General features: G+C 36.7%; 60 protein-coding genes, 2 pseudogenes and 1 riboswitch (2 of these 63 only partly in view). Of the genes and pseudogenes, 12 read left to right on the plus strand and 50 right to left on the minus strand.

What is annotated here, in order from left to right:
- The 4 genes from WQ54_RS23550 to WQ54_RS23565 form a co-directional block, all read right to left on the minus strand.
- A protein-coding gene (locus WQ54_RS23550) for a Sip1-related alpha-galactosidase (RefSeq protein WP_046587887.1) crosses the window boundary here: on the minus strand, positions 1-449 show its beginning. Its footprint begins 1,681 nt before the window's first position; 449 of the gene's 2,130 nt are visible here — the first part of the coding sequence; the start codon lies at positions 447-449; its stop codon lies beyond the left edge, outside the window.
- Between the two features lie 244 nt (positions 450-693).
- The gene (locus tag WQ54_RS23555; RefSeq protein WP_046587889.1) at positions 694-1,128 is read right to left on the minus strand and encodes a sugar phosphate isomerase/epimerase; all 435 of its coding nucleotides are present in this window, start codon (positions 1,126-1,128) and stop codon (positions 694-696) included.
- 21 nt (positions 1,129-1,149) lie between these two features.
- On the minus strand, positions 1,150-1,491 hold the full coding sequence (locus WQ54_RS23560) for a hypothetical protein (protein ID WP_046587891.1): 342 nt from the start codon (positions 1,489-1,491) through the stop codon (positions 1,150-1,152).
- Between the two features lie 72 nt (positions 1,492-1,563).
- A complete protein-coding gene (locus WQ54_RS23565; RefSeq protein WP_046587893.1) occupies positions 1,564-2,553 on the minus strand; it encodes a LacI family DNA-binding transcriptional regulator in 990 nt (329 codons plus the stop codon).
- A 331-nt stretch (positions 2,554-2,884) separates the two neighbouring features.
- Here WQ54_RS23565 and nagA point away from each other — a divergent pair, with 331 nt between their 5' ends.
- A complete protein-coding gene (gene nagA / locus WQ54_RS23570) occupies positions 2,885-4,045 on the plus strand; it encodes an N-acetylglucosamine-6-phosphate deacetylase (protein ID WP_231597634.1) in 1,161 nt (386 codons plus the stop codon).
- 146 nt (positions 4,046-4,191) lie between these two features.
- Complete coding sequence (locus WQ54_RS34905; RefSeq protein WP_231597625.1) at positions 4,192-4,284, plus strand: putative holin-like toxin; 93 nt, start codon at positions 4,192-4,194, stop codon at positions 4,282-4,284.
- Positions 4,285-4,627: 343 nt separating this feature from the next.
- On the opposite strand, the gene WQ54_RS34380 is transcribed toward WQ54_RS34905, so the two are convergent.
- The 4 genes from WQ54_RS34380 to WQ54_RS23585 all read right to left on the minus strand — a co-directional run bounded on the left by WQ54_RS34380 (position 4,628) and on the right by WQ54_RS23585 (position 6,469).
- Positions 4,628-4,765, minus strand: coding sequence for a hypothetical protein (locus WQ54_RS34380; RefSeq protein WP_197089658.1), 138 nt, complete (start codon positions 4,763-4,765; stop codon positions 4,628-4,630).
- A gap of 333 nt (positions 4,766-5,098) precedes the next feature.
- Positions 5,099-5,803, minus strand: coding sequence for a 2-phosphosulfolactate phosphatase (locus tag WQ54_RS23575; RefSeq protein WP_046587894.1), 705 nt, complete (start codon positions 5,801-5,803; stop codon positions 5,099-5,101).
- A gap of 156 nt (positions 5,804-5,959) precedes the next feature.
- Positions 5,960-6,253 carry a spore coat protein gene (locus WQ54_RS23580; RefSeq protein WP_046587896.1) on the minus strand — a complete coding sequence of 98 codons (294 nt, stop codon included), beginning with the start codon at positions 6,251-6,253 and terminating at the stop codon, positions 5,960-5,962.
- Between the two features lie 12 nt (positions 6,254-6,265).
- The gene (locus WQ54_RS23585; protein WP_046587897.1) at positions 6,266-6,469 is read right to left on the minus strand and encodes a hypothetical protein; all 204 of its coding nucleotides are present in this window, start codon (positions 6,467-6,469) and stop codon (positions 6,266-6,268) included.
- A 197-nt stretch (positions 6,470-6,666) separates the two neighbouring features.
- Between WQ54_RS23585 and WQ54_RS23590 the strand changes: the two genes are divergently transcribed.
- On the plus strand, positions 6,667-6,789 hold the full coding sequence (locus WQ54_RS23590; RefSeq protein WP_046587898.1) for a hypothetical protein: 123 nt from the start codon (positions 6,667-6,669) through the stop codon (positions 6,787-6,789).
- Positions 6,790-6,860: 71 nt separating this feature from the next.
- Here the strand turns inward: WQ54_RS23590 and WQ54_RS23595 are convergent, their stop codons facing one another.
- From WQ54_RS23595 to WQ54_RS23700, 25 genes and pseudogenes are all read right to left on the minus strand, one after another.
- On the minus strand, positions 6,861-8,012 hold the full coding sequence (locus WQ54_RS23595) for a methyl-accepting chemotaxis protein (RefSeq protein ID WP_052737935.1): 1,152 nt from the start codon (positions 8,010-8,012) through the stop codon (positions 6,861-6,863).
- Positions 8,013-8,065: 53 nt separating this feature from the next.
- Entirely contained in the window at positions 8,066-8,473 is a 408-nt protein-coding gene (locus tag WQ54_RS23600; protein WP_046587900.1) for a hypothetical protein, read from the minus strand.
- A 207-nt stretch (positions 8,474-8,680) separates the two neighbouring features.
- Positions 8,681-10,303 (minus strand): FMN-binding glutamate synthase family protein, encoded by a 1,623-nt coding sequence (locus WQ54_RS23605; protein ID WP_046587901.1) that lies wholly within the window; start codon positions 10,301-10,303, stop codon positions 8,681-8,683.
- A 177-nt stretch (positions 10,304-10,480) separates the two neighbouring features.
- Positions 10,481-12,976: a DEAD/DEAH box helicase gene (locus tag WQ54_RS23610; RefSeq protein ID WP_052737936.1), complete on the minus strand. Its 2,496-nt coding sequence runs from the start codon at positions 12,974-12,976 to the stop codon at positions 10,481-10,483.
- A 671-nt stretch (positions 12,977-13,647) separates the two neighbouring features.
- Positions 13,648-14,538, minus strand: a complete 891-nt coding sequence (locus WQ54_RS23615; RefSeq protein ID WP_046587903.1) for a beta-L-arabinofuranosidase domain-containing protein — start codon at positions 14,536-14,538, stop codon at positions 13,648-13,650.
- Complete coding sequence (locus WQ54_RS35330) at positions 14,514-15,080, minus strand: beta-L-arabinofuranosidase domain-containing protein (RefSeq protein ID WP_046587905.1); 567 nt, start codon at positions 15,078-15,080, stop codon at positions 14,514-14,516. Before WQ54_RS35330 ends, WQ54_RS23615 begins: the two co-directional genes overlap by 25 nt.
- 143 nt (positions 15,081-15,223) lie before the next feature.
- Positions 15,224-15,514, minus strand: coding sequence for a hypothetical protein (locus WQ54_RS23625; protein WP_046587907.1), 291 nt, complete (start codon positions 15,512-15,514; stop codon positions 15,224-15,226).
- Between the two features lie 83 nt (positions 15,515-15,597).
- Positions 15,598-16,431, minus strand: coding sequence for a sugar phosphate isomerase/epimerase (locus WQ54_RS23630; protein WP_052737937.1), 834 nt, complete (start codon positions 16,429-16,431; stop codon positions 15,598-15,600).
- 45 nt (positions 16,432-16,476) lie between these two features.
- Positions 16,477-17,526, minus strand: a complete 1,050-nt coding sequence (locus tag WQ54_RS23635) for an oxidoreductase (RefSeq protein WP_046587908.1) — start codon at positions 17,524-17,526, stop codon at positions 16,477-16,479.
- A 104-nt stretch (positions 17,527-17,630) separates the two neighbouring features.
- Positions 17,631-18,500, minus strand: coding sequence for a sugar phosphate isomerase/epimerase (locus tag WQ54_RS23640; protein ID WP_046587910.1), 870 nt, complete (start codon positions 18,498-18,500; stop codon positions 17,631-17,633).
- A 34-nt stretch (positions 18,501-18,534) separates the two neighbouring features.
- Positions 18,535-19,503, minus strand: coding sequence for a Gfo/Idh/MocA family protein (locus WQ54_RS23645; protein WP_046587912.1), 969 nt, complete (start codon positions 19,501-19,503; stop codon positions 18,535-18,537).
- A 36-nt stretch (positions 19,504-19,539) separates the two neighbouring features.
- Positions 19,540-21,144 (minus strand): extracellular solute-binding protein, encoded by a 1,605-nt coding sequence (locus WQ54_RS23650; protein ID WP_046587914.1) that lies wholly within the window; start codon positions 21,142-21,144, stop codon positions 19,540-19,542.
- Between the two features lie 130 nt (positions 21,145-21,274).
- Positions 21,275-22,183 (minus strand): carbohydrate ABC transporter permease, encoded by a 909-nt coding sequence (locus WQ54_RS23655; protein WP_046587916.1) that lies wholly within the window; start codon positions 22,181-22,183, stop codon positions 21,275-21,277.
- 18 nt (positions 22,184-22,201) lie between these two features.
- On the minus strand, positions 22,202-23,191 hold the full coding sequence (locus tag WQ54_RS23660) for a sugar ABC transporter permease (RefSeq protein ID WP_046587918.1): 990 nt from the start codon (positions 23,189-23,191) through the stop codon (positions 22,202-22,204).
- A 423-nt stretch (positions 23,192-23,614) separates the two neighbouring features.
- Positions 23,615-24,769: a glycoside hydrolase family 76 protein gene (locus WQ54_RS23665; protein ID WP_046587919.1), complete on the minus strand. Its 1,155-nt coding sequence runs from the start codon at positions 24,767-24,769 to the stop codon at positions 23,615-23,617.
- Positions 24,770-24,945: 176 nt separating this feature from the next.
- Positions 24,946-25,068 carry a hypothetical protein gene (locus tag WQ54_RS35335; RefSeq protein ID WP_269431585.1) on the minus strand — a complete coding sequence of 41 codons (123 nt, stop codon included), beginning with the start codon at positions 25,066-25,068 and terminating at the stop codon, positions 24,946-24,948.
- Positions 25,069-25,107: 39 nt separating this feature from the next.
- Positions 25,108-25,257 (minus strand): annotated as a pseudogene (locus WQ54_RS35725) (hypothetical protein); the annotation flags it as partial.
- Positions 25,258-25,262: 5 nt separating this feature from the next.
- Positions 25,263-25,403: a hypothetical protein gene (locus WQ54_RS33915; protein WP_156178106.1), complete on the minus strand. Its 141-nt coding sequence runs from the start codon at positions 25,401-25,403 to the stop codon at positions 25,263-25,265.
- A gap of 819 nt (positions 25,404-26,222) precedes the next feature.
- Positions 26,223-27,335 carry a substrate-binding domain-containing protein gene (locus WQ54_RS23670; RefSeq protein WP_046587921.1) on the minus strand — a complete coding sequence of 371 codons (1,113 nt, stop codon included), beginning with the start codon at positions 27,333-27,335 and terminating at the stop codon, positions 26,223-26,225.
- A gap of 232 nt (positions 27,336-27,567) precedes the next feature.
- Positions 27,568-29,163 carry a histidine kinase N-terminal 7TM domain-containing protein gene (locus tag WQ54_RS23675; RefSeq protein WP_231597626.1) on the minus strand — a complete coding sequence of 532 codons (1,596 nt, stop codon included), beginning with the start codon at positions 29,161-29,163 and terminating at the stop codon, positions 27,568-27,570.
- Positions 29,164-29,760: 597 nt separating this feature from the next.
- Positions 29,761-30,633 (minus strand): AraC family transcriptional regulator, encoded by an 873-nt coding sequence (locus tag WQ54_RS23680; protein ID WP_046587923.1) that lies wholly within the window; start codon positions 30,631-30,633, stop codon positions 29,761-29,763.
- 157 nt (positions 30,634-30,790) lie between these two features.
- Positions 30,791-31,246: a hypothetical protein gene (locus WQ54_RS23685; RefSeq protein ID WP_046587925.1), complete on the minus strand. Its 456-nt coding sequence runs from the start codon at positions 31,244-31,246 to the stop codon at positions 30,791-30,793.
- Positions 31,243-31,590, minus strand: a complete 348-nt coding sequence (locus WQ54_RS23690; protein ID WP_231597627.1) for a MerR family transcriptional regulator — start codon at positions 31,588-31,590, stop codon at positions 31,243-31,245. The genes WQ54_RS23685 and WQ54_RS23690 overlap by 4 nt, the downstream gene beginning before the upstream one ends.
- Before the next feature lie 174 nt (positions 31,591-31,764).
- A complete protein-coding gene (locus tag WQ54_RS23695) occupies positions 31,765-33,369 on the minus strand; it encodes an ABC transporter permease (RefSeq protein ID WP_046587927.1) in 1,605 nt (534 codons plus the stop codon).
- Positions 33,369-34,283: an ABC transporter ATP-binding protein gene (locus WQ54_RS23700; protein ID WP_046587929.1), complete on the minus strand. Its 915-nt coding sequence runs from the start codon at positions 34,281-34,283 to the stop codon at positions 33,369-33,371. The genes WQ54_RS23695 and WQ54_RS23700 overlap by 1 nt, the downstream gene beginning before the upstream one ends.
- A gap of 164 nt (positions 34,284-34,447) precedes the next feature.
- Here WQ54_RS23700 and WQ54_RS23705 point away from each other — a divergent pair, with 164 nt between their 5' ends.
- Complete coding sequence (locus WQ54_RS23705; protein WP_046587930.1) at positions 34,448-35,035, plus strand: TetR/AcrR family transcriptional regulator; 588 nt, start codon at positions 34,448-34,450, stop codon at positions 35,033-35,035.
- 252 nt (positions 35,036-35,287) lie between these two features.
- Here the strand turns inward: WQ54_RS23705 and WQ54_RS32125 are convergent, their stop codons facing one another.
- Positions 35,288-37,597, minus strand: a complete 2,310-nt coding sequence (locus tag WQ54_RS32125) for a chitobiase/beta-hexosaminidase C-terminal domain-containing protein (protein ID WP_052737939.1) — start codon at positions 37,595-37,597, stop codon at positions 35,288-35,290.
- Positions 37,598-38,224: 627 nt separating this feature from the next.
- On the opposite strand from WQ54_RS32125, the gene WQ54_RS33010 reads away from it, so the two are divergent.
- Positions 38,225-38,344 (plus strand): anti-repressor SinI family protein, encoded by a 120-nt coding sequence (locus tag WQ54_RS33010; RefSeq protein WP_084822296.1) that lies wholly within the window; start codon positions 38,225-38,227, stop codon positions 38,342-38,344.
- A gap of 48 nt (positions 38,345-38,392) precedes the next feature.
- Here the strand turns inward: WQ54_RS33010 and WQ54_RS23715 are convergent, their stop codons facing one another.
- Positions 38,393-38,827 carry an SRPBCC domain-containing protein gene (locus tag WQ54_RS23715; protein WP_046588077.1) on the minus strand — a complete coding sequence of 145 codons (435 nt, stop codon included), beginning with the start codon at positions 38,825-38,827 and terminating at the stop codon, positions 38,393-38,395.
- A gap of 92 nt (positions 38,828-38,919) precedes the next feature.
- Complete coding sequence (locus WQ54_RS23720) at positions 38,920-39,981, minus strand: LLM class flavin-dependent oxidoreductase (RefSeq protein ID WP_046587931.1); 1,062 nt, start codon at positions 39,979-39,981, stop codon at positions 38,920-38,922.
- A 271-nt stretch (positions 39,982-40,252) separates the two neighbouring features.
- A riboswitch (Lysine riboswitch) is annotated at positions 40,253-40,431 on the plus strand.
- Between the two features lie 128 nt (positions 40,432-40,559).
- On the opposite strand from WQ54_RS23720, the gene dapA reads away from it, so the two are divergent.
- Positions 40,560-41,450: a 4-hydroxy-tetrahydrodipicolinate synthase gene (dapA, locus tag WQ54_RS23725; RefSeq protein ID WP_046587932.1), complete on the plus strand. Its 891-nt coding sequence runs from the start codon at positions 40,560-40,562 to the stop codon at positions 41,448-41,450.
- 31 nt (positions 41,451-41,481) lie between these two features.
- Here the strand turns inward: dapA and WQ54_RS35515 are convergent, their stop codons facing one another.
- The 9 genes and pseudogenes from WQ54_RS35515 to WQ54_RS23760 form a co-directional block, all read right to left on the minus strand.
- Positions 41,482-41,817, minus strand: coding sequence for a hypothetical protein (locus WQ54_RS35515; RefSeq protein ID WP_052737940.1), 336 nt, complete (start codon positions 41,815-41,817; stop codon positions 41,482-41,484).
- A gap of 12 nt (positions 41,818-41,829) precedes the next feature.
- Entirely contained in the window at positions 41,830-42,087 is a 258-nt protein-coding gene (locus WQ54_RS35520) for a hypothetical protein (protein WP_052737941.1), read from the minus strand.
- Between the two features lie 130 nt (positions 42,088-42,217).
- Positions 42,218-42,517 (minus strand): hypothetical protein, encoded by a 300-nt coding sequence (locus tag WQ54_RS35525; RefSeq protein WP_046587934.1) that lies wholly within the window; start codon positions 42,515-42,517, stop codon positions 42,218-42,220.
- Between the two features lie 300 nt (positions 42,518-42,817).
- Positions 42,818-43,984, minus strand: a complete 1,167-nt coding sequence (locus WQ54_RS23740) for an MFS transporter (RefSeq protein ID WP_046587936.1) — start codon at positions 43,982-43,984, stop codon at positions 42,818-42,820.
- A gap of 122 nt (positions 43,985-44,106) precedes the next feature.
- Positions 44,107-44,238 (minus strand): hypothetical protein, encoded by a 132-nt coding sequence (locus tag WQ54_RS35340; RefSeq protein WP_269431586.1) that lies wholly within the window; start codon positions 44,236-44,238, stop codon positions 44,107-44,109.
- A 105-nt stretch (positions 44,239-44,343) separates the two neighbouring features.
- Entirely contained in the window at positions 44,344-45,174 is an 831-nt protein-coding gene (locus tag WQ54_RS23745) for an aldo/keto reductase (protein WP_046587937.1), read from the minus strand.
- Between the two features lie 767 nt (positions 45,175-45,941).
- Positions 45,942-47,077: pseudogene (locus WQ54_RS23750) on the minus strand (zinc-dependent alcohol dehydrogenase).
- A gap of 16 nt (positions 47,078-47,093) precedes the next feature.
- Entirely contained in the window at positions 47,094-47,456 is a 363-nt protein-coding gene (locus tag WQ54_RS23755; protein ID WP_046587939.1) for a spore coat protein, read from the minus strand.
- Positions 47,457-47,470: 14 nt separating this feature from the next.
- Positions 47,471-47,686, minus strand: coding sequence for a hypothetical protein (locus tag WQ54_RS23760; RefSeq protein WP_046587941.1), 216 nt, complete (start codon positions 47,684-47,686; stop codon positions 47,471-47,473).
- 141 nt (positions 47,687-47,827) lie between these two features.
- Here WQ54_RS23760 and WQ54_RS23765 point away from each other — a divergent pair, with 141 nt between their 5' ends.
- Together WQ54_RS23765 and WQ54_RS23770 are read left to right on the plus strand one after the other, a co-directional pair.
- Positions 47,828-48,037: a hypothetical protein gene (locus WQ54_RS23765; protein WP_046587942.1), complete on the plus strand. Its 210-nt coding sequence runs from the start codon at positions 47,828-47,830 to the stop codon at positions 48,035-48,037.
- Positions 48,034-48,333 carry a spore coat protein gene (locus WQ54_RS23770; RefSeq protein ID WP_046587944.1) on the plus strand — a complete coding sequence of 100 codons (300 nt, stop codon included), beginning with the start codon at positions 48,034-48,036 and terminating at the stop codon, positions 48,331-48,333. Before WQ54_RS23765 ends, WQ54_RS23770 begins: the two co-directional genes overlap by 4 nt.
- A gap of 243 nt (positions 48,334-48,576) precedes the next feature.
- Here the strand turns inward: WQ54_RS23770 and abc-f are convergent, their stop codons facing one another.
- Positions 48,577-50,301: a ribosomal protection-like ABC-F family protein gene (gene abc-f / locus WQ54_RS23775; protein ID WP_046587946.1), complete on the minus strand. Its 1,725-nt coding sequence runs from the start codon at positions 50,299-50,301 to the stop codon at positions 48,577-48,579.
- A 432-nt stretch (positions 50,302-50,733) separates the two neighbouring features.
- On the opposite strand from abc-f, the gene WQ54_RS33920 reads away from it, so the two are divergent.
- The gene (locus WQ54_RS33920) at positions 50,734-50,919 is read left to right on the plus strand and encodes a hypothetical protein (RefSeq protein ID WP_156178108.1); all 186 of its coding nucleotides are present in this window, start codon (positions 50,734-50,736) and stop codon (positions 50,917-50,919) included.
- Positions 50,920-51,264: 345 nt separating this feature from the next.
- Here WQ54_RS33920 and WQ54_RS23780 read toward each other — a convergent pair whose 3' ends face one another.
- Positions 51,265-51,918 (minus strand): 2OG-Fe(II) oxygenase, encoded by a 654-nt coding sequence (locus WQ54_RS23780; RefSeq protein ID WP_046587948.1) that lies wholly within the window; start codon positions 51,916-51,918, stop codon positions 51,265-51,267.
- A gap of 321 nt (positions 51,919-52,239) precedes the next feature.
- Between WQ54_RS23780 and WQ54_RS32140 the strand changes: the two genes are divergently transcribed.
- Positions 52,240-52,779: a hypothetical protein gene (locus tag WQ54_RS32140; protein WP_052737942.1), complete on the plus strand. Its 540-nt coding sequence runs from the start codon at positions 52,240-52,242 to the stop codon at positions 52,777-52,779.
- A gap of 101 nt (positions 52,780-52,880) precedes the next feature.
- Positions 52,881-53,186, plus strand: coding sequence for a hypothetical protein (locus WQ54_RS23790; protein ID WP_046587949.1), 306 nt, complete (start codon positions 52,881-52,883; stop codon positions 53,184-53,186).
- A gap of 132 nt (positions 53,187-53,318) precedes the next feature.
- On the opposite strand, the gene WQ54_RS23795 is transcribed toward WQ54_RS23790, so the two are convergent.
- Positions 53,319-53,711, minus strand: a complete 393-nt coding sequence (locus WQ54_RS23795; protein ID WP_046587951.1) for a hypothetical protein — start codon at positions 53,709-53,711, stop codon at positions 53,319-53,321.
- Between the two features lie 235 nt (positions 53,712-53,946).
- Between WQ54_RS23795 and WQ54_RS23800 the strand changes: the two genes are divergently transcribed.
- Complete coding sequence (locus WQ54_RS23800; protein WP_046587953.1) at positions 53,947-54,873, plus strand: LD-carboxypeptidase; 927 nt, start codon at positions 53,947-53,949, stop codon at positions 54,871-54,873.
- Positions 54,874-55,159: 286 nt separating this feature from the next.
- Here WQ54_RS23800 and WQ54_RS23805 read toward each other — a convergent pair whose 3' ends face one another.
- Entirely contained in the window at positions 55,160-56,827 is a 1,668-nt protein-coding gene (locus WQ54_RS23805) for a 5'-nucleotidase C-terminal domain-containing protein (RefSeq protein ID WP_046587955.1), read from the minus strand.
- 367 nt (positions 56,828-57,194) lie between these two features.
- A protein-coding gene (locus WQ54_RS32145; protein WP_052737943.1) for an MHYT domain-containing protein crosses the window boundary here: on the minus strand, positions 57,195-57,671 show its 3' end. 1,029 nt of this gene lie beyond the right edge of the window; only the last 477 of its 1,506 coding nucleotides appear in the window; its start codon lies beyond the right edge, outside the window; it ends in the stop codon at positions 57,195-57,197.

Genomic DNA, 57,671 nt, shown 5'->3' on the forward strand with positions numbered 1-57,671 from the left:
AACAATGATTGTGTTCGATTAGGCAGGGACGTAAGATCTAGAGAAAAATGCGGTCGTGTCCACCAATCTTTATGCTGATAGTTAGCCATTAGCCCTGAGACTTGACCTATACTTCCCACATGGAGGGTAATAGCACCTTCAGGGGCAAAACAAATGTGCCTGCTTTGCATCCGTTCGTTTTTAATTTCAGCCTCAATGAAAGCTAAAAGAAGATTTTGATAGTTATGTAAGCGTAATTTTAATAAAACAAGCTGTTCTTGATCTGTAAAGGTATAGACCGTTTCTGTATACTCCTCCCCTTCTTTTGATGATGACCTTGTCATTGAATCAATGAGTTTTATTTGAATGCTAGTATTGGTATCTAACGTTACCGATAGCTGAATATTCTCCAAGACTTTTTTGTCTTCCAGATGCAAGTTTATGAAATTCGTATTGTTTGCAAGCTCCATCAATGGACCTCCTTTTTATATGTTTCAAATGTTTCTGTCCCAGTTAGCGCAAAAGCAAAAGTTCAAGCTATAATTGAAGGGTGAGGGATATTGTTTACCGTTGTGTTTGCGAACGCTTTCAATTCCAAGCGATTATTGTTTAGCTTCTTCAAAGTACTTAGGAGCTCTCGACTTTGCCAGCCGGTGCCAACTAATTCATACTGCAGCAACATTAACAATATCCTCTAAATAAGATCTAAACATTTTAATGTCTATCAATTGCATAGCAGTTGCTAATCCACTGGAGCGCAGTTTTGCAATCGTTTGTTGGATCAAACGCAGCTGATTCTTGTTCGATCGAAAGGATAGTGTCATAGCCTATTTCTTTTAATGTCAGCACACATTCTTCAATATTGGCAATCCCTGTTCCAAATGGGACAGGAAAATGACTTCCTGATGCTTTAACATCCTTTAAATGGATATTTAAAAGAGAGTCTTTTAGCTGCCGCAGAGCATCAGGGGCGGAATAGCCTTGGGTGGCAAACCAGCCTGTATCAACTGCAGCTCCAAGTACATCTCCATAGTCCCCGATAATCGCTTTTATTTCATCAGGATGTTTTTCTGGATGGTTTTCAACAGCTGTCTTTAATCCATATTCCTTGCATAATCGATAGACAATAGGTGCTGCTTCTTTTGTCATCCCACTTGTTAGTAAGGGAATTCACAGCATTTTTGCGGTTTCAAAACATAGCCCTGTCCATGTTGGGTGTCTGACAGGATCCCCAAGAGAACAGGAATAGGAATAGACATCCAACCCATGATTTTGCCAAATCATCTTTAATTCATCTGCAAAATATGGGGTCATAAATTTAGGGAATGCATGTCCCATCCAAAGTTCAATATGGGTAAATCCGGCACCCTTTATGTCGCTGCAAATACGATTAAATTCTGCTAGGCTATAATTTTCAATAACCTTTCGTTCAGCATCACTCCAATTATCAATACTTGTTTGGTAATTGGCAGCTCTTGCAAAATAATTTGCAGTTTGAAAACCAATCAGCATCTTTTTCACCTATTTTCAAAAGGGATTTATGAATCAACTAAACTTGTGATTATTTCATTTGATGAAGTCTTTTCAAATTTTTCTACATGAATCCCGTAAGACTAACTTTGGCTTTAATAAATGTCGTTCGCTGGAAAATTGTTTCTTTTCGATTTTGTTAAATAATATCTCTGCTGCTTTAATTCCCATGGCCTCAAAAGGCTGCCTTATAGTTGTAAGAGCTGGGTATGTCCAGCTTGAAATAGCGATATCGTCGAAGCCTGTTAACGAAAAATCAATTGGAACTTGATATCCGCGTTCTTGAATTGCTTTGAGAGCACCAATTGCAGTCTCGTCATTTGATGAGATGATGGCTGTAAAGTCTCCCATTTCAAACAATTGATTCATCGCTAAATAGCCGCTTTCATTGGACCAATCAGAATGGGTTACCATAATGTCTAGATTAAACTCTGCCATCGTTTGTTCATATCCCTCGAGCCGGTCTTTCGTTGCTGATAGATGATCAGGACCTGAAATGTACGCGATTTGCCGATGACCTAAACGATAAAGGTATTTGACCATTTCAGAAATGCCATATACATTATCTACATCGACTGAATCAATTTCTTCTAATGATCCGGCATGACCAACTAACACAATTGGATAACCTGATTCTGCCATCTTTTTTAAGTCTTCCTCTTTTCTTTTTAGGAAGCTGACAAAAATAAGACCATCAACTTGTCCCTCGTATAAAAAATCTAATGAAGAGACTTCTTCGGATATATTTGAGGTTAAACTATAAAATATACAATGATGTCCCTTTTCTTTTGCGATTCGCTCAATCCCCTTGAAAACCGGGGTATAAAAGTAATTTGAAATGTCATCAACAACAATTCCTATTGTTTGTGTCTTGTGCATAACTAAACGCCTTGCATTGACATTACGATGATAATTTAATTCTTTTATTGCATTTTTTAGTGCTTGTTCTGTTTCTTTTTTGACCGGTTGACCATTTAAAAATCTCGAAACAGTGCTTTTTGATGTGTTGGCAAGCCTAGCTACATCATGGATTGTTGGATTCAATCCAGCTCCCTCCTAATATCGATTCGGGAACGTTCCTGTTAGTTTTTATTGTAAAACATTGTGTATTTCACCAACCTATTTAACCTGCTGGGAACGTTCCTAAAATAGTATGATTTTAGATTAGTCTAATTACGGCAAGCTGTCAAGATGGATATGTTTTTAATAATGTTCTTCTAATCATTTAAAGAAATTTCATTCCTTCTATACTAATCTCATTCTATTAAATTCAAATCAGATTTTTTCATAAAAATATTCTTGCAGGAATTCATATTATTTCATGGAAGTTTTAGAAGGCAGAATGCCTTTTCAAGAAAGGAGTAATGAGAAGTTGGTGCAAAGAATCGCAATCTCAAATGTACAAATTGTAACAGAAGATAGCTTGATTTCAAATGGAACTGTTATCGTAAAGGATGGAAAGATACAAAATGTAACAACCAGGAATGAAGCTTTGCCAAGTGATATTGAATGTATTGATGGGAATGGGCATCTGTTAATACCAGGCATGATCGACTTACATATTCATGGGGCAAACGGTCATGACATGATGGATGGCTCTGTGAACAGCATTTATGAAGTGTCAAAGGCATGTGCAGAATCTGGATGTACTTCCTTTCTTGCTACATCTGTCACTTCCTCATTGGACAAACTGCTGACAATGATAAGCAATGTAAAGAAGGCTATTGGCAATGAACCTGGTGCTCAAATTACAGGACTTCATTTGGAAGGGCCCTATCTTAACCCAAAACGAAAAGGGATGCAAAATGAAGATTTTTTGCGACACCCTGATCTTGAAGAAATGGAAAAAATCCTGGTTCATTCAGGTGATCTTGTCAAAATGGTTACAATTGCGCCAGAGCTGCCAGGTGGAATAGAGCTTGTAAAGGAATTAAAAGCAAAGGGAATTATCGTGGCTTTAGCCCATTCCGATGCGACCTATGAAGAAGCAAAGGCGGCTTTCCAGCTTGGTGCTAGCCATGTTACCCATTGTTTCAATGGCATGAGGCCCATTCATCATCGCGAACCAGGGCTTATTATAGCAGCATTTGAGGGAGACCATGTTAGCTTGCAAGCAATTGTAGATGGCATTCACCTCCACCCTGCCATTGTTCGTTTGATGCACAGAATGAAAGGTCCTGAAGGTGTTGCGCTGATTACCGACGCCCTTCAAGCGATGGGGCTTGGTGATGGTGACTACTTGTTTGGAGGACATCAAGTAAAGGTAGAAAATGGGGTAGCAAGATTAAAGGATGGTACATTAGCTTCAAGTACCGTTAAAATGAATGAAGCCTTAAAAAAAGCTGTTGAAAGCGGGATCCCGCTTTGGGATGCCGTCATGATGGCAACAAGAACGCCGGCTGACATTCTTGGTTTGAAAACAAAAGGAAGAATAGCTGCTAATGCTGATGCGGATCTTGTCCTGCTTGATGAAAAATTCAATGTGAAATGGACGATGATTTGCGGAAAAATAGGATTATCTCTTAAAGCACAATAAGATTTTTTCTCCACCGTTTTCTTTAATATGAGATCACTAAGTTATCGAATACTTTTCCCTCCTTATAGCCGGAATTCTCTGCAAAAAGTTTGTATAGGACAAGCCTTGTTCGGGGAAGGCTGAATATAAGGAGGCGATGGATAAGGATGAGTACATTTGAAGTTTTATCACTTATGATTAGCTTTGGGATGTTTGTTATCGCCATTCTGGGAACGAAAGATAATGATAAGAATTCTTGAACACGCTGCCTGCGTGTTATTTTTTTATACAAAAAAGGGCCAGTACTCCTTTAAACACACTATATAGGATTTAGACTTCCATAATAGTAGTATTTTTGGAAAGGACTGACCCTTAAGAGACAGAGTGATTTCCTTACAATTAATGATTATCTCTTCAATAAATTTATGGATTTAAATAACTTTATCTTAGCGGCAAGTATACCCTCGTTGTAATCTTAACGGGCAGTATATCCAGCTGTAAGATTCAATACAGATTATGAAGATTTTGTGGGGATAACTGCCCGTAAAGATCCGATAATACTCGCTAACCAGCAGTCAAAACCCCACTGCTGGAAGTCTCGCTTTATTGCTTTACATATTTTTCTTTTGCTTGCAGCTTATTATCATAATATTCATTGAACAAATACGTAAGGTAAGAGTTAAGTTCAAATCGATCCTTATTTACAAAATCAGATAATGTTAATTTACATTCTTTCGTCATATTCATACCTCCTTCACTATATCTCCATTCTTAGGCGACCATTTTTTATGTTATAAAGTTATGTTTCAATAAACCTTAAATTTTAGTCACTATTCCCGCTAATGATTGTATCGGCCCCACCTACGCCAAATACTTTGACGGCCACACATGCCATCCAACCCACTTTTATTATAATAGAAAACGCTTACATTTTCAAAGACTAATTGAAAACAAGTTTCGACAGCATTTAACCCATTCCCTATTGGCAGCTTTATAGTGTCGTAGAATTTTGTAAGTTAAGAAGTCGAGTACTGCTAACTTTTGGTTCGACGATTCAAAAAAAAGGGGCAGATATTAGTAAATATCTACCCTTTCGATCGTCGGTATTTGACGTGTTTTATTAATCCTCATGATAAACGGACTATTCAGTTCCTGTACACAATATTCGATATCTACAGGATTAAACTCCTTTTGTTCAGGATCAAAAAACTTTTCTGTCACACATGACCTTTGAATACGGTTTATCACTTCTTCCTTAGATAGACAGTCCTTGTCTTCCTCAATTATATTTTTCAAATATTCGGCACAGGCCAGATCATCATCACCGAGCGGATGTGAAGCAACAATATTAATTTCGACTTGTTTCTCGGCATTTGTCCATTTCTTTTTAATATATTCGGCAGTCGTCTTCGCATTTGAAAACCCGGTAACATAAATTTCTTTTGCGTTTAAAGCATTAAGAGCAGCCTTCACACCATTTGTAGTTTTTTGTACAAGTACTTTCCCGTTTAGATCCTTATGATTGGCAATTGTAGCTGGAGAATTATCTAAATCAAAACCGGAGATTGGCAAGCCTCTCACTTCACCTGCTAAGAGGATATCAGTAAAATGTTCCTTTAAATTTATCGCAGATTCAACGGATCCAACAAGCCAAATTTCCTTTACACCTTTAAGAAATGCGTAGTGGGCAACAGTGAATGCCCGGATAACATCAATGACAACATTGACATCAGAGGGTTTCATACGTTGATCATTTCCTTGATAGATAGTTATAAGCATTTTATTCCCCCGTTTTTTAACATGATAATGAAGTATATTCACCCAGGAACATTATTTTTACTATAGTACATGTATTTTACTTGGAGAATCATTATTAAAAATAAAAATAGCCCTCTTATCCGTAAATGGATATAGGGCTAGCTCGTAAGGATATTATTAAAATTGATCATCAGGGTGTAAGTTATTTTGCATTAATTCTCGGACTTTACCAATCTGTTCAATTGATGCAAGTTCAGTCTTATACCAACCTTTTTGATTCATGATCTCAAAGAGCTTAAATTGGTTTTGGGCTGCGTTTTCAAAACATTGCGTAAAAACATCCCGTAATTCTTTATGAGTCGTTTCCAACATTGTCCCGGCTATGCTTCGGCATCTTCCTTTTTCTAATTCGAGACATAGCTGCAGCATTTCCCGTTCTGTTAAACCTCGACCTGCCATATTATTAGGCATGTTCCGACCTCCTTATTGGATCATTCCTGACTTGTTAAAATATTGCGCAAGCTCTCCTATTTTTAATTGGTGATTTTCTGCTATTTGTTCAAGAGCGTCTCGAAGCTCTTTATCATTGCATAATGAAGCACACCAATTGATTGTTTTTGCAGCAATTTCTTCAGCTCTAATTTCATCCTCAATAAATGCAAGCTCTTTTGTCGTAAGTCTTGTCATTTTCTCACCGCCAAAAAATTTCTATTAGTACAGTGATAGTATGAATCTGTGCTTTTGTTTTTATCCCCTGTTCTTTCTAAAGAGCAAATGTTTTACAATTGGAAATTGTTCCTTTTTGAATAATCCCCTATTTCAGAGTCAGACTAAAAAAGGAAGAATGACTTCTATCCATATTCTCTTTAGAAAGCGGTGATATTATGGCGAAAAAAGGAATACAAAATTCAAGCCTTGAACAATTAAAAAATGATCATGAAACAGAGACAGCTTTTAAGGCAGATGACCCTAAAAAACTTAATGCAGGAGCAAAAAGAAACAAATAAGTTTGTACAAATCGATACATGTCTTAACGAAAAGACCCACCTATACCTGAGTGGGTCTATAAATAGAAAGTTTACACTTTGAATTTACCAATTAATTCCTGGAGTTCTTCCGCCATTTTTGATATGGAAGCTGAGGATGCACTTATTTCTTCCATAAATGCAAGCTGTTCTTCAACTGCTCCAGACATGCTATCTGTTCCTGCAGCTGTCAAATTTGACGTCTCATCAATTATTTTCATAGCATGAACAATTTGTTCTGTCCCTGTATACATTTCTTGAACTGCAGAGGTTACTTCTTGAATTTGTGAAGAGACTTCAAGAACTCCTTGTTCGATTTGCTCGAAGGATCTTCCTGCATTACGTACTAGTCTGATACCTGCAGCTACTTTATTTGTTGTATCATCCATTGATTGAACAGCCTGTTCTGTATCCGTCAAAATAGATGATATTAATGGGGAGATTTGTACAGCAGAAGCGGCAGACTGCTCAGCTAATTTGCGTACTTCATCTGCAACAATTGCAAAGCCGCGGCCGTGTTCCCCAGCTCTTGCAGCTTCAATTGCTGCATTTAATGCTAGTAGGTTTGTTTGTTTGGCAATACCTGTAATGACTTCAACCATTTTATTTATTTGTGATGAGCGTTTTCCAAGGAGCTTTACCTCTTGTGAAAGATGGGTAACAGAATCATTAATATCATTCATTTGCCTTACAACTGTTTCAACTGCTTTATTTCCGTTGAGTGCCTTATCCACTGCATGTAATGCAGAAGTATTAACAACATGTGAATTAGCCGAGATGGTCCCTACAGAAGATGATAAATCGTTAATTGTCATAGCTGTTTCTTTGACACTTTGGTTTTGCTTATCTATTCCCACTGCAACATGTTGAACAGTTGTTGAAATCTGCTCGCTAGCACCGGTTGATTCCTCTACACTGGCGGTTAATTGCTCTGCAGCGGCTGCTACTTGTCCAGCATGATCCCCTACTTGTTTAATTAACTCTCTAAGCTTGCCAATCATTTGATTAAATGACCAAGCGATTTCACCTAATTCATCACGTGAATCTAATTTAATGTTTTGAGTAAGATCTCCTTCTCCTGCGGCAATTTCTTTTAGACGTATATGTACTATTTGTAAAGGGATCAAAATAGATCTCAAGAGAAATATAGAAAAAATAAATCCACCAATGATAGATAATGCGATAACGGTAAATAAAATGATCATTGCCACTTGGTGTTTTTCATTTAAAAGGTTTTTTTTGTTCTCGATTTTTTTTGCTAATTTATCAATAAAATTGTTAATGCTGGGATCTCAAGCTCTTTGCGGATGCCTCTTTGTTCCTCCATATGAATGGTTTTGGCTTTTTGAGGCTCTCCACCTAGATAGGTATCTACCATTTCTTTGTTCGCTTCCCCATATACTGAGAGGTTATCTTTCATCTCATTTATGGCTTCTATTTCTGAACGTTCAAGAATTGGATTACTCTCGAGTTCAGTAAAATAGGCCTCAATTTCTTTAGATTTCTCCTCAATTCCGGCAACTAGTTCCATATCTCCTGTAAGGAGAAATGCCCTCTCATCATTCGAAATCCCTGTGAATCTAAATTGCAATGATTTTAGAATCAGCTGTATATCCTGCTCTTTTTGTATTTCAAGGGATGCTTTTTCGTTTTTTTTCCAGTTCAAGAAATGCGAGAACACCTATAATAAGCAGCCCGGCTATTAAGATTGAAACCAAAGTAATGAGCTTTCCTTTTATTTTCAAAACAAATGCCTCCTAATGTTTTATTTCCTGTAATTAATATCGGCAGGAAGAGTTTTTGTTTAATGGAAATTACTGCTTAAAATTTATAAAGAACGCAATAAATAGAAAAAACCACCAATAAGGTGGTCTCAAATTGAACTTTTTACAAGTTGTAATGGCTTATCTTTTTCAACGATGGATTCATAAATTTCATCCAAAGAGTAAACCCTTCCCTTTTCATCTTTATAAACAACATGTTCAGGTTTAAAACGTACCGGAGAGTCCAAACCAGCTGCTGCAGCAACTCGAAATAGACCTTTACGCATGGATATTAAATAATTTGCTGTCCGATATTTTTTTTCATCGATCACAAGTGCTTTTTGTAGATCTGGGTCTGTTGTTGCTACTCCAACTGGACATGCATTGGATTCACATTTTTGTGCTTGAATACAGCCAACTGTAATCATAAATCCGCGAGCAATATTAATAAGGTCTGCACCCATAGCAAGGGCAATAGCGACTAGATCTGGGGAAAACAGTTTACCAGAGGCAATGATTTTTACTTGGTCACGAACACCATATTTTTTAAGGGCATGATCCATTAGCGGTAACGCCGATTTGATTGGCAAGCCAACACTATCCGCCAGTTCTTGATAGGAAGCACCTGTTCCCCCTTCTCCGCCATCTACTGTAATAAAATCCGGTCCTTTACCTGTTTCTTTTATGTTTCTTGCTAATTCGTCAGCTTCTTCCTTGCTCCCAATAACTACCTTCATTCCGACTGGCTTGCCTGTATGCTCACGGATTCGTTCGATAAAGGTAAATAAGGATGGAAAGTCGCCAAATTCTCGAAACCGGTTTGGACTATCAATTGATTTAAAAGGTTCGACCATCCGAATTCTAGCAATTTCCTCTGTTACCTTTTCCCCATCAATATGTCCTCCTCGTGTTTTCGCGCCTTGAGCCAACTTGATTTCAAATGCCTTCACTTGAGGAATTTGACTTTTTTCCGTTAAAGCTTCCCAGCTGAAATTCCCTTCTTTATCTCTAACCCCGAATAGTCCAGGTCCAATTTGCATGATAAGGTCAACGCCGCCCTTTAAATGGTAATCAGAAATGCCGCCTTCCCCTGTATTCATCCAGGTACCTTTCGCAAGTGCCAGTCCTTCAGAAAGAGCTGTAATGGCTCGGTCACCCAATGAACCATAACTCATAGCTGACATGCCAATCTGGCCTTTAACAATAAACGGGGTTCTGCAATTTTGCCCAATAACGATCGCGTCGTCATCATCAAGTAAATAAACAAGTGATTCTTCCTTCTCTAGGTATTCCTTTTTCTGTGTAAATAAAGGTTCTTTTATGAGTAAATAACGTTCTGTTGTTTCTTTTGTTTTTCGATCCATTTTGATCTCTTCTGTGAGCTTTGGAAACATCGAGTTTCTAATATAAAATCCTGCTTCTTCAAAATCTCTTTGCGAGCCAAACCCTAAGACATCACGTTTATATTTTGCTTTTCTTACAATATGCTGGTATTCATTTCTAGAAAAAGGCTTGCCCTCTAGATCATTGTTAAATAAATATTGACGCAGCTCAGGACCTATCGTTTCTAAGAAATATCTTACTCGTCCTATCACAGGATAATTACGGAGAATCGGATGCTGCTTTTGCGTTCGGTCTATAAAATACAAATAAATGGCTGTGATTATCAAGGCAAGCAGAATTACCGTACAAAAAATAAAACCAATAATTGTTAAGACATTCGCTATATTCAACTTATTTCCTCCCTTACGGCAATGTATTTACAGCATTCATGCATTTTTAGCTGGCTTATTGTTAGGATTCGCAACTAGGGAATAAATATCCATTCGAATAGCATGATGTTTATTCAAAGCCATAAAAAAATGCAGGCCCGAATCATTATCGGTCCTGCTATCCAAAAGAGGCATATGTTAGAAGACATTTTTTCTTCCTTTACGTATGAGATGGCACTCATCACATACTTGGAATTTAAAATGGTGCGGAAGGTTTTTACCGCAATGTTTACATGTTTTTTTTAGTTGTACTCCTTTTTTTAATTGGTCATTGATCTTATCACTAATATCGATTCGAATTCTTTCCCAATAGTGAGCTTCAGTGTTTTTCCCGAGTTTATACAAAAATAAGAGATGGAGACCCACTGATTTATATGATAATTCGAGCTCTTCAAGACCAGATTCCTTTACAACCGGTTCTGGTAATTCTTCCCCATCTACAATCGATTGCAGCTTTTGCTTCCACTGGACTCTCAGGGAAGGTTCGTTTGCTGAAAATGGCAGATGCAGAAAGCTATACAAATCGGCGATTGAGAGCTTGGCCTCAATCACTGAATCCTCAATCATCTCGTATAATAGTTTTTCATCAGACAATGAAGCTTTCTTTGTTCCTGCCGGACTATAAAATTTATCCCATAAGGAAAAAAACAGTCCAAGCTTACGTGAGTATTTTTGAAAACGCTCAAGTACAGCTGAAGTAGGAGCGATTGCGAATCCTTGAAGTGGTTCATCCTCTTCTTCTAGAAGCCGTGCCATCGTTTTGATATTGCCCGTAAACGCCACTTTTCCGATATCATAAATACCTCTGCGTCCTGCCCGTCCGGCAATTTGCTTGACTTCCTGTGAAGTAAGCCATCTTCTCCTTGTACCATCGAATTTATCGTTTTCTAAAAAAACAATTCGTCTAATCGGGAGGTTTAACCCCATTCCAATCGCATCAGTAGCTACAATGACGTTTGTTTCTCCTTTAATAAACCGCTGCATTTGTTTTTTTCTTGTCTCTGGAGGCATACTGCCGTAAATCATACTCACCTTGCGTCCTTTTCTTTGCAGCTCTGAAGCTGTCTCGAGTACACGTTTCCTCGAAAAGCAAACAAGTGCATCTCCTTTACGAGTATGGCTGAGCTGGAAAACCTTTGATTCCACTTCAAGGGGAATATCTCGCATGTATTCATAAACCTTAACATCTGATTCACCAAGAAGCTGAAGAATCATTGGTTTGGCGTTAAAGCTGCATATGATATGGACTTCTTTTGCATTTGCTTTAGTGATGGCTTTATACCATGAAAAACCGCGATCTTTATCTGCAATCATTTGCGCCTCATCAATGACAACTACTTCGTAGAAATCTTTTTCATGAAAAATTTCTACCGTACATGCTAGATGATTGGCATCCAAAACCAGTTTCTCCTCCTCACCTGTTTTCAACGAGCAAGGAACATCTTCTTCATTTAACGTATCATAAATTTCAAGTGCTAAAAGGCGAAGCGGTGCTAAATAGATTCCGCTGTTCGCTTCTTTCATTCGTTTAATCGCCTGAAAAGTTTTACCGGTATTGGTTTCGCCAACATGGAGAACATATTGGATATTACGTCCTGCAGGAGGATTGTATTCTCTGCCGAAAATATCCTCGATCATCCTTGACTCTTCTTCTTTTCGCCGTCTGATTTCCTCTAACTCCTGAACTGCTTTTCGTTCTCTTTCAGAAAGATCTTTCTCATACTGCTCTTGATGTATTTTAAGATCAAATGGAATGTCAAGTAATCTTGTAAGATCTGATACATATTCCTCTAACAAATCTTCATAAAATTCTTGACCAAGTTCTACAAACAGTTGAAATGCTGTTTCCTTTATGATGGAATCAGGTAAAGCTTTATGATATATGTTCTTGTATTCCTCAAAAAGGTGGACAGAAAGATTTTCCTTTAGCCAATTTGTCCCAAAGTCAAGCAAATAACTTGAAATGAGTCCTTCATATTTATCGGTTATATCATCATAAAAGCGATTTTTGTTATAGGCTTGGTCGAGTTCATGTTCTAAATATGTAGCAAAGAGGATATCTTCAGATGAAAGAATGATCCCTCTTTGTTCTATCTCAATGGCAAGATGGGAGCCAAGTAAATAACGGACATAGAGGTAAAGATCCTCATAATGATCATCAAGCAGTTTATCGATATAATACTCAAGCTTTTGGAGATATTTCCTCCTTTCCTCTCGTTGGTGCTGAAGCTTCATTCGGCTAAGATATGCTTCCCTTGCCTGAACATATTGTTGTTCCCATTTTTCTATTTGGGTTAAAAACGTGTCGTCAAGCCAGCCCAATAAGTCAAATGGTTTTATCTCTCTTATTTCATTGCGAAACATTTGATTGATTTGTTTTTTGCTTAACCCCTCGAGATCAAAGCCATTTTCAGATAGATATGATTTCTTTTCAGTATAAGAGGCATGGCTGGTTGTCGAATTAAGCCAGGCATTTAACCAGATTTGATCAAGATATTGCCCTCTTTCTCTAAGGTATTGTTCATAGGTAGGCAGGCTTTCTTTTTCTTCGAGAAATTTATATAGATCGTTAAACGCCATTTCTTTCGTGCGCTCAATAGCTTTTTGGTAATGTTTTGATAAAAAATCGTCCATTGCAAACTCCTTATAATGCTTTATATTTTTTCAATCTTAACGAACTGTATGAACCTCACTTTAAAATAAAGCGGGAGATAACAACTTGTAAAGATCCGACAAAAGGTAGGATGTCCAAGACAGGCGACTGCCATAGGAATGGGCGGGTTAGTTTTAAAAGTCTTCCTTTATTTTTTACGATTTATGGCATGTTATCCCATGTAATCGTAATCGTATGGAAGATCGGATTGTTTATTCCATTTTATTACTGTATAACCCTTACTTCGAGAAAATTTCAACTAATGGTAGTATCCTTTTATTTTATTTATATATTATAGCGTTATTTATAGGATTGATATAAATCTTTCAGGAAATACTTTCTAATAATATCTTTAGAAGGTATTTGTATGCAAGGATATCATTCAGGAAATGACCATACCTTTAAACAAGTTGGAAATGGATAGGAGTAAAAGTGGTCGTAGATTTTATTAAAAGAAAGCAAGAAAACTTTTTAATAAAGTTTCATATAAAGAAAAAAGCCTCAATAGCTTTTAAGCGGCGAGACTTTTGGGTTAATTAATTTGATAAGAATAAATGAAATGGCTATTCCCCTTCATTAATGCAAGGCAAATATCAAAAAAATAGGTTTCATCATTGCTTATAGAATGTACCTTAAACTTCATTTAATTCCATTACCCCTTGCTAAAATGGATAAAAGGAACTTCTGTCATTCTCAAGTTTGTACATCCATATGGCAACAGTTTTACTACTTTTTTTTCGCTAAGAGGTTTCCGATCTGCCGGCACTTTTGCAACAATGCCATTTGTTTTAGGCCAATCAATTTCAACTAGTTTTGCTTTTGCTTCTATTGGAGATTCTTTTGTACTAAAAGGAATAGGACCTATACCATTAAATGTATATTCTATTTTTTTGTCAGCATATCCATAATTCCATTGTGATAAGGGAAATAGTTCATAATCACAATGAGGGAACAATCTTAATTTTTCTTCCTTTCCATAATCAATCATCTTCCATTCTTCATCAATAGCGATGCTGTATAAAAGCGGCCCTCTTCTAACTGCTACCATATTTTCAGGTCTTTCGATAAATTCTGTCTCAAAAAGAAGTGAGACTTCAATTGTTTCTTCGTTGTTCCAAGTCTTTGAAATAGTATAGAATTCTCCACTTTCAGCATGTGCACCATTAACTGCTGCGCTCGAACAAAAGGCTGGAATCCTTATATCAAAAGCAAACTCAACTGGTTTACTTACTTTGACGCTGAAATTCATTTTATTATGAAAAGGATAATCTGTAGAAAGACTTATTTTTACTTGAACATCGTTAATAACTGTTTCCACATTTGACGGAGCAATTGCTACACAAGCTATCCCATTGTTTGTATCCATAAATGTAGACAAAGCAAATTTAGGCCATGCTTGATTGAAATTTGATGTGCAACATCCAAAATGTGGCTCAAGTCCAAAAAGATGAGCTTCTCCATTATTCGTGCTGAAGGGTTGGTTTCCTTCTTCAATTCTGCTGCATTCAGCTTGATTGACTAGTTGATATATTGGTGTGTCCACATATCAGGACTAATTGCAGCAGGCAGGGCATTATAAGTGATATATTCCAGTTTGTCTGCCCATTTCATATCTCCCGTTATTTGAATGAGATGCTCTAATGAATACATAAACTCAGCTACAGAACATAGTTCAGTTCCTTGTATTGGGCTTGTACCCGAAAGACATTCATCTCCAGTAAAGATACCTGCAGCAGTGCCATGACAATCAGATAATTTTTGCATCATCAATTCTGCAAATTTTTTATCTTCCTCTTTTTTGCTGATTCTACTAAATAGAGCTAAAGATTTTATTGCCATCGCTTGGTTTACGACATGATTCATTTGGCTCCAGTGGCCAAATGCTTGCGGGTTTTCATAAGGCCAATTCTCGTATAAAACCTTAAAATCAAATCCTTGAGCCCTTAATTTAATCGCTAGTTTGATTAACCAGTCTTCTTTTCTTCTTTCGAAAAGCCAATAGATAGGAATGAGCATTTCGAACCATCTTGTGGACGCCCAATTAATAATGGTGAACATATCTATATGTCTATCAAAATTTTTCACAGTCTTATAGATGACCTCTTCTATTCTTTCATCAGTACTGCACTCATATAGACAACTAATACTTTTAATAGAAGAATTAATGCCCACATGTCATATCGATCTCTCTCTTCTATAGTGCAAGGGCATATCCAGCCATCATCCTCTTACCTGCTAATGATGGCATCTATATAGTATTTAGCACGTTTCTTCATATCGTCATCATTCAATAGATAGGCCAATGGGATAAAACCGTCTAACCAGTAAGGTACACGTTCCCATCCTTCTTTATCTCCTCCAATCCACTTACTTTCTTTAATATCCGGCCAAAATTTATCCAGATTACCGCTAAGACCTTCAGCTTGTATTTGTAACTGACGTAATAGCCATCCATTAGGTTTTATTTCATTTGCCGTTAAAGGTTTTAATGATAATTCAGAAAGGTTTGCCAATACCATATTTGCCCCATCCTTTTTTAACTTACTCGTTATTCATAAGGAACTGATGTTGAAAATGCATTTCTTCTTCTCTGCAAAAGTTTCTACCTTTCTACTAGAGAGTAAGCTTGTTTTGTCTTTTTAATCCCATATTTCGCAACCTCAATAGGAGTTTGCCTGCCAAAGTTTTGAATAAATAATTCCAACGATAAATAACCGCTGTAACCTATTTGTTTTAAAAGTGATGCAAACCTTTGATTTGGTGCGATCCCTTCTCCTGGAAACACACGATCATGGTCAGTGATAAATTCACTTGTTGGATTAGCTGGGTAATCGTTGACATGAACGATTCCGATGTTATTTGCATGCAAATAGACCAAACTCTCTAACTTGCTTCCGCCTGTATACATATGAAAAGGATCTAATAAAAATTTAACGTCAGGAATTCCGCTTTCCATTGCTACGTAAAGTGCTTCACTCAATTTGGAGAGCTTTTTTGATTTACCCCAAAATTCAAGGTAAGGCTCAACTCCTATTTGACGTGCTAATCTCGTTAATTGAGAAAAATGAACAGCCATAGCCTCTAATGATAGTCCTTCTACGTTACCGCTGGGTGGAGCAGCAACAGCCTTGCAACCTAATTCCTTTAACATTGTGATTTCTCGTTCTGCTTGGTCGAATCCTTTTTTACGAATGTGTTCGTCTACATCTGTCCATTTAAAAAAAGTTATAGCGTTAACAACTGAAATACCGCGATCTTCTATCAAGCTTCTTAGCTCTTTGATTGATCCTCCTTTTTCAAGATACTCTTCAATATCCTTGACCCAAAGTTCAATACCATCATAACCTGCTTCAGCAGCAATATTTACCTGTTCTTTCACATCTAATTTAAATGGAAACAACGTAGATGCATTTAATGCCAGCTTAAAATGGAACAAAGATTTTTCCTCCTTTTTAGTAAAAAGTGTTAGTGACTAATCCGGTTAAGTCACTTCCAAGGTTCTCTTTTCAATATGACTTTGTTTTGCCATTTCGATCAATAAGATCGCTAATCGAGCTTGTTCTGGCTTAACAGCTAGATCTTCTCGCCCCATAATATGTTCATAAATATTTTGGTAGTATGAATCGTAAGATCCTGGAAGAGTTTCAATACGCCCTTCAATATGAAGTTTGTTAAAGTCAGTATTCAATGTCCCCCACCATTCCTTTGTTTCTCTCCCCCAATCTGGAGAGCGAGGAGCTAATCCTTGTTTTAATGCCTCCTCCTGCGGATCGATTCCATATTTAATAAAAGATCCGCTTGTTCCGTGAATTGTATACCTTGGACCTGGTTCTTTGGCAACCAAGGAAGATTTCAATCTAACATTTAATTCATTTGTATAACCTAACGTAACATCGAAATAATCATCTGCTTGAGTATTTGGCCGCAACCTGCGAAGATTGGCATGAATTGTTTTCGGTTTGCCAAAAAGACATAGGGCTTGATCAAGTAAATGGACACCCAAATCGTAAAGCTGGCCTGATCCGGCTGAACTGCTATCCCGCCAGTTTGTGCTTGCTATTGGGCTGAATCGGTCCCAGCGAAATTCCACTTCAATAATCCTTCCTAACAATTTTTCTTTCAGAATGTTTTGGATGGTCAGGAAATCTCCATCCCATCTCCGGTTATGGAATATACTAAGCATCCTATTCATTTTTTTCGCTAATGAAATTAGCATATCCGCTTCAGCAGTAGTTATCGTAAAAGGCTTCTCAACAACCACGTGCTTTCCTGCCAACAAAGCCTCCCGAACAAATGAGAAATGGTCAGTACTTGGGGTTGTAATGATGATAAGGTCTATCTCACTATCTTCGTATAAGTTGTCAACTTCATTAACAAATTCCACATAAGGATAACGTTCCTTATCACTCTTTCCGCTCCGGCTAACGATTTTCTGTAATTTTAAATTAGGGATCGTCGTAAGAACTGGAGCGTGAAATGTGCGAGCTGCAAAACCAAAGCCAATTATACCTACACGGACTATTTCGTTCATGTCATTTTCCTTTCTCACATGCTTATTGCCGATACATCAATCTTTTAGTAAGTTCAGATAAGACGATGTATCGGCTTCTTTTATTCTATAAAGATAGGTATTTATTATTTAAAGACCTTTCTTAAATGTTCATTTGCCTTTTCGATCCCTTTTTGTTCAGCTTCGATCGAGCCCCAATAACAGTGATCTTCTAATTCAATACTAATTGCACCTTGATAACCGAGTCGGTCTAAACGAACAGCAACCTTTCCCCAGTCTACCTCACCGCGTCCAGGAATCGTATAACGCCATGACCCCTCTGAAAATCCATATTTTTCACCGAAAGTAGCCTGAATGACCCCGCATTCATAAAGCTCATCCTTTAGAATTTCAGTATCCTTTCCGTGACAATGATTAATTCTATCGCCGAATTCAGTTAATACTCTGACATAATCAATTCCCAAACGGACAAGATGAGAGGGATCGTAGGTCATCCCGAAGTGTTTCGATGGAATTGCTTCGAACATAGCTCTCAACATTTCAGGTGTACAACCTAGTGTTGGATAATGAGGCGCCGGACCCGGCCAGCCTTCAATGGCGATATAGATCCCCATTTGTTCTGCATGCCTGACAATTTCGGGAAATGTATCTTTCCATATCGCAAATCCTTCCTTGCGTGGCAGTGTATGATCCTCAGGAACCAGACACATGAATAATACACGGCCTCCCAATTCTGCAATGTCTTTCATCTGCTTTTTCAGTTCTTCTGCAGCATTTAAACGTCTGTTTTCATCCTTGCTTAATAGACTTGCCCCATTCCTTGCATCGACAGAACCGATTTCTAAGCCGGCTTTTTGACAGGCTTCTTTTGTTTCTTGTGTTAAGCGCGGAACATCAAGAGTATCCAATCCAATCTGTGCAGCCCATGCTGCCGTACTTTCGATTCCTTCTGCTCCAATTTTAGGTGGTATGCGCATCCCGATTTTAAAATTCAACGTTAACTTTCCTCCTTTTAACCTATTTCAAATCTTAGTACGGTTTATAGCCTGCTGCTTCATAAACCATTTCTGAAAACTTGACAACTTTTAATGCGAATTCTCCTGGAACTTTTACTTCGTGGCGGCCTAGAATGGCGTCGATAAAGCTTTTATCTTGATTAGTCGTCTGTTCTGGTAATACGGGAACAATTGGCTCCTGACCCGTCCTATGGAGTGTAATCTTGCCATTATCATAAAAAATGCCGCCTCTTTCCCCGCAGAATACATAGGTTTCATGCCAAGAAGGTGCACGTCCAACCAAGTTAAGTCCTGCCACAGCCCCTTCTTCGAAACGGATAGAGGTGAACGTATCGATTTCAACTGGTGAACCCTGGTTCGATAACTGCGAATAAACTTCTGTTGGTGTTAAATCTGTTGTCCATAGCAGTACATCGATGATATGACTTCCTGAGTCCATCAAAAATCCTCCGCCTGATAAATTCGGAACTTGTCGCCAAGAAATCGTCTGATCCTGACCTCTCCACCATTGTTGGTATAAAGAAGCTGTAATCGAAGTAAGTTTTCCGATTTCTCCATTTGCAATTGTCTCACGAATATAAATGAATTCAGGTTGGAAGTGACGCTGATAAGAAACTTGCATAATCTTGCCTGATTGTTCGGCAGTTTCAATTAATTGCTTTGCCTCTATTGATGAACAGGTCATCGGCTTCTCGATTAACACGTGAAGTCCTGCGTTCAAGACATCTGTTGCCTGTTGAAAATGCAATGTATGTGGAGAGCAGATAACTATTGCATCGAGATTCGCTTGTTTTAGCATGTCATGGTACTCAGAAAATTGTTGGATATTTTGTAGGCCGTATTTCGTCATAAATCGTTCCCTAGCTTCAGCACTTACATCTGTAATCGCCATTATTTCAACTTCTTCCAGTTCTAATAATTGCCCGGCATGAAGGTGGGCAATTCCCCCAGTACCGATAAAGCCTACTCGAATTTTACTCATATACAATTCTCTCCCTCTTTAAATTTTGTCATCTATTTATCCATTCTGCTGATGACGTTCATATGCTTTTTTGTAGATATCAATCAGTTTGTCTAAATCCATTTCTTCAATGGTTTTTACATATTTATTCCATTCGGACAATGGAGATTCACCAGTAATGAATTTCGCCCTCATTTGAGTAACGTACGTATTTAAATCCCTTTCAATCCGGGCGATCGTTTTTAATTCATCATCTTTAAAATAAACGCTTGGATAAACTGGAGTTTCATAAGGAATCAATTTTTCCTTATCTTCCTCACGCACCCATAGACCAAATTTGTCATTACCCCATTTCCAGCCTAATTGATCTTGTGCAAATCTTCGGATCGGTACACCTATTCCCCAGTCTGGAGATATGGAAGAGCGAAAATCCTCTGGACTGTCAAAGCCTGCTGGTGCGTCTTTTATTAACCTTTCTTGCTTAGAATTTGCATCTTTCCATTCCCAGTAGGTACCTTCTATCCCATTATGAAGAAGATCAGCTCCTTCTATTGAATAAGAATAATCAACCCATCTGATCGAAGCCTCCGGATGATTATTTTCTTTAGTAATGGCGAATGTTCCATGGCCAATTCCAGTGGATTCAGGTACAATTGGCTGATCAATAAATTCGCTAGTCAATGGGTGAAACACCGGATTGTCTGTACGGTCGGTGGATCCTCCCAGTACAAACGCAGGATGAGCATCTGCAAAAACCCCTATTAAATTTTCATGTCCTTTTGCCTTTTTTTGCGGATTTGTTTGTGAAAATGATTCATGATCAAATAAATCTTCTTCCCAGAGTTTATTCATGTATTCTAAATAAGCTTTATATTCTTCCTGAACTGGACTAAATACAACTTCACCTTCTTTGAGTGATATTCCGCTGCCTGTTAGACCAAATGCTGCAAGAATATATGAGTCAAATTCACCGACACCTCCATGGTTGCTTAAAGGCAGTTCATCTGCTTTTCCATTTTGATTTGGATCTTCTGTTTTAAAACGTTTAAGCAGGTTATAGAATTCTTCAGTTGTTTTCGGTAATTCTGTCACACCAAGATTTTTTAGCCATTCACCGTTGTACCACATATGCCAATAGGAAGGTTGATCGTCAACAGAAGGTAAAGCATAGATGTGACCATCAGGTGCGGTAATTGCCTTTTTAACTTCAGGTCTTTCTTCGAGCATTTTTTTAATATTGGGAGCGTACTTGTCAATCAAATCTTCAAGTGGAATAAAAATTCCATTGCCGCCGTATTTTATCTGTTCTTGGTGATTAATATCAGATGCGTAGAAGATATCAGGCAGATCGCCGCTTGCTAATAATAATTGCTTTTTTGTAGGAAAGTCATCGCGTGGTGGTGTTTCATATTTAAATTGAATATTGGTAAGCTTCTCCATTTCCTTGAAATACTCTCGATCCTTCCATTCTCCTTTTCCAACATGAGGGCCAACCATTGTTAAGGTGATCTTTTCATCAACGATCGGAAAACCACTTTCATTTATACTGGTGTTTGTCTCATTTTTGTTGGTTTGTTCGCTCACCTCATTGGATTTACAACCTAACAATACACTGGACATTAACAATGTTGTCATCAAGAATATGGGTATCTTTTTTATCATGTAAAAATCTCCCTTCTCATGCCATTGAAAAAGAATTTATTGAAATCCTGGGTACTACTTTCCTATAACCAAACCTTATTATTACCCCCTCCTTTCATGGACTTAACAGACCTCGTCATAGAGTTCCAACTTAGCCTTTGATCGAACCAATCATGACACCTTTGACAAAATATCTTTGCAAGAATGGGTATGCGATAAGCATTGGTAAAGTTGAAACAATAATGACGGCATATTTTAAGACCGCAGATAGGTCTGCTTTTTGATTCATCACCTCTGCATTAGCAATAGCCATAGCAGGGTCCATTGTCTCGGTGGATATTTCTTGGAGGACGAGAATTTTTCTTAGTACCATTTGCAATGGATACTTCGCTTCATCATTTAGGTAAATTAAAGCACTGAAATATTCATTCCAATGCCCTACACTGTAAAAGAGAGCCATGACGGCGACAATAGGCATAGATATTGGAAGAACAATTTTAAAAAACAGTTTTGTATTTGTGCAACCATCAATACTTGCTGCATCTTCTAATTCTTTCGGAATCGTTACTTGAAAAAATGTTCGACATAAAATGATATTCCAAATTGAAGCTGCATTGGGAATGACGAGTGCCCAAACGGTATTAATCATCCCTAAATTTTTAACTAGTAAATAAGAAGGAATCAGACCGCCGCTGAAAAACATCGTAAAAACAAACATCATCATAAAAAATTTGCGTCCGACTAATTTTTTTCTGGATAAAGCATAAGCTGCTGGCAATGTGACAAATAAGTTTATTGATACACCTAATAAAGTATAAAAAATCGTATTTCGATAACCGATCCATATTTCATCATATTGAAAAAGCAATTCATACCCTATAAAGGTAATGCCCTTAGGCAAAAGCCACATTTTTCCTTGATTGACCAATGTCGGATCACTTATTGAAGCGCTTACAATATAGATGAGCGGATATAAGATCAACACCAAAATGACAAAAAGAAAGCAATGCACAAAAAATTTAAAAACTAGATCAGATCGACTTTCTCTAATTGCGGTCATTTTTACTCTCCTTTCTGCCTACCATAGACTTGTCTCACTTCTCTTTCTAGCAATCTGGTTAACAATTACAAGAATAGTGGCATTAATAACGGCATCAAACAAACCAACTGCAGTAGAGTAACTATACTGGGCATCTAAAATACCAGTTCGATAGACAAAGGTTGCAATAACATCTGAGGACTCCATATTTAAATCATTTTGCATAAGCAAAATCTTTTGGAACCCGACCGACAGTAAACTCCCCATATCTAAGATAAACAAAATAATAATGGTTGGAAGCAATGCAGGAATGTTAATATGCCAAATCCGTTGTAATCTTGAAGCGCCATCCACCTTTGCAGATTCATGAAGCTGCGGGTCAACTCCAGATAAAGCAGCAATATAGATAATGGCTCCCCATCCCATTCCTTGCCATACACCTGATAACACAAAAACGGTCTTAAACCAACCCGGATCTTGCATAAAATCGATCGGTTTCATTCCAATTAAACCCAGAATGTGATTAATCAAGCCAGTTTGAGGTGAAAGAAATGCGATAATCATTCCGACCATAACAACGAGTGAAATAAAATGCGGTGCATATGTAATGGTTTGCAGTCCCCGTTTATACATGCCATCTTTAACTTCGTTAAAAGCCAATGCTAAAATAATCGGCATCGGAAACCCTACAACAAGCGAATAAAGACTGATTCCAATCGTATTCTTTATCAAGTCCCAAAAATAGTAAGAGCTAAAAAAATCTTCAAACCACATAAATCCAACCCATGGACTATCCCAAATCCCTAATGCTGGATTAAAGTCTTTAAAAGCGATAAGAACACCATATAAAGGAACATAATGAAAGATTAAAAAATATAGAAAAGCTGGTAAAAGAAACACATATAATTCCCAACTTTTGGCGATATCTTTTAATGTTTTCTTTCTGTTTTCTGATTTCAATTCTTTCTTACTTTTAGTTGGTAAAGGCTGAACCTTATTAGATGTTGATGGATTCAATTCTGCTGCCATAAAAACCCCTCCCCTCCAATACCTCAAAAAGATTTTCATCTACATATCATCCCTGCCTTGCTAATACTTTCCTACTTAGCAGATTCATTGAAAGTGTTCATTTAAATATTAATTTGTTCCATAACCCCTCCCATCAAATCTATCATTCGTAAAAAAAATGTTAGCGTTTTCATTATAAAGTATATAATAACTAATATAAAAATATGTGTCAATATAGGTTTATATAAAAATATTTAACTAATATCATGAATAGTAATATATAAATATTAAAACGTCCGCCTTTACTTATATTATTTAACTATTTGCCAGTTGAACTAATTTTAGCAACTTAAGCCATAATGAAGAGGGTATACGAATCTCGCATACCCTTTTGATTGGTTATAAATAAATTCTTTCTTTTGGATTATAAAAACCCTCAGACTATCATTTCTTGTCAATGTTCAAGATCGATTCTTCAGTAGCAAGATTGGCGTAAATCTCAACCATTGCCGACTGTTCTAATAGTGAGACCGACCTGTTAGGGTCTAACTGGAATAAGCCGGTTTCAGGATCACGAACGGTTTGCCACATTTCATCGGCATAAGCTTGCATAAATTTACGATAGGTCTGATTATGGTTTACGGATTCTAACAGCTGAAGATTCTTAAAGAATATGGCATTAAAGTATGGCGGATCAGAATATAGACGGGAACCGCCATAATATTCGAGCGCCTTATCTGCGATATCTTCGGCACGCTCCAAATACGTTAGGTCTCCAGTAGCCTTATAAAATAACACGCTTGCTCCTAGCATGACCCCTTGATTATAGGTCCATTGCCTTTTGTTAATCGTTCCTTCAAGATCAATATGATCCCAGTAAAGCCCATTAGGCGCCAGCATACAGCTGTTTACCCAATCATACATTTTTTTAGACCAATCCAAATAATACTGATCCCCCGTGATTTCATATAACAACAGCCCTACTTCAGCTGCCGGGGCATTCGAAATTGTATTTCGGTCATTACTCCATGGAGCCTGTGTCCAGAAAACACCGCCTGCACAAGGGTGGGAAGAATCGTTATCCCAGCCATAAACAGCCAGATCGAAAAGTTGTTTTGCTCTGTTTAATGCTGCTTCATCACCTGTTGTATTATATATTTTGATAAAATTGAGCGCAAGCCAATGATTGTCATCATAAAACTTATCTCCGCCGTTGCCGAAAGGAGGACGGACATATGAATCATATCCTGGCGGGTCTGTTTCATTGTTCCAGTACAATTCAACCCCTTGCAAGCGATCCTGTACATCATCCTTGTAGCTCTCCCCTATCTTGTTAAGCTGGGACATATCAATTGTTGCTGCCATTGCACGTGAGAATGGCCATACATAAGAATATGGATTACCGCCATTATGCGGATATTCCTCATGATAAAGCTTGGTGTCAGCCTGATAGAAGTATTTCTGCAGAGCCTGATAAGAATCAATGGCACGATCCATATTTTTCTGTTTGTGGGGTGCAGCTTCAGCGTTTAGACCAGGAAATGCAATGGAAACTAACAAGAGTGAAAGGACGGTTAATAGAAACAATGGTTTAGGCATTTAATCTCCTCCTCAACGAATAAACTCGAGTCTCAGTTACAAACTGTATCTAATTTTAAAGGTATAGAAGTCTCTAAAGTTATGATTCTCCTACAAATAACGATCCCGCCAGCATGATGCTGTCAATTGGAATTTCTTTATGTAGTAGCTCATGATAAGATTACTATTGAATATTATTAATCAAATTCGGTCAACAGTGCGTAACATTCAATCATTGGCGCTTGATCTAACAGCCATTTAAGGTTATCTGTCACACCTGTTTTTCCTGTCCAATCCTTGCTAAAATAGACCATTCTCATCCCTTGCATGTTCCCATACATAATGGACATTAGCTCTGATTACATTAATAAATTTGCGATCCCGAGTTGGGTCTTCTTTATACAAAGCGGCAAATCCTTTGAATAAAAACACGTTAAACCATGGAGATCTAGAAGGATTTTCTTTGCCCATGCAAGATACCTTTCGTCTTTCGATTCTTCAATAAGTTGAAGAGCTAAGACTGCTGCAGGGCCATTGGAGCAAGTGTTTTTATTGTTTCCCTTTCAGCATTCCAATATATACCACCTCCTTTATCTTCGGACCAACCACTTATTGCAAACTCGAACATCATTTTTGCTTTTTGCAAATTTCTCATTTCCCCTAATGTACATAGGCTTCAATGAAATCTATGCCTGACCATTCATGATCATCATAAAATTGCTGGTCCCCGCCATTTTTGCCTATGAATCATGCACTTAAAGGTTTTCACCTTTAAGAAAAAGGTATTTAACAAGGAACAGTCGGATTGGCCGCCATTAATTGATTATTCATTTTTTCTGCTTGTGCGGGTTCCATTCGATACTTTTCACTCTCCTAAAAGATTCCATTACAAAACTTTTGACAAACAAATTAAGTAAAGTAATTAATGCAGAAAGCGCTTGCAATATAAGTGATATTAAATTGAATTATTAAAGGGATGAATTCTATTAACTTAACAGACGTCATCGCCAATTAGTTTCTTAGTGAAAAGAAAGTATAATGGAGTCGATGATAGGATTAACAGTACATAGCCACCATTCCCTTACCTCCTCCAATTTGAAAAGGAAAAGATGAATACAAAACAATCTTAAGAACGCCAGGAGTTGGCAAGGGATAGTTTGAATGTTATGTGATCATCTAAAGCCAAACTTTTAATCTTCTATTATTCTATTCTTTGATATCCATAGATCCAATCTCACAATAAGCAATGAAAAACTCGCAATACATAGCATTTGCCTATTAAAACCAAGAGCATGTGAAATATGTCGGATCATCTGCATGGAATCCTTCATGCATGAGCCCTGTATCTCTATCGGTTTGTTAAAGTTACGCTTGAATTACTTATAATAATATACACATTACTTATATTGGTCAATATATTTCATGTGCATTAATTAATAAAAAAGCATAGGTTTACTCAAACCTATGCTTATATTTATACCTTATTATTTTTCTTAGTTGACTGACCTTCAATTAATTTAGTATCAAGCAGCGTCGTCTGCAAATTCATAGCATTATTCTTAATACCAAGTAATTGTTCTACTGCAAGCCGCCCCATTTTTTCTTGGTCCTGAAGTAAATGTGTAAACGTAAAAGCTCCAGGCTTACATGAGGGACTATCAAAGCAAAGAATGGAAATATCCTCAGGTACTGATAATCCGAGTTCTTCTACCGCTTGTTTAGCTAAAAGAGCTATATTGTACTCAATTGCAAAAAATGCAGAAATATCCTTGTGTTTTTGCAAGTGATCCTTAATCTTTTTTATATCATTAGAAATATTGGGATCCTTGAAGGAATCCGGCAAGGTTGAAGTTAATTCATTCAATATTAGCGGATTTTTTGTCATCCCTTTTTCTATATGTGCCCGAACAAAACCTTCAATGCGATCTTCGACAGCAGTAGCGCTTACAGGCGGAGGACTTAATAAGGTAATCGTCTTATGTCCAAGACCAAACAAATAGTCTGTTCCTTTCTTAGTTGCTCCAATATTATCGGTTCCAACCGCAGATGCTGCAACACCTTTTAAATAACGATCAAGGAGAACAAAAGGGAATTGATCAATGATTAGCTTTAAAATCTCGGAATTAAAAAAAGTTGCCTGTGATGGAAGAATGATTAATCCATCTACCCCTAGCTCCATCAAATCGCGGATTGCAGCTTGCTCTTTCTCAACGCTTCCGAATGTACGGCGCAGGACGATAAATGCTCTCTCCTCTGCAGCATGTTCGATTCCATTTAACAATCCTATTCCATAACTTTCGTCAAAGTCTGTCATGATTACGCCAAAAACTGGTTTAATTCGGACTGAGGGATTGGCTTTCGATTCTTTTATGGTCAGCTCTTTAACAAAAGAACCTCTTCCGACCTGCCGGAAGATAAAGCCCTCGGCTGCTAACATTTCTAATGATTTTCTAGGGGTGATAACACTCACATTCCATGTATCAGCCAATTCTTTTTCGGAAGGAATCCGTTCACCTTCTTTATATTTACCTTCAACTATAGCTGTTTTAATTGTTTCATAAATTTGTTCGTAGATCGGTTTAGCCAATTTAAACACCTTCTTCCACTTCGATAGTCACATACTTTGTATAATGAATAAATAGCAGTAACCGGATAGAATATATAATATTATATAATTAATGCAAAATCTACTTTTACTGATTTTACAGGGACGATCAACTATAATTGTGATAATAATCATATTAAGTATGTTTATTTTGTTAAAATAATAAAAAGGAAAGATAGCATTCCCTCTCAAAAAAATTAACTAGATTTTTAACTTAACGGCTGCCCGTATCCCGTAATTCTAAAAAAGGAAGCGTTTCTGTGAATGAATGAACATAATTTCTGCCATTTTTTTTTGCGACAAACAAAGCTTCGTCGGCCTGACGCATGAGTGTTTGTATGGTTGGATGATGATCACCTGCATGGATCTTAGCATGTGAAACCCCAAAACTTGATGTGACACAAATCTCTTTTTTGTTATGCAACATATGACTCTTAGCAATATTAAAACGAATCAAATTAGCTAGTTCATATGTTTCATCTAAGGATATATCCGGCAAGCAAATAATAAATTCTTCCCCTCCATATCGGCCAATAATGGCTTGTTCAGGTAAACTTTCCTTTGCAGTCTTCGCAACATGACACAACACAAGGTCCCCTGCTTCATGTCCCAGTGTATCATTCACTTTTTTAAAATAATCAATATCAAACATAATGATTGCTGCACTTCCTCCTGTTAACCTGAGGGCTTCAAAAATAGAATCCGATTTTTTCAAAAAATAAGTCCGATTAAAAACTTGTGTTAAGCCATCTATACTTGCCAGCTTTTTCAACTTTCTCTGCATAATCACTTTATCTGTAACATCAACAAAGGTAATCATTTTTCCAATAAGCTGAGTATGTTTATTCAAAATGGGAGAGAATCGGATCTGATAATAGATTTGCTTCTCGTCAATACATGTTTCATAATCACAATCCTTCTCATTAATAATCATTTTAGCTAGCTTGGGACTTTCATTAAGTACATTTATGATGGATTGACCAATCACATGCTTATGTAAGGTTGGAAGTACACTCTTCATCGATATGTTGTAATCCACAATGGCATTTTTGTGATTTAAAACAATCACTCCCTCTTTCATGCTTTCAAATACATAATTTCTCGCAATTGGAGCGACATTAAACATTTGAAAAGATACAAGGGCAGCACCATGAAAAAGAAACGATAAGCTCATAGAAACTGGACCGAGGTCAATGCCATATGGACTCATGTCGTTTAGGTAGAAAAAGTTTGCGATGATCGGCAAAAGCAGACCAACTACCATCGTTAAGATCTGCATGCGAAATTGAAATAATACTTGCTCCTTTAATTGCGAAATCAGATTGATGACACTAATCATGATACACAAAAATAAAAAGATGGAATGAACAAAAAACCATGGTCCTCCCTCCAGCTTAATGATTGGAGACGGACTGTCGCTTCTTAGTTCCATTGATGTGTAATAAAAATGATGAAGGTCATTTGTACTATGCAAAAAGATCGTGATCAAAGGAATAACCAAAATGAAATAAGTAATCCAAGGCTTAAGCTTTTGTCCAGTATAATCAAAAGACATAAATAAAAGACAGACAGGAATAAAAGGGATAGCGAGGTACTCAATCCTCAGCCATAATTTAATTTGCTCAATGGTTGTGCTTGATAGCTCAAACGCGTAGGCAAAAGTAAAAACCGCAGATAGAAGTGTAACGAGTATATAGTACCTTGCTCCTGGGGCTTCCCGCAATTTAAAGAAAGAATACACGCATAAGAAAAGACTTAAAACGCCTGCTAGAATAATAACGACTTGGTAAAACCAAATTTCTTGCAGCAAATTCATCTACTCCAGATAGTTAATAAGAACTAATTTCCAATTATTATATAGCAATTTCCTGATCTTTGACCAGATTTATTTTCTTTATATGGAGAGTCAAAACACCTTCACACTTACGCCATCATCTGCTGGTTGAAAATTATGTTCAGGAATACGTTCAAAATTGATTCGTTCATGTAATTTTTAATGTGCTTTTCATAAAATCTGCTGTTGCATGCCAATGGAATTAATCCTTTTGACTTTGTTCTTGCTATAGATTCTAATACAAAATCAGAGGCGGTCACTTTGCTCTTATTCCTACAAATTTGGAAATTCACCAGCATAGGCAACCTTTTTTAGAATAATCGCAAATATAGTTTAGTCAAATACCTCCAATTCATTTATGTGCATAAATGCTACATTCATCGATAGTATATAGAAGCGGTATTAAGCAAGCTTTAACAATATATAAATCTAGTATTAAAATTTAGGATTTTGTTAAGAATCACTAGGTTTAGGTCCTATGACTTACCCTTTGGGGCTCTTTTTTAGCTATCGCTAATTTTAAAAAAATAAAAATGAGCTGCAACGCAGCCCATCCTATTCTTCTCTACTTTATTATTTTTTCAAAACTGGAATCCATATTTCACTTTTAAAAGTTGGTGAGGTTACGTCCTTATTTTCATTCCATAAAATTTCCGGACCCTTTTTGAGTTCATAGTTTGATGACGGAAACCATTCTGAATAAATCCGTCCCCATATATTTTGCAAGGTTTCTGGAAATGGACCGATCGCTTCAAAAACAGCCCAGGTTGAAGCCGGGACTTCAAGATTCACAAGGTTTTCTGGGCATTCCTTCGTTGTCGCAACTCCAATATAATGGTCTAGCTCCCCTTTTTCCTCCATACGGCCTTCAGAAAAGTTTGTGGATGCACTTAGCAGTCCTAACGGCTTGACATTTGATAGACTTTTGAGTTGGTCAATCTTTTCCTCATCTAAACTTTCCCACATAGCAGCAATATCAGGATTGACTCCATTGAAAATGATCGGAACACGTTTCTTTAACCCAACGATGTAAAATCCATCTTTTTCTTCAATACGATAGTTCATAGAATTTCCTCCTTTAATGGATAATTGGAAGGTCATTCTTGGAAAAGCTTTTAGTGAATGGTTGCTGTATCTGACTTCTGACGGAGTAACTCCATGGAGGTTTTGAAAAGCTCTTGTAAAGGAATCTGGTGAATTGTATCCGAATTTCACCGCAACGTCAATTACCTTAGTGTTGCTATCTCTAAGCTCAAAAGCTGCAAGAGTAAGGCGTCTGCGGCGAATGTACTCTGATAATGTTATTCCAGCTAGGAAGGAAAACATCCTTTTAAAATGGTATTCAGAACAAAACGCGCGTTTAGCAACCTCCTTAAAGTCAATTTCGTTTGTCAGATTTTCTTCAACATAGGCAATAGCGTTATTAAACTGTTTTAGCATATCCATTTATTGACCTCCTATATCAATAGATTATCAGGAGTGAAAAGAGTCCATCCGACATTTTGTGCACGGTATTGCAGGATCTCTTTTTACGTTTTATTAAACTACTCTTTCTAGTTAATAGCAGCATTCTTATTGTAAAGCTCTCTTTATCCAATTTTAGTTAAACTATACTTAATGCCTCTTGTTCAACCTTTTGCATAAACTCCTGAACAACAATCTTGTTGCTTTTCTCGCTGCCAAGCTTTAGCATCGCTCTACCGACAAAGTTCACTCCTTTGTTTTGCCCTTCATAGATGAATTTAGTTTGAGTTTCTTCAAGTTTAACGAGTGTAAACGTAAGTGTAATCTCAAATGCTTTTCCTAAAACAAAGCTGATTTGCTTCAGCTTTCGATCATCATGATCCTCGTAAGCTAACGTTTCTACAATGTAGGTTTCCAAGCGCTTCCCTTCACGGTATGTTTGCCGATGCTTTGCTCCCGCTTCGGTTTCCTTTTTCTCAATTAAAATATGCTCTTCTACTTTCGGCATAATTTTTTTAATGTTTTTATCCATAAATAAACTCCACACATTTTCAATATTCGTATCGATTATGCTTTCTTCCTTCCATTGGATCAATCGTCCTCCTCCTTCCCCGATTCAAGGAATTCATCAATCTCTTCAACCTTACGATTAAGCTCCTCAACCTGTTTATGTAGATTCTTCTTTTTTTGTATCAACAAAGCTTCTAAATTTGAGAATGACTCATCATTCATAACAGAAATCATTTCCTGGATGGTAAATCCAAAGCTTCTTAGTTTCACTAATAGCATTGCTAAAAAATAACTGCCATCGTCATAATAGCGATAGTTATTAACAGGGTTAATGTAAGCAGGCTCCAGCAATTTAACCTCTGCATAATAGCGGAGGGTTTCTTTGCTTAATCCCGTTATTTCAGCAAATTCACTAATTTTGTACATCATTTTCCTCCCACCTATATGATAAACTGTGGGGTGCACAACATGGTCAACTTTTTTATTCTAATTCTTATTTTTTGAAAAAAGGAATTAAGTTATTCCGTAGGTCTCTTCACCGGAAATAGAAGAGCCATTTGTTCAAGTTATTTAATTGAACAAATGGCTTAAAATAATAGTAAGTTATCCGGAGATATCACGTTTTCTGTAGCCAAAAAACCCAATGACTATCAGAATAGCTGAAAGACAGATTAACATGCTTAATGTAATACTATTTATTTCTTCAACCGGCAATTGAGGAATCTGTCCAAATGGTGATAGGTTTCCCATCCATTCAGGGAGCTGCAGCAATCGACCTAAATATACAACAAGAAAGGAATATCCTAAATACAACCAGGTAATGCCTGTTAATTGGGGAAATAAGCCAATAAGAAGTACTGCCAAACCGAGCATGATCCAGATGGCTGGTAAGTAAACCATTGCTGCCTCAAACATTACTTGAAAGGAAATGGGATCATCCATCACCGATGATGCGGCAGACCATAAACCAATTAACGCGAGAAATAACATAACAAATCCACATATCATAGATAAGAATAGATAACTACCCATAACTCTTGTACGAGAAACTGCACGGGATAATAAATGCTCCGTCCGGTTTGCTTTCTCTTCAGACTTCAGCTTTAATATGAACATCAACGCAGGAATTGTACACATCATCGAAAGGACCGACATAAGCATGGATAAAAATTGTTCGGTTAACGATAATCCTTCACCAGGTTTTAATAGATTTGTCATCATTTCACTATTAGAAAAAAACGCTTCTAAATCTCCAAACACCGAACCGTATGATGCTCCCAACACAAACATACCGATTGCCCATGCAATGATTCCTGTTCGTTGGAGCTTAAAAGCAAGGCCAATTGGGCTTTTCAAAAAACGTGTGGCATGCTTTCTTCCAGGCTTAGAAGGCAAAAACCCTGACTCCAAATCACGGATTGTATTTAAATAAAGAGCCACCGCAACCAATACTAAGGAAACGCCTACTGTTAATATGATCGGCCACCAAATATTGTTGACATACACTTCTGTCCCTAAAATCCAGCCAAATGGTGAGAACCATGAAAGGATTTCATTGCTGACATCCCCAACAGCCCTCAGTAAATATGCTGTCACGAGCAATATAAAGGACAAGCCAATTGTCCCTCGAGCATTTTCCGAAAGCTGGGCAAATAATACAGTGACTGCTGTGAAGAAAATTCCTGTTGCTCCCAAAGCTGATCCGTAAAGTATGGAGCCATTTAAATCCATGCTTTCAATTTGTAAGCTATATAGACCTAAGCCAACGATGAACGCTAAAATCGTATTTATCGTAAACATTACAATGACGGATGCACTTGCGTTTGACAGCTTTCCAACTGGAAGGGAGCGGATTAATTCGATTCTGCCTTCCTCTTCATCTGCTCGTGTGTGACGGGTGACAAGTAAAATGTTCATAATCGCTACAACAATCGCTGTAAATAACAGCATTTGATGGGCCATCATTGGGCCGGCAGTATAGTCGTCAAGTCCATAGCCTGGTCCGACCATAGCGGTCATTGCAGGATTTCTCATTGTTTCAGCGATTGCCTGTCTTTCTTGTTCCGTTTTATATAAACCTGTAAATGAAGACGCGGTCAGAATCGTAATAAATGATAAAGCAATTAACCAAACTGGAAGGCGAATCCGATCGCGGCGGAGTATAAAACGGATCATTCTACCTGTTTGGCTAAACTGCTGCTTCCACATTAGGATACACCCCCATCAGTTGTGGATATGGACTTCGTTTCTTGATAGTGTCGCATGAATAATTCCTCCAATGTAGGCGGAGAGCTTTCGAGCTTCAATAAGCCAAACTGACTAATATACTGTAAAACTGCATCAAGCGCATCTGAATCCACTTGAAAGGAAATACCCTGACGGACTATTTTAAGATCATGGACCCCCTGAAATTTTTCTAAATCAGGTATTGGTTGTTTCGTTTCAATAAGTAGGTTCGTTCTTGTTAAATGACGAAGCTCTTGTAATGTTCCAGTTTCAATTAATTTCCCTTGGCGAATAATGCCAACCTTGTCACATAATTTTTCAACCTCTGATAAAATATGACTTGAAAGTAACACACTTTTTCCAGCCGCTTTTGCTTCTGCAACACAATCCTGAAACACTTTTTCCATCAGTGGGTCAAGGCCAGATGTTGGTTCATCAAGGATATAAAGTTCAGCATCAGATGAAAAAGCAGAAATCAAGGCAACCTTTTGCCGGTTTCCCTTAGAATAGGTTCTGCACTTTTTGGATGGGTCCAAGTTGAATTTTTGAATCATTTCCTCCCGTCGGCTTTTGTTCAACGTTCCTCGCAATTTCATGAAAAGATCAATGACTTCCCCGCCTGTTAAATTCGGCCAAAGATTGACATCACCAGGTACATAGGCAATCCGCTTATGAATATCAACTGCATCCTTCCAAGCATCTTTGCCAAATATCGTCGCTTCCCCTTCAGAGGCTTTTAAAATGCCTAACAAAATTTTTATCGTGGTCGATTTTCCTGCTCCGTTTGGTCCAATAAATCCATACACTTCCCCGTGATTCACTTCCATATTGACTCCGTTTAGTGCGTAGAACTTACCAAATCTTTTGGTTAAATTTGTTCCTTTTAACACGGCCATTTTACATCCTCCTCACAGAATTCGTCTAACTATGAGTTTAGTTTTGAAATATTTTAACTTATACAGTTCATAATATATAAGAATTATATCTTTGACAATAATTTATGAACTATTATATTTGTTTTATTACATAATTTTTATTAAACTAAGCTTGAGGTGAAAGTATGGACGGTTTCCAAAGGCGAAGAGAACGAAAAAAACAGGACATTTTAGAGGCGGCTTTAATGCTTTTTATGGAATATGGCATTCAAAAAGTATCGATTTCAGAAATTGCTAAAAAAGCGAATGTCTCACAGGTGACAATCTACAATTATTTTGAAAGCAAGCATAATCTGATTCATGAAGTTTTTATGTATTATATAGAAAAAGCATATGAACAATTTGAAAAAATTGTGGTTGCTGACATTCCTTTTCAAGAAAAGATAAAGCAATTTATTTTTACGAAAAAGGAAACAGCCAGACAAATTCATGAGGAGCTCTATCAGCATTTGATGAAGGAATATTCGGTGGAAGGGAATTATATCGAGCATTTATATACTCAAAAGGTCATCCCTCTCTTTACCCAGTTATTAAACGAGGGCAAGGAGCAGGGATTTGTTGATCCAATGTTATCAACGGAAGCAATTTTATTTTATGTAAAAATGCTAAAGGACTCTATTCAAAAAGAAGAGGTATATCAAAACATCCTCCCCTTGACAGAGGATATTACGAAAATATTCTTTTATGGGATTGTTGGGAAAAGGGATGAGTGATCTGTACGACCTTTTCATAACAAGAAATAACATTTCCTATAAAAGTGGCATCTTAAGTTCCGATTTATAACAAAAGCAAATGTAATTGAAAAAAATGGCATAATGTCTGTTTATATCTAATAGAAGTGCTCAAATTTGCACTGAAATAGTTAAATTTAAGATTAAGGTCGTATGTAAACGTTATGATAGTAAAAAAGCGCTATCCTTTATCATGGATAGCGCCAGATTGTTTAATAAGAGTCCTAGTTTCTTTTATTTATAGGAATCGGATAGTGCCTTAACTTCATTGTTAGAAAGTGATCTTTTCCAAATTTTAAGGTCATCGATCGTTACGTTTGCTCCACCATATCCTTTATTGCCGTCCGCGCCAATAATAATATTAAAGGCTGTATCTAAGCTATTTTCTCCAAGTTTAGAAATATCTATAGTTGCTTTTTCTGCACCGTCCACATACACTTTTCCAGCATGATTGGTTCTGTCTACAGTAACGGTAAACAAATGCCATTCGCTTCCTACTGATAATACCCGAGCATCCAATCTGTTCATCCCATCACTTAGGTTTAGGCCCATGCTATTTGCCACAGCCGGTCCAATATACCATCCTTTATTCCCGCCGCTGCTCCAATTTTTATTTGATAGGATAGTTTGATCACCAGCCAGATTTCCTGTATGCCAGAATGAAACGCTAAAACTATCATTTCCAAACTTAAGGTCACTTCTATCGCCTAGATCTATGTAGTTGCTATTACCTGCAGGAATAAATGCAGCTTTATTTGATATGCCATCTACATAACTTACGCTACCATTTGATGTTGCTAAACCTGTTGCACCTATTACATGATCGAATAAATTCCCATCAAATTTCATATCGACTACTAATTCTTTCCACATAGTTTCATGGTCAATTGGTGTTAATTCTGGTGGAGTTCCCCCTGTTTGAAATGCCTTATGAAGTTTTGATGATTTATTGCCATAGCTATCAACGGCAGTCACTTCAACTTTATAGTTAGTTTGACCGTCAAGACCTTCTAAAGGGATGTTCATTTTATCTAGAATTGGTGAAAACATGTAATCAGAAAATACCTTTACGTTTTTTACAACAAATCCGTTTTTTTCTTTGGTCACTTTTATTTCATAATGATGGACCATTTGATCATCCTTAGCTTGTACAAAAATTAAATTAGGCACAGCATCTAGATTTTCAACCTTGAGTTCACTTCCGCTTTTGAATTGAGGTACGACTTTATTTCGATTTTCAGGTGTATACTTGAAATTTCTTTTTATTTCTTCATTCGTTTTTCCCTTCAACTCGATAACCCATTTTTCCCCGGCAGTTGCCCCAGCACTATTGAATGGTGGTTGAGGAGAAGCAGACCATTTACCGCCTGCATAAATATCACCATGATCTGCATTCAACGAGACCCTATCTACCTCTACTCGATCCTTATAAACCTCAATGAACAGAGCTTGTGATACAGGGAATTCAAATCTGCCAGCTAAACCTGTTTCAGTGACAGATTGGTATCCGTGATCAGACTCTATGTAAGACATAGACCCAAGATTAAGAGAAGTAAAGTTTTTTTGATAGATAGAACGATCATCGTTAAGATTAAGATGTGAATGACCTGAAAGAGTGATGGCTTGCGGATAATCCTTTAAGTCAATGTTAAGATTTGGATTTGAAGCCTGTTGTCCATCCATCACTGTATTGGATATCGGTTGATGCACGCTTACAAATATAGGTTTATTTCTGTTTTTAGGATCAGATGTAATTTCAGCTAACCTGTTTTTTAACCAATTTCTTTGTTCAAGATCTGAATTGTAATTATTACCATTTAAAAAGAAGAAAGGGTACCCGCCAATTTGAGTTTCATAGTATCCATTCTTTTGACTTGTAAACCATTCAGCCGGGTAGTGCTCTTGTATTTTCGCAACACTTGCATCATGGTTTCCGATAGCCAATTGTACTTTTGTATCCGTCATCTTTTTTCTTTTTAGGTTATCTAGAAATATTTCTTTTACCATTTTATGATCATTAGGTTTATCAAAACCATTGTCATTTATCATATCACCGACTGACAAGATGGCATCTGGTTGAGGAAAGATTGATGCAATTGTATCAAAAAAACTTGCATATCTTGCATTAGCTGTTTCATGTGAACCAACATGCACATCGGACATAGCAATAAACTGAAGCAATGGTTTTTCTTTGGTCTTTATGATGTATGAAAAGGTGACAGGTTTACTAGATACACCTTTTTTTATAGCAATAACACTTAGATTTGTTGTTTTATTAATGAGTATAGGCTTATTCTTTTTATATTTTTTGCTATTTTTATTTGGTAAAGTTCCGTCAAGCGTATAGTAGATATCAGCATTTTTCGTATTCGTACTGAGTGATACGACCTTTGCCTTATCATAGCGACCACTAGGCTCTGAGGCTTTAGGTGTTTCTATAATCTCAACCTTTTCGTTAGCATAAGTAATGTTTGAGGTTAGTAAAGCTGAAAAGACGACAGCAATAACAATAAGTATGGGTAAGAAGTTCCTTGTCAAAATCAAAATGATTCCTCCTTAAAAATCGTTTTCTAATAAGAATTTACAACTTGCAAAATACTAGTTTTACAACCACCTTCCTTTCGAATATAACCAAGTGAATTCCAGCTATAATAAAAAAATGATCATTACAATTTACTCCACCTCCTCAAAACCACAAAAAAACACACAAAATAATATTGTTTTAATTATTTTCGTGTGCTTTTAATTGTATTTTAAGAATCAATTATTAATTAAAATTCCATTTTTTATTAATATTTTGTAAAAAAAGCAAAAGCTGGTATGAAATTATTCTTTTTAAATTAGGAATCAATCCTTCATGCATAAGAAAGATCACTTTTAAATACAAGGCAAAACATCTTGCCGTTGTTTAAGGACATGACGGAAATATTCTTTTAAGGGGTTGTTGGAAAAGGAATGAGTAAATAGTTTATAAAACTCAACTTAGGATAACTCCATACACAAAACGTTTGAAAAAATAGTTTGTAAAAACAAGTCATTAGGGGTTGCCAAATCTCCCCATTAAAAAGATCAATATTTTTTGTCGAACAAAAAACATTGATCTTTTTTTGCTAGTACTTAATAATAATGATTAAGAAGTTAGTCCTTAAAAAAGGTTAGGAGAATCTATCTATGTGTACAATTGAAAGTCTTGATCAAGAATGGGTTGAATTAATTTTACAAGCATTAGAAATAGGTATAACTGCTGAACAAATTCGACATTTCTTTCACAATCCTCCGAGACTTGCATAAGTCTTTTTTTTGACTCATTAAACAAACCTGTGTATTAATGATGATTATTTATTTAGCTAATCCTGTTCTTAATCCAGTCACTCCAAATTCTAAATAACCCTTTAAACAAGTCAGCATAAATACCCAGCCTTCTTTATTATCCATCATCTTATGAAGTAACTCTGGATCATTATCCTTAAACCCTTCTTCAGTAATTTCAATAATCGTTTTTGAAGGTTCGATTTCTTTCAGTAATATTGTCACAACATGTTCTTCTTCAGTTGGTCCCCACTTGAACACGATTTGTTTATTTACCTCAACAGCAACAATTTCTATTTGAGCTTCTGCATGATAAATATCATAAACTAATGTAATTGTTTTACCTGGTTCCCATCTTTCAGAACTGGATGAAAACCAAAAATTTCCGATTTTTGAAGGGTCAACAAATGCTTCGAATATTTCATTAGCAGACTTGTTAATAGTAAAGGTTGTAATATTGTTCATTTTTACCGTCACTCACTTTCCTTTTTATAATGATATCCTATTGGTTAACCTAAATCTATTGATTTATACCTTAATGAGATAGCTACTATCTCTTATGATTCCTCATTTCCCTCTTCTTCCCATTTAGAAATTTCGTCACGAACCATTGGTGCCACTTCTTTTCCTAAAAGTTCAATTGCTTTCATCACTTCATTATGCGGCATCGAGCCAACCGGAACATGAAGCATAAACCGTGTGATCCCCACATTTTTGCGCAGGTGAATGATTTTAGCAGCAACGGTTCTTGGGTCACCTACATATAATGCACCTTCAAAGCTGCGAGCGGCATCAAAGCTTGAACGGTCATACTGCCCCCATCCGCGCTCTTTACCTAAGACGTTCATGACCTGCTGGGTGGATGGGAAAAATTTATCGGCGGCTGTTTCCGTATCTTCTGCAATGAAGCCATGTGAATGGGAAGCGACTGGGAGCTTCGATGAGTCATGCCCTGCGTGCTTAGCAGCTTTTTTATATAGCTGTACCAGCGGTGCAAACTGTGTCGGGCTTCCGCCGATAATTGCAAGAACTAACGGCAGCCCTAAGTTGCCTGCTCGGATAACTGATTCCGTATTACCGCCGCTGCCGATCCATACAGGAAGCGGTTGTTGAACAGGACGCGGATATATGCCTAAATTTTGAATCGCCGGGCGGTGCCCGCCTTTCCAAGTCACTTTCTCAGATTCACGTATTTTTAATAATAACTCCAGCTTTTCTTCAAACAACTCATCATAATCTTTTAAATCATACCCAAACAATGGAAATGATTCGATAAAAGAACCACGGCCAGCCATAATCTCAGCTCGACCATTCGAAATTGCATCCAATGTAGCAAAATCCTGAAAGACTCTTACTGGATCTGCTGAAGAAAGCACCGTAACCGCACTTGTCAGTCTGATCTGTTTCGTCTGTTGAGCAGCAGCAGCTAAAACAACTGCAGGTGAGGATGCGGCAAAATCCTGGCGATGATGTTCTCCAACACCAAAAATGTCGAGTCCGACTTGATCTGCCAGTATGATTTCCTCAACAACCTCGCGAATTCGCTCGGCATGGCTGATTACCTTACCTGTTTTAACATCAGGTGTGGTCTCGACAAATGTACTTATCCCTATCTCCACTAAAAGTCCCCCTAATTATGTATTTGTTTGCTTAGCAAATAAATAGACTTTACCATCATCTTAACTGATTCAATCTTACATAACAAAGGTTTAACCTTAGTCAATCTTTGAAATATAGTGACTGAGTGATCTACTGTGCCTCTTCTGTTGTTTAATTTTCTGCTATTATTGTTCGATTAATATGGATTTCTTTGCATAAAATCCTTGTAAGAGTAGGCAGTTCATGTTATATTACCAATAATTAAATTTTTCTTATTTCAATATTTTTTGAAGTGAGGATAGAGGTGCAAAGGTCATGAGTACACTTTCTGAGGAGAATGAGATCCTGTGAAGATGGTGGAAAGGGGAATTTGCCGAAGCAGATAGAATCTCATGTTCTTGAAGCTGGTTCTGTTATTGAATAAATACAGAACTGTCATATAGGTAACTATATGGAGGGCTATCTTACGCACAGAAACGATATTATCAAATATTGTCTCTACTGCAGCAGCGTTCCTTCGTTGCTGCTTTTTTGCGTTTCTTTTCGAATGGCTCTAAACACCTATCCTTATGAATAATACGATAAAGGGTGTGAAGCTATGAATTTCGGGCAAGTATTAACTGCAATGGTTACCCCGTTTGATCAAAATGGCGAGGTAGATTTTAATGCTACTGAACAATTAGTCAATTATTTAATTGAAAATGGAACAGATGGACTGGTTATAACAGGTACGACTGGTGAGTCACCTACGTTAACCACCGAGGAAAAAGTTGAATTTTTTAAGTTTGTTGTAAAGGTCGTAAATAAAAAAGTGCCGGTAATCGCAGGAACTGGCACTAATAATACGAAGGCATCGATCAGCTTAACGAAGCTTGCAGAGGAAGAAGGCGTAGATGGTATTATGCTTGTTACTCCATATTATAACAAGCCATCTCAGGAAGGAATGTATCAACATTTTAAGGCAATTGCTGAAGCAACATCATTGCCGGTTATGCTTTATAATATTCCTGGGAGAAGTGTGGTGAATCTGTCTGCTGATACCATTGTTCGTCTTTCTAATATTAAGAATATAGTATCAATCAAGGAAGCAAGCGGGGATTTAGATGCGATGGCAGAAATCATTACTAAAACACCAGATCATTTTACGTTGTATAGTGGTGATGATGGCTTAACTCTGCCTGTTTTATCTATCGGCGGAACAGGTATTATATCGGTTGCCTCACACATTATTGGCAATGATATGCAGGTAATGATTAATCATTTTAAAAATGGTGATATTCAGCAAGCAGCTTCCTTACATCGTAAGCTGCTTCCGGTTATGAAAGCATTATTTGCAGCGCCAAACCCAACGCCAATCAAAGAGGCATTAAATATGATTGGTGTTAATGTTGGCGGAGTTCGATTGCCCATGATTCCTTTGAACAATGAAGAAAAAGCGATATTGAAAGAGACGTTAAAAACTAGTAATTTAGTAAAGATTTTAGAGTAGTATGTAGAGGGTGGAATCATTCACCCTCTTTTTAATTGTTTTTCATCTGTATTCTCCCTTCGATATGAGAACTAAACGGATGTTGGATTGTTTTAATATATTGAACAAGTGCCTCTATAATATCAACTTCGTCATCAATTGCTTTTGCTATGTTGACAATATCTCCTTCCGCTTGCTCCCCATTAGCATTTGATGTCCCTGGAATATGTGCAAGGACGAATATCGCTTTGACACCTTGTTGTTTTAATTCAGCTGCAGCCTTATTGATGGCCTCTATTTCCTTAAGAAACGTTATCTCCTCCACACTGCTTGGAAAAACACTGCTTGTCGTTTCTGTCGTGACCACCCCAATAAAACCAAGCTTCATCCCATTGCTTCTTCAAATTTTATACGCAGGGAGAACGGTGTTACCCGTTTTTTTGTCAATCACATTTGCAGCAACCCATGGAAACTGAGAACCGGTAAAATTACTTGTTGTCAGATGGTTGCCCCCATTGATCAGCCTTAGCAGCTCTGTCACTCCTTTATCAAATTCGTGAATTCCAACTGTTCCAATTGTAAAGTTCATCTTATTTAAATATTCAATCGTTGGCTCATCATGCAGCAATGCAGAAATCGCCGAACCTGCTCCAACCATATCACCAACATGTACTAATAATGTGTTTTTATTTTCTTGAGCATGCTGTTTTAAATAAGCTGCCAGAAAATCCGCCCTGCAGGCTTGCCATTGACTTGCCTTGTGACATTTAATTGACCATGGAAATCATTCATCCCGAGCAGCTGAATTTGCTTGTATTGGGGTTTTCTTTCTCCTTATGCCGATCATGTAGTTCTTGGCGCTGTTCAATATGGCCGTGATAGTTTTTTGAAAGTCCCTGTTCATTCCCATAGGAAGTTTTCATGGCTTGATATTGTTGCTTGCTTATTTGTTTGAAGGTTTGGATAATGTTTAACTCATTTTTTACAGGATATTCACTGTTTTGTTGATCATCTGTTTTGATGGTAAGACAATTGGAACCATTCAAAACGAGTAATGAGATAGTTAGTAACATAGTGGATATTTTCATTGGGTCCTCCTAGATGTTGAATGAACCGTATCAAAACACCACTCTTATTTTTTGGCTGTTGGTTTAATTTATACAAAATTTATTGTTCGTAGATTATTTATCGGGCTTAAACAAGTAAGTGATGGTCTAAATTTTCACGATGCTTGAATATACCAATGCTTAGTACAGTTATTGGCTTCTGAGATATTAATCAGGGACTTTTGAAGATTTATCCACGGGTCAGCCGCATCGAAGATGAACGCTTTAAAATTTAAAAAATCCACCTAATATAGGCGGATTAAAATATAAAAGATCAAGTCTTCATCCACTTTTTGACGCAAGCTCATGATTACCCTCTTCACTATCTTGCCGTGTTAAGTAAGAACCTCCTACCAGAAACACACCACTTAAAAGAAAGATCGGTGCGAATCCGCTGAGAGAACCAATTGCTCCAAATAATAAAGGTGCAATGACTTGGGAGAAACGATTTGCAGCAAGCCTTAATCCAAGTGCTTCTGCTTTTCGTGATGGTGGTGAAGCATTATAAATCATCGACATGGATAGTGGCTGTCCGCATCCTAAGCCTGCGCCCATTAAGGCTGCAATAAAATAAAAACCAAGAATATGATTCATAATGGGGACAAGTAAATAGGTAATACCTGCAACTAAGAGAGTCATAATCAATACGTTTCCTCTTCCCATCAGATTTAGTAAGAAAGGTAAAGCAGAGCGAATGGCGACGGTTGCTAATCCCATAACAGTTAGGAACCAGCCGATCGTTGAGACAGAATAGCCTAGATCTTTGGCATAAAGAGGAAAATAAGTCACAAAGATATCTCTTGAATATAAGACGAGAGAGCTTGCGATCAAGGCCTTTCTTAAATTTTTGCTTATCAATAAATTAAATGCTGATTTTCCTTTAGAGTCTTCCTGATTTTCATTGTTACTTCGCTTGTATGTTGGTAATAAAAAGGCTAAAAGGATTGGAATTACGCCGATGATTGCCGCAAATAGGTATGAATATGAGTAGCTAAAATGCTCTGCAGCATACCCTCCAATAACCGGTCCGATCAATCCTCCAATGGCTACTCCTAAACTGAAGCGGCTATAGTTCTGATCCCTTTGTTCTACAGTTGATAAGGTACCGATTAGATTTTGTAAATTAACATTGATAAAAATTTGTGAGATTCCCACTAGTGCCTGCGATAAATACAAAGACCATATGGAAGGAAACGTAAAGGGTAAAAAGATACCGATTGTAACCCCAAAGGTTCCTAGTATGGTTGGTATTTGGTCGCCAATCCGATCTGATAATTTACCAATTGGGATCGCTAGTAATAATGGGAAAAATGCATATGTTGCAGCAAGATAGCCGATTTCAGCGGTATTTGCTCCCATACTGCTGGCATATAAAGATACGATTGGCCGAGTCATATTAATCATGATTTGATAGGTTAATGCTATAAGAACAACGTTTCTTACATTCATTTCTTCACCTTACAATTTATTATTAATTTACGCGAATGGAAAATAAAATGGAAATCCATTGTAATTATAAGGATTTCCATTTTAGAGCACATGTTGGATAAATGTATATACTGCGTGCTCACTTATCGATTGCTTTGCTTTTGATCATTCTGTTTATTTTGAGCGTTTTGTTTCGTTTCCATTGTTTTATCAAGAGCTTGGCTCACTTCACCTGTAAAATTAATTTGATGTTCTGGAATCCCTTGTTTTTTCATTTAAGTTACCCTCCCTTCCCTCCTTTAGTATCCTCGGGCTAGTATGGATACATGCATTGCACTTTTAAGAGAAGGGCTGATGAGTTGCTATCATTTGTTTACATATTAGAAATTAAAATTATCAGGATCCGGCCCAATTCGTCTATTTTCATTTAGTGAATTGATTTTTTCTATCTCATCTTGTGTTAGTTCAAAGTCAAAGATGTTTGCGTTTTCAATAATGCGGTGCTCTTTTACTGATTTAGGAATAGTGACGACCTCATTCTGTAAATCCCAGCGTAAAATGACTTGGGCAGCTGTTTTATTGTATTGATCACCAATTTCTTTTAGTGTGGGGTGATTTAGTAGTTCGCCTTGCATGAGCGGTGACCATGCTTCTAATTGAATTTGATTCTTCCTGCAATAATCACGAAGCTCTATCTGTGTTAAGCGTGGATGGAATTCAACCTGATTGACCAACGGTTTGATCTCTGCATCAGCCATCAAATCTTCCAGATGATGAATTTGGAAGTTGCTTACTCCAATCGAACGGATACGACCTTCTTTGTATAATTTTTCAAATGCTTTCCATGTTTCTTTATATTTGCCCTTTACCGGCCAATGGACCAAATATAAATCCAAATACTCTAAATCTAGCTTTTTCATGCTAGTTTCAAAGGCTTCCAAAGTTGATTCATAACCTTGATCGCCATTTTTTACTTTTGTTGTGATAAAAAGTTCTTCTCGGGAAATCCCTGATTCTTTAATTGCTTGGCCTACCCCTTCTTCATTCCCATAACCAGCTGCAGTATCAATACTTCGATAGCCTGCTTTAATGGCGGCCTTAACTGCATCCCTAACTTCTTGTCCTTCCTCAACTCTCCAAACACCTAACCCGAACCTAGGCATGTGCACACCATTATGTAAAACAGTACAATCTTGCAGGCTTTTTATCATACTCCACATCCTCCTTTTTGTTTACACCTATTTATTTTCTCATGTTTTTTGTGAAAATCAAATAATTGAGACTTGTTAGAAAATAAAGGTTGTAATTATTACATAATCGAATCTTAGAAATAATAAGATAAATCAATCAAATCTTGCACTTTATAACTCAAAAGATCAAAATGAGGATTTTTAGTACTTCACTATGTTTCTAGAATTTCGGCTATTAAATAAATTAATTAGATTCTATTGTTTTCCTTTAAATAAATACTTTAAAATAAAGGAGAGCTACTAAGATAAGTTAACAGTAAACCGAGCCAGATATTCCATTCCCATAGCGATGGGCATTTAAGCTGACATAGCTGGCAGACTGCATGATTGGGGTAGGCTCATCATAATTTCTATTACAGTCAACAGAGTAATAGGCAAGCAAATCTATTAAGAACAGCTATTCCCATTCGTGGATATTGGGACGGAAATACTAAAGTAATTTCAATTTGCTTCACCATTTGCATCATATCCATGTAAATTAACTATATTTTAAACAACTTATACTAAATGAGCGGCTTATGATGAAGCTTCCCGCTTTAAAACAGTTTGAGTCTTTTTAACATCTAATTGATATCAATAGAAGGTGGAGAGAGTGTGGAAGAACGTTGTTTTTCCCATCTATTTTATATAAAATAGAAATGGTAATTATTCGTTTTTTCTAATCTTTTATAATAATAAAGAACCTTATATTTACTAATACAAAGTTCTTTATAAAGAGTAATATTACATTAGGGTTTAAGAACAACTTTAATACATTTATCAGTTCTTGTATCAAAAACTTCGTACCCATGCTTTGCTTGATCCAATGGGAGAACATGAGTAACAACATCCCCAATCTCAATCTTTCCTTCTGATACGAGATTATATAGAAAAGGCATATATGGAATAACAGGAGCTTGTCCTGTTTTTATATCAACATTTCTTTGGAAAATGTCTCCTAATGGAAAGCTGTTATAACGTCCTCCATATACACCTGTTATTTGAATGGTTCCCGCTTTACGAACGGCTTGTGATGCGATGACTATCCCGCCCATAGCACCTCCTTGCAGTTTCATTCCGGATGCAAGGTATTCTAGGGGTGTCATTTTACCGCTCATCCCTGAACAATCGATTACAATGTCTGCTCCGCCTTGAGTGATCTCTTTTAAATACTCACCAACATTTTCGTGTTCCTCAAAATTTACAGTCTCTACTTTATTCGTGCGTTTTGCGTGCTCTAAACGGTAATTAAGATATCTACTGCAATGACTCGTTCCGCCCCTTTAAACCACGCAAATTTCTGAGCAAGAAGACCAACCGCCCCACACCCTAAAACGATTACTGTATCACCTGATTTAACACCTGCATGATCAACGCTCCAATAGGCTGTTGAAGCAGCATCAGCAAGTAACACTATTTTCTCATCTTCTACTTCACAATTTTCTGGAATTTTGAAAGGAGTGAAATTTCCATAAGGAACACGCATATATTCAGCTTGCCCGCCGGCATATCCCCCAGTTGTTTCTGAATATCCAAAAAAGCCGCCAATTTCACCATGAGGGTTTGAATTATCACATTGGCTGGTCAACTCATGATTACAGTACCAACATTACCCGCAACTTACATTAAAAGGAATAATGACCCGATCCCCTTTTTTCAGTTTGGTTACATCCGGTTCAACTTCTTCAACAACACCAATAGGTTCGTGACCAATCACATAATCTGTTGGCATGTTAGGTATCATTTGGTGAATCAAATGTAAATCTGAGCCGCAAATAGCAGAGGTTGTTATTTTTACAATAATATCATCCGAGTTTTTAATTTTTGGATCAATTACCTCTTTTACCTGTACATTTTTACTTCCTTGGTATGTGACAGCTTTCATACTCCTCTTACCTCCCTTATTGATTAGGCGTTGCAAACATCCCAAGTCTGTCGGTATCATTAGGGAATAAATTCATTCCGGCAATGATCACGGCATTATCTGCTGATTTGAGATCTAATTCCACTTGCTTGCCGACATCATTCGGATACAGCCAGCCTTTGTTTAACATTAGATCCGATAACTCGGCGTGTAAATCAATGGATTGCTCCATTTGACGATATAATGTTTTTCTTAATTCTGGGCTAGCTGTTTCAGTTATAGCCATGGCATATGTATGAATACCAGTTTTCACTGAAAGAAGAAATTCCAGGGCAATGCCTGAATCAGCCATCTCTGGCATATGTTCAGCGCCTTGGGGATCCAAATAATCCATTTCCATGTTTAATATTCACCTCATTGTAAATAATTTGTTCTTGCTCCTTTATAAAATGCTTTAAGCTCATTAATTGCCGCAATCGATTGCTGAACATCTTTTTCCATTAATGCTTTTAAATCATTATCGAAACAAAGACCTTGCATTAGCTTTGATTTCAATAAACATACTGTCTTTAGGTTTAATATTTCATGGGTTTCCATCGTTTCATGAAAAGCAAGGCTTTCTTTATCCATATGGTCACCTCCTGCCATTGATAGTACTTTCCTAATTATAAAAATTAATGTTGTGAAGTTATATTTCACTTGTGGAAAATTTTTTATTTAATAAAGTTTCCACTTTGAAGAAAAATATTTTTAATGATTGGAGGAAGAATAATGACCAACTATTTAGGGCTTCATGAAACACTTGAGACACTGGAATTATTAGCTTTCAAAACTGTCAACTTAACAAAGGCTTTTACAATGAGTAAATTAGTACAAGATGAAGAGCTTAGCGCCATACTTTCCGATGATTTAGAATCAGGAGCACAAAGTATTCAGCTTTTGCAAAGCTTTATCATAAATAGAGAGGAGAATGTTCAATGACGAATATTCTACAGAATCTGGCAGGTATGGGAGGGATGACCGAACAAGTCATTGCTTCAGACTTTTTAATTTCTTCAAAATCAGCAGTGAGAAATATTGCATTTGCTATTACGGAGACGTCAACACCTGAGCTAAGAGCTGCTCTTCGGGATCAGCTTAGGGCTGCTGTTGAAACACATGAAAGGATAAGTTCGTATATTTCTTCAAAAGGCTATTATCACCCTTATGACTTAGTTGATCAGATCAATGTTAGGTTGCAAGATGCTCAAGCAGCATTAGACCTTCAAAAGCAATAATTGATTTGCAAACGTTTATAAATACCTAAATAATAGTTCTCAAGTTTATAAAGAAGAATCAAAAGTGATAAATTATTAATTATACAACTTTAAAATCCCAACTTGAATAAACTGAGTAAACATGCTGGAAAACCAGATTATTTTTTTAAATTCTGACTTAAATATTTTGCAAATGGGGAATGTGTTTTGTACAATACATATTCCCCATTTGCAAAGAGATCGAAAAAAAATCAAATCCATGCCTTAGCTTTGCAAATAGCGCTTTCTTTCCATATGCTTCATCAGTTCTTTGTCAATCTGATCATATTCTTCTGTTCCAGCCGTCAAATAACTGATTTTTCCTAGGAGCTCTGTGATTTTTGTTTCAATAATGACGATTTCTTCTTGTACATTTTGTTCTGCAAGTGTCCCTTTTCTGCTTTTACTTTCCTCGTACTCTCTTAACCCCATCTCAATCTGTTGAATTTTCCGATTTTCAATAATCAATAATTTCGTACACAGTTTTTCAATTAAGTACCTATCATGTGAAACGATGATGAGTGTGCCAGTATAGTTGCTTAATGTTCTTTCCAGTTCTTCTCTGCTCGGCAAATCCAAGTGGTTCGTAGGTTCATCTAAAATTAATACGTCATATTCTTTTAGAATCATCTGAATTAGCTTGATTCGTGTCCTTTCACCAAGGCTTAAATTTGAAATGGGCTTTTGAAAGATTTCATTTTGAAGCCCCATATTGGCAAAAATGGTTCTAGCGTTCGTTTCTTGCTGTCGATCCTTGAGATTAAGGTACTCAAAGGGTGTTTTTTCTTCTGGAAGGTCACTCACATCCTGAGATAAGTAGGCAATTTTTAATGAACTGCTTATCCAAAGTGAGCCTTTCGAAAGTGTTTCTTCCTGTAGAAGGCTTTTGATAAACGTCGTTTTCCCTGCTCCATTTGCTCCAAGCAAGCCAATTCTATCCCCATGCTTAATATAAAAGTGGCTTTTTTCAAAAAGGAGTTGATCTCCGAATTGTTTCATGATTCCTTTTGCTTCAAGAATCCTTTTTCCCCGTTTATGCATCGATTCAAAGTGAAAGGATACGATTTTCTCTTCCTTCGGCTTTGCCACCTCATGTTTGGATAATTCAAGATTTAAACGCTTAATCTTAGATTTTATTTGATTATCCTTTTTCTTTGCCTTTACACGTTCAAATTCCCGTAATCCCAGCTGTCGATTTTCGGCATTTGAACCGCCTTTTCCAGCTTGGCGGTGTGCTTTTTCCGACCAATTTTTCAAGGTGCTGATCTGCTTTTCGATCGTTTCCACTTTTCGTTGTTGTTTCTCATAGTCACGCTTTCCCTGCTCATAACGCCGCTGTTTTTCGTCTCGGTAGGAGGTATAATTTCCTTCATATACTGTTAGCTTTCCATCTTCAAGTTCAAATATCTTTGCTACCGTTTCATCTAAAAAATAGCGGTCATGTGAAATAATAATCGCGGAACCTTCATAATCTCTTAACACATTGATCAGCCAGTTTACTCCTTTCATATCCAAGTGATTTGTGGGTTCATCTAAGATTAAAAACTCAGGATAATTTGCCCAAATTTTCGCCAAAGACAATTTAAGTCTTTCTCCACCGCTTAAATGAGTCAGCTCTTTTTTATCCCATCTCTTATTTTGCAGGCCCAGCTGCTTGCATGTTTCCATTAGCATTTCCCCATTTTCGATTAGTTCAGAATCAATCGACATTTTAAACTCTGTTGATTGAGGCAAATAGCCGATTTTTAAATGGGGTGGCCACATTGTTACAGAGCCATTATCTGGCTCAATCATGTCCAGAAGGATCTTTATGAAGGTCGTTTTCCCAGCCCCATTTATGCCGATGAGGCCAATTTTTTCACCTTGTCTGATCTCAAAGTTTATTTTTTTTAGTATTTCTCGTTCACCAAAGCTTTTCTGTAATTCCTTTCCTTGAATAACCGTGGACATACAGTTCACCTCTTTTAATGATTATTTCAAAGAGAGGTATATATAAAAAATCCTCTCCAATAATCCTGGAGAGGTTAGTTTTTAATCCCATATTTAATAAAATGCAAACGTTTATAATGATACACAAATAGCACAATGAAAGAATTTGTGCATGCAGATATCGTAAACGGCACTTCATAAAAACATATATGGACAAACTAATCCTACTCTCCAGGTTCACATTGTTTTCATTCATATGTGTGAAATCCCTGATAAATAAGATTAAATCCACATCTGCCTAGTACCGTTCCTTTCCTTATTTTGACTTACATTATCAGTATATTTTTCTATGCTGAAATTGTCAACTGAATGACAGCAAATAAGATATTAGCCGTGACAATTTGTCCTTTAATTGATTAATAAGTAGTAATACCACAAAAAGGAGTGTTTCATTTGAAAAGTTGTAAGCAGATTCGTAATCAATGCTGTTGTCCATGCCCAAATCCGTTTGATCAAGTTAGAAGATTATTTACAGGATGTGAACTATTAAGGACTCAAGAATTTACAAAAGAGTTCTTTAAAAGATTTGGACGTTTACCTTCATCCAGTGAAAGAAGATGTATTGAAGAAGATTTTTAGAGATAGAATGATAAAAGTCATTCTGATTTATGGAAGATTGAAAAGACTTTAAATTCATCTGATCATTAAAATGCTTATGAAGTCTCTTGATATTCTGTGTCGTATATAAGTAGATATGCCAGACATTCTTGTAGGGAAGTGCTTAATAGGTAGTAAAAAAGCCCTTCCCTTTTCTGTCTTTGAGCTACTTGAATCCTTTTCTTGTAATAACAAAGAATAGGGAACACCGTCGATGATCCTTATTCAATACTTATATAAATTGTAACCGCTTGCTATTTTTAGATAAATTCATCACAGATTCTAAATAACCAACTAATTGTTCAAGTGGCTTATTGGCTAAAGCTTTTAATTTACTTTTTTCCTTCTCATCCATTGGGTAGCAGCCCATTTATCTCCTATAATAACGGGTGCTCCGCCATGTAAGGTTAACTCGTTTAAAGCAGGATCGTTGTAGAAATATTCAAAGTATACCGCCATTCCCTTTTGCGGAGAGACTGAGAAATTCAGCTTAGGGAAAAATGTTTCCCCGCCTTCCTCTACATCATTTAAATACAAAACGAGTGTGCTTATTCTGGGATTGTTAACAACATGATTTGCTGATGAAAAATAATCAAAATGAGCTTTATACTCTTGTCCTATTTTATAATGAAGAACTTGAAGACCTTCACCATGTTCAACAGGTATATTCATGATAGTTGAGATTCTTTTTTCAATTCTCTTAACAACGTCATTTTCTTCTTGAAGAAATGTACTGCTGCTGGTTCTAAGTTCATTTTCTTTACGTACATTTCCAATTTTTGAACGCTGAAGTTTATCCTTTGACAATTTAATTAGCTCATCACATTCTTCATGACTTAACACATTTCCTAAAATGACGATAAGTGGTTCTTCTACTTTAGCAATAATGTTAATGACTTTGTCATCTGTAACAATTTTATTTCCAATGTGATTAAAAATTGTTTGTTCTTTCACCGTTAATTCTTTCGTATCCGTTGTCAACTTTCATCAACCTTTACAATTATTTTTTATGGTACAAAATAATCAAATGGGTTTTTTACCGAAAGAGTCATTCCATTTGTTTATCGATGTCTTCATCTTAAAGTGGAAACGGCAACAATTTGGTTTTTCTAAAAAGCTTTTCATTCCTCCTGCCCTTCATTCTGTAAATAAATTTTACACCTTGGAAAATCGTTTTTCTACTACTTTATGTTTCTATTTTATAAAAAATTTTTTCTGACTGAGGTTTAACCAAAACAATCTTATTATAGTATTTTACTAATTCTATATATTGTATAGTATGAGGTAAGGAGTGTGATCCTATTGTTAGTAAAAATGATAAAGCAGGATTTTGATTTATTGAAACATAAGAATATAAGTCAAGCCTGTTTCAAACCGCTTATCACCATTTATAAGAACAGGATTGCTGCACAAACATCTGTGACTGAAATGAAAGAGAAATTTTATGAAGAGCTATCTGATGGTCAACGAGCGTTATTTATGTTTTATGCGTATTATAACCATGTAATCAGGTCACCTGTTGAGTTGTATTGGTGGAGTGCAAATTTCATGGCTCAACCGAAAAGCTGGTCAGCCATAAAAGCAAGTATCGAGTATTTCGATGATCAATCAATGCTTATTCTCCTTACTAATGTTGAAAGTGTATTAATCGCTCATGATCATCCAAATACATTAAAGAATTTTTCTGTTAAACGTGAAGACCTTGAACAAAATAATGGTCTAAAAACATCATTTAACTCGTTTTATGAATCCCTAGTTAATTCGTCTGCAGAGATGATTTGCAGAATAAATAGGTATATTAAGGATCATCATCAGCATTTTATTGAGTTTGAGGATTTCTAAGCGGATTATTGGATATAAAATTTTGCTGCCAAATTGCTTTTGAGTATAGTCAACATCCTTTAGAAAATAATAAGAGTAGGATTAAAATGGGAGTTGTTTGAATGTTACGAACCCTTACAGAACAGGAATGGGTAGCAGAATATGTGAAGAAGAAGAAAAATCCGCTTCCTGTTGTATTAGGTACAAGAGGAACATGGTCTAGTAATAGGAAACCGATGATCATTTTAATTGGTTTTACCATTGAGGATGTTATGGTGTTAGGTGATATTTATGGAGTTTCCCATCATCCCGTTAGAGAAATGAAGGATCAGAGAGTTACCTATTATGCGATCAATGTCATAGACAAGAAGAAAGTGAAAAAAATTATTGAGGAATGGAAAGCTGAACCGCTTCATGTGATTTCTTAGGGAAATGTACCTTCAAAGATATACTAACTCCATAAAAAAAGCTGTCTCAAAAGATCTTAATGGAAAGATCTTTTGTGACAGTCTCTTTTTTTTACAATCATGCCGTTTTAACTTAACTTCCTATATTAGCTGTTACTTGGACGGTAAGTATTTCACATAAATAGCTTGCGAAGAAGTTTCTGACTTACAGCCTTCTAAATCTGTTTCATGCAGCAATCCTAATTGGATGGCCGATTTTATTTTCCCTTCGTCTGGCCTTTTTTGAATAAGATCAAGGAGATTTAATTCTTCAAGTTTTTTAACTGTTGGTTCTTGTTCATATTTAACGGTTTTTCTAATTTGTCTTTGTAATTTGTAATCTTTAAAGACCATTTCCCCTTTGGCATTTTGGCCCACTAACACATCAAGATAGTTATTAAAAGCTTTCTTCAATTCTTCAAGTTCTGTTTCCACTTCTTTTTTCTTATGATTCAGTTCAAGGTAATGTGCAAGCAATTCTCTTGTGATGACTGGTTCATTTGCCAACCTTATCCCCTCATTTCACTGATGATAGTTTATCATATTGTCTTATTAAGAAAGATATTCATCGAACAGAACAAATGTTCCTGTAATTTGAATAGGAAGCAGTTTCGCTCATTACGAATATTTATAAATCCCTAAAAAATCAATGAATTGTTAGAGCTGACATATTTCAGATCACCTTTTAATACCTTGTATTATCATAAACTATTCATGATGTGAACATAGGGAGAGAATAAAAATGGCAATAAGACCTCCGTTGTTACAAAGAGGAGACACGATTGGGTTAGTTACACCTGGGAGTCCCCTAGATGCGTCCATAATCAATGCCAGAGCCCAATACTTGAGAGACCTCGGGTTTAATATCGTTTTTGGCCGGCACGTATATTCATATGAAGGGATCACAGCATCACCTGCTCCACAACGAGCTGAAGATGTGATGAATATGTTCAGAGATCCGAGCGTCAAAATGATTCTCCCTACTCGAGGAGGGACTGGAGTTCAGACCATGCTTCCTTACCTTGATTTTGACGTCATAAGACAGAATCCAAAATTGATCACTGGTTATAGTGATATAACAGTTCTATTGAATAGCTTATATCAGTTTAGCAATATCATTACGTTTCACAGCATCATGCTCATTGATTTTAGAGTAGAAACACCTGCTTATAATTTCAATCAATTTTTTGCAGCTACTTCTACCTTGACTTCTCCAAGGCCGATCCAAAATCCGCCGAATATGACCTTAATGAGTTTAGTACCAGGAAATGTCACCGGCCCTATTGTAGGTGGGAATTTGACATCGATTGTGAATGCCATTGGAACACAGTATGAACTGAATACGCAAGGGAAAATCATTTTTTTAGAGGAGACCCATGCACCGAGTAATACCATTTTTCGGTCTCTTACTCATTTAATCATGTCAGGGAAATTTCAAGATTGTATCGGTATTATTATGGGTGAATGTACGAATTGTACAGTATCCTATGGTAAAACATATTTAGAATTAATTAATGATTTGCTTGTTCCCTTAGGAAAACCGTTGATGATTAACCTAGCTACAGGGCATGGTGTTTATAAGGCCGCGATTCCGATAGGTGCATCGGTTAATTTGAATGCGACAGAAAATCGCTTAACTGTATTGGAACCAACCGTTTCCAGAATATAGAATAGATTATTGAAGAAACAGCAAAGATTATTGATTATGTATGAGATAAAAATACAACCATAACATACAGTGTACTGCTAATTTTTAATTGCTCGGTTTGCGCTTGGATTAGATGCATTTGCCTCTGAAGTAGGAGAAAAAATATACAACTCCAATCATCTGCTTTTCCAATGTGAACTTTTTTAATAATAAATCTACCATCGAAATAAATAGCCATTACATTGAAAACAATGTAATGGCTATTTATAATAAAATGATACGATAAACTCGAAGGATAGATAAGATTTTATTGAGTAACCGCTGCAGCTGCAGTTACTTCTTTAATTCGTCCCTCTTGCTTGTATTCAAATGGGTTAGGCAGTATTTTAACATAGTCAACCGTTGCTTGAATATCTTCCGGCCCTACTTCCATCCCGCGAGATAGGGCTGCGATGCCATACTTTGCATTTCCAAACATATAATTATTTACTACCACTGTATATTCTTTTGTTTTATCAATTTTGCTTCCATCTGGAAGGATGATATCCACTACTTTTGCTGTGTTTGTCAGAGTATCCACAGAATAGGTGTAGTTGAATCCAGCAACATGGAAGTCGTATCCTGTAGATGAGAGCTGGTTATTCAATACAGTTTCTAAATCAGCGCCAGTTAGGGTTACTTTATTCAATACGTTGCCAAATGGCTGTATTGAGAATAATTCACCAAATGTGACTTCCCCTGCATCAAGTGCTGCCCGCACACCTCCACCGTTCATAAGTGCAAAGTCCGCATTCATACTTGCTTTCATTCCGTCTGCAATCAGATTTCCAAGTGGCAAATCACGATTATCCCCATTATAGGCTTTACTATTGGATAGAGCGGTTAAAGAATTTCCAACAACCTCTGCTTTGATCGGTTCAACTAAATCTTTATACTTTTTGATAATGCTAGAAACAGCAGCATCTGGTGTGTAATCCTTTTGATACACTGTCACGATTTCGGCTTGCTTTTTCACCACATCTCCTGAAACTGGATCAAGTTCAAGATCTACATCAGAGAATGCAGAGCCGTAGGAATATGCTTGTACGATTAACTTGTTGTCGACTACTTTATTCACTTTAACATGATTATGAGCAGAAAAGATCACATCCACCTCATCATCCACGTTCTCTGCAATTTTGGAAGCATCAAATGCATCGGCATTACCTGTTTGTGTAGTGGGATTATGAGCGAGTACGACAATGGCCTCTACACCTTTTTTCTTCAATTTTTTCGTATACTTGTTGATAGCTTCCGCTTCATCTGTAATTTTGAGAGTTTCATTCCCTTTACTTACGATAATATTTGGTGTTTCTTGTGTCACGACACCGATAAATCCAACTTTTTTACCGCCTACCTTTTTCACCACATAAGGCTTGGTGATTAATTCACCTGTTGCTGTATCAAAAGCGTTAGCGGCAACAACCGGGAAATTCATACCATCATATCCGGCAGTCCCTTTGGGATGGTCCCCGCCATTCATCATACGTCGCAGTTCTTCAATGCCTTCATCAAATTCATGGTTCCCAAGTGTCCCTACGTCAAAGCCCATAGATTCCATCACTTCTACTGTCGGTTCGTCTTGGAACGCTGCGGATATAAGCGGACTTCCACCAATCATATCACCAGTATGGACCATAAGTGTATTTGGATTTGCTGATTCACGTTGTTTCATGGCTGCAGCTGTGTATTCCATACTTCCTGCAAGCACATTCTCTCCATCCAGCATTAGTTTTGTTACTGTATCTATTTGCCCATGCAAGTCATTTAAGCCAAGTAGTTGAACCTTAACTGTACTCGTATTGTTTGAATTCTTTTTATTTACTTCGTAATTTGAAGCAAATGCATGCGAAGAAATAAAAGCAGATGATAGCATAGTAACCGCAAATGATGTTTGTACTAATTTTTTTACATAATTTTTCTTTCTTCTTTTCATGTTAAAATCACCTTTCCAAAGAAGTAATAGTTTCGTAGTTTCAACGAAACTATCATATCAAATGGAAGAGCTTTTTTTGTTAAGATTATGTAAGGATTCTGTAAAAGAATGATAATTTATGCTTGTTAGACAAATTGATTCCCTTTCAAATAATATTAGATAATCTTGCAAATTAACTATCTCTCCCCAAAAAATAAGTGTAATCTTTATGCTCGTATGTTGGTGTGAAAATATACTCAGATAAGAGAAAAGCTAGTAATGAGGTAAAGAAATCGGTAAGGTGCAAAAAATCTAAATAACATATTAATAAATCTGAAAACAGAAATTTGTTTCAGTTCATCATTTATCTTTTTTTCTATACATTCAATTAAATGCTTTTTATTTTGACATATTTCTCTTCTTTTAATTTATGATTTGTTTTTAATTGTTCTCTGTCATTTTGTTCAATAGGCAATGAAATTTTTACAGTTGTTCCTTCCTCTTGGATACTATTAATTTCAAATAGACCATTATGGTTTTGAATAATTTTCTTGCTTACCATTAACCCCAACCCTGTACCTTCTGATTTTGTGGTAAAGAAGGGCTTTCCTAATAAATGAATATTTTCTTCAGGAATTCCTACTCCATTATCTATTACAGAGATGACAAAATAGGAATCTTTTTGTTCTAATTTAATAAAAATTTTTCCGCCTTCCGACATGGCTTCAATTGAATTTTTTATGATATTGGCTAATACTTGCTTTATTTGATTTTCTTCACACTTTATTAAAAAAGAATCTCCAACAAATTCTGGGGAAATATCTATGTTTTTAATAATTGCTTGAGTATTTAAAAGGGTAATGAC

It is taken from the genome of Bacillus sp. SA1-12 (assembly GCF_000981385.1).
Lineage (GTDB): Bacteria > Bacillota > Bacilli > Bacillales > Bacillaceae > Metabacillus.

What these genes read in the sequence shown, in the direction of transcription:
- WQ54_RS23740 (WP_046587936.1), bottom strand. Translation starts at nt 43,984, where the DNA reads ATGAATGTAAGAAACGTTGTTCTTATAGCATTAACCTATCAAATCATG.
- WQ54_RS35515 (WP_052737940.1), bottom strand. Translation starts at nt 41,817, where the DNA reads ATGAAGCTTGGTTTTATTGGGGTGGTCACGACAGAAACGACAAGCAGT.
- abc-f (WP_046587946.1), bottom strand. Translation starts at nt 50,301, where the DNA reads ATGTCCACGGTTATTCAAGGAAAGGAATTACAGAAAAGCTTTGGTGAA.
- WQ54_RS35340 (WP_269431586.1), bottom strand. Translation starts at nt 44,238, where the DNA reads ATGAAAAAACAAGGGATTCCAGAACATCAAATTAATTTTACAGGTGAA.
- WQ54_RS23755 (WP_046587939.1), bottom strand. Translation starts at nt 47,456, where the DNA reads ATGGAAATGGATTATTTGGATCCCCAAGGCGCTGAACATATGCCAGAG.
- dapA (WP_046587932.1), top strand. Translation starts at nt 40,560, where the DNA reads ATGAATTTCGGGCAAGTATTAACTGCAATGGTTACCCCGTTTGATCAA.
- WQ54_RS23580 (WP_046587896.1), bottom strand. Translation starts at nt 6,253, where the DNA reads ATGCCTAATAATATGGCAGGTCGAGGTTTAACAGAACGGGAAATGCTG.
- WQ54_RS23680 (WP_046587923.1), bottom strand. Translation starts at nt 30,633, where the DNA reads ATGGATATGCTAAAACAGTTTAATAACGCTATTGCCTATGTTGAAGAA.
- WQ54_RS23690 (WP_231597627.1), bottom strand. Translation starts at nt 31,590, where the DNA reads ATGATGTACAAAATTAGTGAATTTGCTGAAATAACGGGATTAAGCAAA.
- WQ54_RS35525 (WP_046587934.1), bottom strand. Translation starts at nt 42,517, where the DNA reads ATGAAAATATCCACTATGTTACTAACTATCTCATTACTCGTTTTGAAT.
- WQ54_RS23745 (WP_046587937.1), bottom strand. Translation starts at nt 45,174, where the DNA reads ATGATAAAAAGCCTGCAAGATTGTACTGTTTTACATAATGGTGTGCAC.
- WQ54_RS33915 (WP_156178106.1), bottom strand. Translation starts at nt 25,403, where the DNA reads ATGAGAAATTTGCAAAAAGCAAAAATGATGTTCGAGTTTGCAATAAGT.
- WQ54_RS23705 (WP_046587930.1), top strand. Translation starts at nt 34,448, where the DNA reads ATGGACGGTTTCCAAAGGCGAAGAGAACGAAAAAAACAGGACATTTTA.
- WQ54_RS23610 (WP_052737936.1), bottom strand. Translation starts at nt 12,976, where the DNA reads ATGGACGATTTTTTATCAAAACATTACCAAAAAGCTATTGAGCGCACG.
- WQ54_RS23760 (WP_046587941.1), bottom strand. Translation starts at nt 47,686, where the DNA reads ATGGATAAAGAAAGCCTTGCTTTTCATGAAACGATGGAAACCCATGAA.
- WQ54_RS23660 (WP_046587918.1), bottom strand. Translation starts at nt 23,191, where the DNA reads ATGGCAGCAGAATTGAATCCATCAACATCTAATAAGGTTCAGCCTTTA.
- WQ54_RS23645 (WP_046587912.1), bottom strand. Translation starts at nt 19,503, where the DNA reads ATGAGTAAAATTCGAGTAGGCTTTATCGGTACTGGGGGAATTGCCCAC.
- WQ54_RS23635 (WP_046587908.1), bottom strand. Translation starts at nt 17,526, where the DNA reads ATGAACGAAATAGTCCGTGTAGGTATAATTGGCTTTGGTTTTGCAGCT.
- WQ54_RS35520 (WP_052737941.1), bottom strand. Translation starts at nt 42,087, where the DNA reads ATGGTTGGAGCAGGTTCGGCGATTTCTGCATTGCTGCATGATGAGCCA.
- WQ54_RS23575 (WP_046587894.1), bottom strand. Translation starts at nt 5,803, where the DNA reads ATGCTTATAACTATCTATCAAGGAAATGATCAACGTATGAAACCCTCT.
- WQ54_RS35335 (WP_269431585.1), bottom strand. Translation starts at nt 25,068, where the DNA reads ATGAGAATGGTCTATTTTAGCAAGGATTGGACAGGAAAAACAGGTGTG.
- WQ54_RS23770 (WP_046587944.1), top strand. Translation starts at nt 48,034, where the DNA reads ATGACGAATATTCTACAGAATCTGGCAGGTATGGGAGGGATGACCGAA.
- WQ54_RS23800 (WP_046587953.1), top strand. Translation starts at nt 53,947, where the DNA reads ATGGCAATAAGACCTCCGTTGTTACAAAGAGGAGACACGATTGGGTTA.
- WQ54_RS23590 (WP_046587898.1), top strand. Translation starts at nt 6,667, where the DNA reads ATGGCGAAAAAAGGAATACAAAATTCAAGCCTTGAACAATTAAAAAAT.
- WQ54_RS23595 (WP_052737935.1), bottom strand. Translation starts at nt 8,012, where the DNA reads ATGATCATTTTATTTACCGTTATCGCATTATCTATCATTGGTGGATTT.
- WQ54_RS23715 (WP_046588077.1), bottom strand. Translation starts at nt 38,827, where the DNA reads ATGAACAATATTACAACCTTTACTATTAACAAGTCTGCTAATGAAATA.
- WQ54_RS23765 (WP_046587942.1), top strand. Translation starts at nt 47,828, where the DNA reads ATGACCAACTATTTAGGGCTTCATGAAACACTTGAGACACTGGAATTA.
- WQ54_RS34380 (WP_197089658.1), bottom strand. Translation starts at nt 4,765, where the DNA reads ATGACGAAAGAATGTAAATTAACATTATCTGATTTTGTAAATAAGGAT.
- WQ54_RS23805 (WP_046587955.1), bottom strand. Translation starts at nt 56,827, where the DNA reads ATGAAAAGAAGAAAGAAAAATTATGTAAAAAAATTAGTACAAACATCA.
- WQ54_RS23790 (WP_046587949.1), top strand. Translation starts at nt 52,881, where the DNA reads ATGTTACGAACCCTTACAGAACAGGAATGGGTAGCAGAATATGTGAAG.
- WQ54_RS23665 (WP_046587919.1), bottom strand. Translation starts at nt 24,769, where the DNA reads ATGCCTAAACCATTGTTTCTATTAACCGTCCTTTCACTCTTGTTAGTT.
- WQ54_RS33010 (WP_084822296.1), top strand. Translation starts at nt 38,225, where the DNA reads ATGTGTACAATTGAAAGTCTTGATCAAGAATGGGTTGAATTAATTTTA.
- WQ54_RS23650 (WP_046587914.1), bottom strand. Translation starts at nt 21,144, where the DNA reads ATGATAAAAAAGATACCCATATTCTTGATGACAACATTGTTAATGTCC.
- WQ54_RS23585 (WP_046587897.1), bottom strand. Translation starts at nt 6,469, where the DNA reads ATGACAAGACTTACGACAAAAGAGCTTGCATTTATTGAGGATGAAATT.
- WQ54_RS23555 (WP_046587889.1), bottom strand. Translation starts at nt 1,128, where the DNA reads ATGACAAAAGAAGCAGCACCTATTGTCTATCGATTATGCAAGGAATAT.
- WQ54_RS34905 (WP_231597625.1), top strand. Translation starts at nt 4,192, where the DNA reads ATGAGTACATTTGAAGTTTTATCACTTATGATTAGCTTTGGGATGTTT.
- WQ54_RS23695 (WP_046587927.1), bottom strand. Translation starts at nt 33,369, where the DNA reads ATGTGGAAGCAGCAGTTTAGCCAAACAGGTAGAATGATCCGTTTTATA.
- WQ54_RS23560 (WP_046587891.1), bottom strand. Translation starts at nt 1,491, where the DNA reads ATGCTGATTGGTTTTCAAACTGCAAATTATTTTGCAAGAGCTGCCAAT.
- WQ54_RS23655 (WP_046587916.1), bottom strand. Translation starts at nt 22,183, where the DNA reads ATGACCGCAATTAGAGAAAGTCGATCTGATCTAGTTTTTAAATTTTTT.
- WQ54_RS23625 (WP_046587907.1), bottom strand. Translation starts at nt 15,514, where the DNA reads ATGGTATTGGCAAACCTTTCTGAATTATCATTAAAACCTTTAACGGCA.
- WQ54_RS23700 (WP_046587929.1), bottom strand. Translation starts at nt 34,283, where the DNA reads ATGGCCGTGTTAAAAGGAACAAATTTAACCAAAAGATTTGGTAAGTTC.